The following is a 57,671-nucleotide window of genomic DNA, read 5'->3' as shown; positions in this document are numbered from 1 at the left end:
AAAACGTGCATAAGTTTTTTTTGGATAAAAAAACCGGTCCTTGAGACCGGTTTTTTATACACAGCGCAAAAGCACGTGTTGTCAGTCTTCCAACTGGGGCAGCTGCAGGGTGAATGTGGTGCCCTTGCCCACCACGCTTTCGCAACAGATACGGCCACCGTGCCGCTCCACAACGGCCTTGACCATGGTCAGGCCCAACCCAAGGCCTTCGCTGCCCTGGGCAGAATCGAAGCGGCGGTACTGGCTGAACAGTTCCGGCAAGTCCTTTGCCGCAATGCCCGGGCCCTGGTCGCTGATGCGACACTCCAGCCAACCTTGCGCGCTGCCGTGGCTCAACCTCACGGTGGTGCCGGCCGGCGAGTATTTGATCGCGTTCTCCAGCACGTTGAACAACGCGCGGGTGAGCAGGGATTGATCGGCCGACACCATGCCTTCATCCGCTTCATCCAGGTCGTGGATCAACTGGATGCCCTTGAGCTGCGCAATCACCGCCACCTGATCTAACGCATCCATCACCAGCATGGCAAACAGGCTTGGCTGGAAGTGGTAGCCGTCAGCCTCGGCTTTCGCCAGTTGTACGAACGATTCGGTGAGGCTCAATGCGCGTCGAACCTGCTGCTCGATCTGGGCAAACACCGGCGACTCCGCGTTATGCACATCCAGCAACGCGAGGATCGCCGAGTGCGGCGCACGCAGGTCGTGGGACAGGAAGCGCAGCATGGTTTCGCGGTGTTGCTGGGCTTCGCGCTCCTTGCTCAAGTCGGTCAGGCTGAGCAGCCAGCCGAGGGCGACATCGCCTTCGGCGGGCAGCAAGGGTGCGATTTCCATGCGCAGGCTGCGTTGGTGGATGTCCCGGAACTCGACGATTTCCAGGGCGGACAGGGCGGGGCGCACGCCGTTATGCAGGGGTGGATAACCCAGGTCGGCGAGCTGTTCGAGCAGGTTTTGGTTGACCAGGTCATTGCCGAATACTTCACGGGCAATACGGTTGGCCAACAGGATGTTGCCCCGCGGGTCGGTAATCAGGGTCGCCACCGGCAGGCACTCAAGGCCATCGGCCATGAAGCGTCGGGTGTCACGGGTGCGGCTGACGGCCTGCTCCAGGGCAAAGATGCGCCCTTGCAACACATCGCCTTTGTTCGCGGGCGCTCGGCGGCGTTCGGGCAGCACCTTGGGTTCGTTGTCCAGGCGCGCCAGTTCCCAGCCAAAGTAGGCAAGGATCACGCTCAGGCGGCGCCAGTTCCAGATCAGGTAGCTGAGCAACATACCGATCAGGCAAGCCGCGGGCGACCACCAATGGCCAAGGCGTAACAGCGCCCACGCGCCGAGCAACGCGCCGGCCATGCAACCCAAGGTCATCCACAGCGCGTAGCGTGGGCGGTACAGCAAAAGGCCGAGCAACAACGCCACCCAGGCCGTGGCGATCAGTGCCGCGAGCCAGCCGGGGAGGTCGACGATGCTGCGCTCCTGCAGCAAACCGTTGAGCACATTGGCCTGGATTTCCACACCGGCGGTGGTATCCGGAGTGGAGGAGAGCGGCGTCACAAAACGGTCCCCCAGCCCATAGGCGCTGGCGCCCACCAGGATCAGGCGGTCGCGCAGCAATTCGGCCGGCACTTCGCCGTGCAATACGCTGGCGTAGGACACACTGGGAAACCCATGCGGCTCAGACGTGGACGGGACGCGAACTCTATATTCCCGATGCCAGCGCTGACTGTTGGGTTGTTCGCTGCGTCCCGGCATTTGCGCGGTTTGCCCACTCAACGTATACGCCAGCCATGCCAACTGCGGCAGGGTGTTCCCAGGCGGGCCTTCACGCAGATACAGGCTGCGGACGGCACCGTCGCTGTCTGCTTCGACGTTGATATGGCCCAGCCCCTTGGCGCAATTGAGCAGCGGCAACAGTTGTTCGCCCGGCTGGCTCGCGCCGCCATCGCGTTCCAGGGGAAGCAAAACATTCCCGGCGTTGCACACGGCATTGGCCAGGCGCTGGTCATCCGTGGCGTTGCGCGGCTCACTGAAGATCACATCGAACAAGATACCCGTGGGTTGGGCAGCGCTCAGACGGTTGATGACGTCGGCATGCAGGCTGCGCGGCCATGGCCATTGGCCGAGCTTTTTCAGGCTCTGGTCATCGATGGTCACCAGCAAAATGCGTGGATCGACCGGCAGAGGGGTCAGGCGGCGCAGGTCGTCATACAGCGGGTTATTGAAGGCCAGGCCCGCACTTAAGGACAAATATGCAGTAAAGGGCAGCAACACCAGGCCAATCCACAGCCACTCCCGAAACAGACCATGGAACAACAACTGCGCCTGGGTGGGCTGGCGTTTTTCGGCCTTGCGCCACAGCATCACAGGGCGACCGCCAGGAACCCGCACCGCTGCTGAAAATGGACAGTTGAAGATGTCATAGACCCGGTTTCTCCCTCCAGGTGGTGCGCGGTGTGGTGCTGAACCCAGTGAAGCTCATTTTGATCGCCCCGGGGGTTTTCCTGAGTGCGTTCGTTGAAACATACCGTACATCGGGGCGCAGTATCAGCTACCCGCACGGCTATGCAATGCCAGCGGCACTGATCCTTTTCCTTACGCGCGGGAGTCGGTATCTTTCCCCCTGAGTCGCATGGTTTTTCAAAGCGTTAACGGCCCTTTGATATCAGCGTACCGAGAGATCCAAAGGGTCGTTGAATCTGAGCACAATTCTTCAGATTCAATGACTGGCATCTGCGCAGCAAGGACGCCCGCTCTTCGACCGGCCGACAGCTGAAATATTTCCAAGTAGAAAGGACCCACCCATGCGTGTCGCAATACTGGATGACGAACCCGCTGAATTGCAGCGGGTGGAACAGACACTGCGACAGATTCCCAGCAACCTGGAACAGCCCTGGTCTGTGCATTGCTTCGAACGCGGTGAAGACCTGCTGCGCCAACTGCGCCGGGAAACCTTCGACCTGCTGATCCTCGACTGGCAGCTGCCCGACATCAGCGGCATCGCCTTGCTGCGCTGGACCCGTGAACACATGGAATCGCCTCCGGCGGTGATCATGCTCACCAGCCGCGATGCCGAAAGCGATATCGTCACCGCCCTGAACAGCGGCGCCGACGATTACGTCAGTAAACCCTTTCGCCCGAATGAACTCAAAGCCCGGGTCAACGCCGTCCTGCGCCGCCACGGTCTGCAAAAGTCGGCGACGTCTGAAGTGCAAAGTTTCAACGACCTGACCTTTGACGACGCCGAACTGACCGTCACCCGCGCGGGCAAACCGATCAACCTGACCGAACGTGAATACCGCCTGGCCAGTTGCCTGTTCGCCAACCTGGCGCGGCCGTTGTCTCGCGAGTATCTGTATGAGCGGTTCTGGAGCCATGAAGAAATGGTCTCGTCGCGGCCGCTGGACACACATATCTATCGGCTGCGGAACAAGCTGGGGTTAACCGCGGATCGGGGTTGGCAGTTGTTGACGATCTATGGATACGGCTACCGGTTGGAGAGTGTGGCGGCCGCCTCAGCGGGTTAAAAATGCCGATGTTCCACGTGGAGCATTTGGCTTTATTGATGCAGAGGGACGTGGCGGCTATCTAAATACGGCCGCATCAATGCCTCGAACCACTCGTGGAACACATCCAGTCGCTGCGAACGCTGCCGGCGGTGCGGGTAGAGCAGGGATACCGGCATCGAAGCGGCACAGTAACTCGACATGACCTCCACCAGTTGTCGTGAGTCCAGCAGGTGTTGGACGTCAAAGCGCGGGATCTGGATCAACCCCAACCCTGCAAGGCAGCAAGCGATATAGCTTTCGGCATTGTTCACGATCACCCGGCTCGGCACGTCGAACCGCTGCACGCTGCCGTCGCCGGACAGGTATTCCCAAGGCAGTTCCTTGCCCGACTTCGGCGACGCATAGCCGATGGTCCAATGTCCGTCGAGTAGCTGCGCAGGCTGCTGAGGCTCTCCATGCTCAAGCAGATAGGCCGGGCTCGCACAATTGATCAAGGCAATCTGACCCAGCGGCCGCACCACAAGACTGCTGTCATGCAGTGCGCCAACGCGCACCGCGCAGTCCACACCTTCCTGCACCAGATCGATGGCCCGGTCGGTCGAACCCAAAATCAATTGAAGCAGGGGATGACAACGCAACAGGCCGGGCAGCGCTGGCGCGATGACGCGGCGGGCAATGCGGCTGGGCACATCGATGATCAGCCGGCCGGAGACTTGCCGCTGGCTGGCCTGGAATAACTGGTCGATGTCTTCGACGTTGCACAACACCGGGCGCACACGGCTGAGCAATTGCTCCCCATCGGGTGTCAGCCGTACCTGCCGCGTCGTGCGATGCAGCAGGCGCACGCCCAGCTGAGCCTCTAACTGCTGGATGGCCGCAGACACCGACGCTCGTGGCATCTCCAGCGCGTTGGCAGCTTTGATGAAGCTGCCCATCTCGGCCACTTTGGCGAATACGCGGTACTGGTCGAATCTGTCCATGATCTGCCCTGCCGATGGTCCCGACGTCAGCCTGCCCAGGGGCGCCTGCTCTGCGTCGATTGTACGGCGCCCCAGCAGCGGATGGCGACGAAGATCACACTGCGGATAATGGATTTACTTGGTGGTGTACCCACCATTGATGAGAATGGTCTGGCCGGTGATCCACCAGCCGTCACTGACCAGATGGCGAATGAAAGGCACCACGTCCTCGATGTCGGTCAGGCCTGTTTTGCTGAACGCCGAGAGCGCGGCGGCGGTCTTGTGATAGGCCACCGCGTCGGCGCCTTCGGCCGGGTAGAAGAACGGCGTATCCATCGGCCCCGGACCGACCGCTGTCACCGAAATACCGCGGGCGCCCAATTCCTTGGAGGCCGCTCGGGTGTAGTGTTCGACCGGCGCCTTGGTGCCGGCATAGGCGGCATAGAACGGCGTGAAGGCGCCCAGCAGCGACGTCACTATCGTGCAGATCTTGCCATGGTCGTTGAGGTGCTTGCCCGCTTCCTTGAGGAAGAAGAAAGCGGTCTTGGAGTTGACCGCGCTCATCTCGTCGTATTCAGCTTCACTCACCTCGGCCATCGGCTTTTTGAGCACCTTGCCAACGGTGTTGATGGCGATGTCGGGTTTGCCGACCGCGGCGATGGTATCGGCGAACAACTTCTCGATGGCGCCGGTCGTCGTCAGATCCCCCTGAAGCGCGACGGCCTGTGCGCCGCAGGCCTGAACGGCGGCGACCGTGGCATCGGCATCAACCTTGGACGCGGCGCTGTTGTAATGGATCGCAACAGCCTTGGCACCCTGTGCGGCCATGTCACGGGCGATGAGACCGCCAAGGTTCTTCGCGCCACCCGCGATGAGAACGACTTTGCCTTTAATGGAATGGTCTGCCATGGGGAATCTCCTTCACGAATCGTTGGAGAATTGAGATTAGGCCGCTTCAACGCGGCGATAAACCGTGGATGACTGGATGAATAATCCAGAAAAACACCCCAATCAGGCAGATTGGAGTGGGGAAGGTCACGTAATAAAAACCCGGATCGAATGCAAAAAAAGCCCGCGATTTGGCGGGCTCTTTTCGTGATGTTCAGCTAATCGATGAGGATTAGCCGAACCATCTATGTGTGCAACTCCACGGAGGGCCTGGAATGCTTGGGAAGACGCAGACGGGAGCCTCTTACTCCTCAGATGCCACCAGTCGCACACCTTTACGCGTGACCTGTTGCCCGACTTCAAAACGCCCATTGGGTGAGCGCACCGTACTAATCTCGCCTTGCGCGTTTTTCACTTCATAAGCGGTTTCAGACTTGCCAATGCCTCCTTGCACCGCGCTGCCGGCGAAAAAACCGCCAGCTGCGCCGACTAATGCTCCAATCGGACCGCCTACCGCGCCAACCATCATTCCGGTCAAAACGCCGACCCCCTTGCCGGCAGTTGTGTCGGGGACTACACGGATTATCTGGTCTGCCTGGCATAGCGGAGACAGCAGTGTACACAGGGTGAAACTGAGCGCGATTGTACGAGTCATGAGATTGTCCCTTTGGGGTTTGCGTTAAGTTCATTACCTAATACACAAACCGGGCCAACAATTTTATTGTTTAATATCAACTAGTTAAATAACAACACTGTCATTATGACCTAACTCGAAAAAGGTCATAATGACAAAGAAATAGTCAATATGACTTCCTATCGCCGGTTGAGGCAATTTCTTGAAGGGAGGGGTTGAACAGCGCTCAACGTTCTACAGAGCCGCTATGCCTCATGAGCGAAGATCGAGTTATTGCACTTGAGATAGCGTTGAAACGGTGATGGCGATCGACAGAAATAATGGAATTGATATTGATCAACTATGCAGACAATCAATTGGCGCGATAATCGCAACGGCGCAATGACTTGGGCTTTAACGTTCAAACCCCACATTGAGCGCCCTGGTTATCTGGAATCAAAAAGGCAGCGGCAGGGGAAGGGCAACGGCATTCAGATGGCCCAGGAAGAGAAAGCCCGAAACCAATACCGCGTTGATCGACCAGGCCACCGTGAGGAAACGAGCGATCTGACCGTAGAGGGGGTCACTGACATTATCCGCATTGCGCCATACCGCATTGAGCATGCACGCGGTGTAGGCCACAAAACCCAGCAGCATTAGACCAAACAGGGAGGGTGCAACTTTGTTGAAGGCGACCAGAATCAGGCCAAACAGTACATTGCTGAGCACTACCCCATAGAGCCAGAACACCACCCACAGCGCAGTGCTGCCCTGCGAGTTTACCCACTGCTGAAGCTTACTCATCACAACCCCCCTGGCTAGCTAATAGCCCGATCTTCCCTATAGGCCCGTACAGACTTCACCCAAGTGATGCCGACGTAGGGACGTCGTGCATGGTTTCAGTCTAGCGGGTATTTCCTACATGTCCCGACCGAGTACAAGTAGGCCGACAAACCTTGCTTCCTTGTTTCCGGGTTCTCAGCGGGACGGGTTTATGGAGTAAACGATGGACAAGAAATCGCTACCGGATTGGGATCCCAGGTCTGAAGCCGTATTAAAGGATCAGACGACAGCCTATGACGACATGCGCCACCGTTGCCCGGTCGCACACAGTCAATATGGCTATACGTCGTTATTCAGGCATGCGGATGTGCTGCGCGTACTTAACGATCATGAAACCTTCAGCAATGCCGTCTCGCGTTTCCCCGCGGTCCCCAACGGAATGGATCCGCCCGAACATACGGCGTACCGGAACCTCATCGAGCGTTATTTCAGCCCGGAGCATATGGATGCCTTTGCGCCGACGTGCCGTGACATAGCGGTTCGTCTGGTGCAGGCATTACCGGATGAAGGCCGTGCAGAACTGATCGGCGAATTTGCCCAGATCTTTGCGTTGCAGATCCAGTGTGCCTGGCTGGGTTGGCCGGCGGATTTTCATGAACCGCTGCGCCTGTGGACGCTGAAGAATCACTCGGCCACGCTGTCCAGAGACGAGGCGGCCCTGAGTGCCGTGGCCCTTGAGTTTGACGGTTACATCAAGGATCTGCTGGACGTGCGCCGTACCGCTGGCGCTGCTGCGTCGCATGACATCACGACCCTCTTGCTACGCGACCAGTCCTTGGGAAGGCCCCTGACGGACGACGAGATCGTCAGCATTCTACGTAACTGGACAGTCGGCGAACTCGGAACCATTTCCGCCTCGGTCGGCATTCTTGCGCACTATCTGGCGACCAACTTCGGGTGGCAGCAGCGATTGCGCGAACAACCCGCGCTGTTACCTGTCGCCATTGATGAAATACTGCGTATTCATGCACCACTGATCATGAACCGTCGGGTGACTACGAAAGAGGTCACGCTGGGCGGGCGCACGCTGGCGAAGGGTTCGCGTATTGCCCTCAACTGGGCGTCTGCCAATCGGGACGAAGCGGTCTTTGGAGATCCCGATGAATTGCGCCTCGATCGCGATCCCGAGTTGAACCTGCTCTATGGCGCCGGCATTCATGTCTGCCCCGGTGCGCCGCTTGCCAGACTGGAGCTACGGATCGTGATGGAAGAACTGCTTGGACGCACCAGCCGGATTACGCTGGCGCCGGATAAAGAACCAGTGAACGCGTTTTTCCCTGCCGGCGGGTTTTCTTCTCTACACCTGCAGATTCAGAAACCGCCGTCCCAACCGCTGGGCGCCGGCCTTCCCCCCGAGATCCGATAGCGTTTTATGCTGGACAGCTTGGCGGCGAGGGCGACATGTGGGTCAGCATGACTGACCTGCATTGAGCCCTGATCGGCCGCGAGTGTTATTTCAAACCGAGCCGCTTCGCCAGTCGGTGCAGGTTGGCCACATCCATATCGAGCATTCGCGCACAGGCAGACCAGTTATCTGCGCAATTTTTCAGCGTGCTTTCAATCAGCTGACGCTGGAAGCTATCCGTCGCGTCCCGTAGGCATTGGCCAACGCTGCTGGAAGGAACATCCACAGCAACAGGCAGTATCGCCAGCTGTTCGGGTACTTGATTGAAATGCTGTGCTTCCAGCAGCAGCTCTTCACTTTGCTGGGTCGCACGAGCAAGGATTGTCGCTCGATAAACAGCATGTTCCAGTTCGCGAACGTTTCCTGGCCACGAGTACTGCTTGAGCAACGACAGGCAACCGGCAGCCAACGCCACCCGTTGCAATCCCATGCGTACCCGGCTCTGCTCGCAGAAAAAACCCGCTAGCAATGTGATGTCCTGCCCACGCTCACGCAGTGGTGGCACATGCACAGGGAACACGCTTAAACGGTGGAACAGGTCGACCCGGAAGCGATTGTTCAGCACCTCCTGCTTCAGGTCACGATTGGTCGCGGCAAGCACCCTTACGTTGACCCGCAAGACGGTATCGTCACCGACCCGTTGCAGGTCGCCGTATTGCAATACCCGCAGCAGTTTTGCTTGCAGGCTCAGCGACAGTTCACCGATTTCGTCGAGGAACAGTGTGCCGTTATCGGCCATTTCGAACTTGCCGGTGCGATGATGGATCGCCCCGGTGAAGGCACCTTTGACATGGCCGAACAACTCACTCTCAGCCACTGACTCCGGCAGCGCAGCGCAGTTTAGATAGACCACAGGGTGACTGGCGCGTGATGAACCTTCATGTATCGCCTTGGCGACCAGTTCCTTGCCGACCCCGGTTTCTCCAGTGATCAAAACGTTCAGGTCGGAACCTGCCACCATTTCGATCTCTCTTTTCAACTGTTGCATGACCTCGCTGAGCCCGACCATTTCGGTGCCGGGTTTGCCCGCCGGGACATGACTGATGGAGAGAGGCGTAATGGTCTGACTCTCGAGTTGCTCCACCAGCAACGCATTGGTCAAGGCAGCAGAAGCGAGGGCGCCCACCAGTCGCAGCTCTTCGTCGCTGAAGTGATCAAACTGTGCCGGGTCCATGCCATCGATCGTCAGCGCGCCAATCAGTGTCTGGTCCGCGAACAACGGTAACCCGATGCAGGCATGTACTTTGAGGTCCTGCCGGCTCGGGATCAGGCCGTCATAGGGATCAGGCAAATGACTCTCTGCCGGAAAGCGCACCACGTCACCGGCGCGAGCGATGGCTTCCAGACGCGGATGTGCATCAAGGCTGAAGCGGCGCCCCAGAACATCCGGTGCCAGGCCATCGATCGCCAGCGGACGGAACAGTCGCTGTTCATAACGTAACAAGGCAGAGGCGTCGCAACCCAGCAATTGGCGCAGGGTATTGATCAGACGTTGAAAGCGGTCCTGATGGGAAATGCCGCTTTGCAGCTCAATAGCGATGCGTGCCAGGGATTCAACGGAGAGACTCATGGTTTGTCACTTTGACAATGAATTAGTCATAAAGACAATAGTCTGGCAATGTCATATTGACAATCATTGTTTTATTTTTCCTTTTAAATCAACTAGTTATTATGTGGCACGAAGGTTGCCATCTTCGGTGTAGAACATCATTTCTATACCGAGGTAGGTCATGTCAATTCACGTCAAAAACAACATTCATTGGGTCGGTCAGCGCGATTGGGAAGTGCGGGACTTTCATGGCACAGAATACAAATGCCACAAAGGCAGCAGCTATAACAGCTACCTGATCCGTGAAGAAAAGACCGTACTGATTGATACGGTTGATCACAGGTTCAGTCGGGAGTTCATACAGAACCTGGCGATGGAAATCGACCTGAACACGCTGGACTGTATCGTCATCAACCATGCGGAAGAGGACCATGCAGGAGCGCTGACAGAGTTGATGTCGCTGATCCCGAATACGCCGATCTATTGCACCGCCAATGGCGTGGACTCGATCAACGGTCATCACCATCATCCCGAGTGGAATTTCCACGTCGTCCATACCGGCGACACCCTGGATGTCGGCAATGGCAAACAGCTGGTTTTCGTGGAAACCCCGATGCTGCATTGGCCGGACAGCATGATGACGTACATGACCGGCGATGCCGTTCTGTTCAGTAACGACGCCTTTGGCCAGCATTACTGCGACGAACACCTGTTTAATGATGAAGTGGATCAAAACGAACTGTTCGAACAGTGCCAACGCTACTACGCCAATATCCTCACCCCCTTCAGTCGCCTGGTCATTGCCAAGATTACCGAGATCCTCGGTTTCAACCTGCCGGTCGATATGATTGCCACCGCTCATGGCGTGGTGTGGCGGGATAATCCGACGCAGATCGTGCACCGCTATCTGGAATGGGCGGCGGACTATCAGGAGGATCGCATCACCCTGTTCTACGACACCATGTCGAACAACACCCGCATGATGGCCGATGCCATCGCGCAGGGTATTCACGAAGTCGATCCAGGTGTGGCGGTGAAGATTTTCAACGTCGCGCGCCACGACAAGAATGAGATTCTGACCAACGTGTTCCGCTCAAAAGGCGTTTTGGTGGGCTCGTCCACCATGAACAACGTGATGATGCCGAAAGTCGCCGCACTGCTGGAGGAAATAACCGGGCTGCGTTTTCGTGACAAAAAGGCTTCGGCGTTTGGCAGTTACGGCTGGAATGGCGGGGCGGTAGACCGTATCCAGACGCGCTTGATGGACGCCGGTTTTGAAACCACATTGGCGCTCAAAGCCAAGTGGCGGCCGGACGGTGACGCGCTTGAGGTTTGCCGGGCTCATGGCCGCGAAATCGCTCGGCAATGGGCGCTGCATCCATCGACGGCTGCACATGTCGTACCCGCTGCAGCCACCGCAACTGCCCAGGCAGACCCCATCGCGGACAACGGCCTGCGCACGCGCTGCAGTGTCTGCCAATGGATTTACGACCCCGCGATCGGCGAGCCGATGCAGGATGTGCAGGCCGGTACGGCCTGGTGTGATGTGCCTGATTACTTCCTGTGCCCTGAATGTTCAATGGGTAAATCCGTGTTCGATGAGCTGCCTTCGGAGGCGACATGAACCGGGAAATCGTCATTGTAGGCTCCGGCTTCGCGGCTCGTCAGGTGGTCAAGAACTTGCGCCGGCTCGATGCAGCGGTGCCCATTCGATTGATCGCTGCAGACAGTTGCGATGAGTACAACAAGCCCGACCTGAGTCACGTCGTCAGTCTCAATCAGACTGCCGACGACATGACTCGCCAGCCTGCGGCAGAGTTTGCCGAGATGTATCGGTTGACCCTGAACTCGTGCTGCCAGCTCACTGCGATTGATCGCGAAAACCAGCGTGTTAGCGCCGGTAATGAGGCATTCAGCTACGACCAACTGATTCTCGCCACGGGGGCGCAAGCCATGGTTCCGCCGATTCCCGGGCGGGAGTGGATGGTGACTCTGAACAGTCAGCAGGAATACCGTCATGCACAACATGCACTGCGGGCTGCACAGAGCGTACTGATCCTCGGGGCCGGCTTGATTGGCAGTGAACTGGCGATGGACATCAATCGTGCCGGAAAGCAGGTGGTGCTGATGGACAAGTCCTGCAGCCTGCTCGCATCGTTGCTTCCTGTTGAGGTGAGCAGCCGCCTGCAGCACCGGTTATGCCAGATGGGTGTGGAAATGCTGTTTAACCAGGCGTTGGTATCCATTGAAAAGAGAAACGATGGCCTGTTGGCGACGTTGTCCAACGGCCGACACCTCAGCGCCGATGTGATCGTTGCCTCAATTGGGTTGAAACCCGATACGACGTTAGCCACACAGGCTGGCTTACGAGTGGACCGTGGCATTGAAGTTGATGAACGCATGTGTACCTCTGACCCACGCATATTCGCCGTTGGCGATTGCGCGCAAATCCAGGGCAAGCTACTGCCGTTTCTGCAACCTATTCAGGTAAGCGCCATGACCCTGGCGCGTAATGTGCTGGGTGGGAATGAGGAAGTTAAGTTCCCGGCGATGCTGGTGAAGGTCAAGACTCCGGAAATGCCGCTGCACCTGGCCGGAGAAACCAGCCGCAAGGACTTGCAATGGCAGATCAGCCTTGAGGCACAGGGGCTGATAGCCAAAGGTTTGGACATGGCAGGGCAGCTACGTGCGTTCGTCGTCAGTGAAGACCAAATGAAGCAGGCCTTTACGCTACTACGGCAACTCTCGCTGTGAATCCAATTGGCAGAGCTCTCGCGCGTTCCTGGACATACGGGCAAAAAAAGGCCAACCCGCAGGGGTTGGCCTTTTTGTAGCGCGGCGAAAGCAGCATAGTGTGAACGTCAGCTGCTTTTGTGAGTTCCTACACCCGATCAGAAATCCAGGTTAGACACCGCCAAAGCATTGCTCTCGATGAAGTCACGGCGAGGCTCGACCGCATCACCCATCAGGGTGTTGAAGATCTGGTCTGCGCCGATGGCGTCTTCGATGGTCACGCGCAGCATACGGCGCTGAGCGGGGTCCATGGTGGTTTCCCACAGTTGATCCGGGTTCATCTCGCCCAGACCTTTGTAGCGCTGGATGGTGTGACGCTTGGTGCTTTCGGCCATCAGCCAGTCAAGGGCTTCCTTGAATTCCCTGACCTGCTTCTTGCGTTCGCCACGTTGGATATAAGCGCCGTCGTCCAGCAGGGTGCTCAGTTGTGCGCCCAGGGTGACCACGGTTTTGTAGTCGTTGCTGCCGAAGAAGTCGCGGTTGAAGGTGACGTAGTTGGACAGGCCGTGGGAGATCAATTCGACCTCGGGCAGCCACACGTTACGTTCACGGTCTTCGCGCAGGCTGGCTTTGTACACCAGGCCGGATTTCTCGACGGTGCGCAGACGCACTTCATACTGGGCCAGCCAATCCTGCATCGCTGCGTGATCGCCCAACTGCTCCAGGCTCACGGCCGGCAGGTAGATGAAGTGCTCGGTCAGTTCCTGAGGGTACAGGCGCGACAGACGCTTGAGCGTCTTCATGACCATGCGGAAGTCGTTGACCAGACGCTCCAGCGCCTCACCGGAAATGCCCGGTGCTTCTTCGTTCAAGTGCAGGCTGGCGTCTTCCAGGGCCGACTGCGTCATGTACTCTTCCATGGCGTCGTCGTCTTTGATGTATTGCTCTTGCTTGCCCTTTTTGACTTTGTACAACGGCGGCTGGGCGATGTAGATGTAGCCGCGCTCGATCAGCTCCGGCAACTGACGGAAGAAGAAGGTCAGCAGCAGGGTACGGATGTGCGAACCGTCGACGTCAGCATCGGTCATGATGATGATGTTGTGATAGCGCAGCTTGTCGATGTTGTATTCGTCGCGGCCGATACCGCAGCCCAACGCCGTGATCAAGGTGCCGACTTCCTGGGAGGAAATCATCTTGTCGAAGCGTGCTTTCTCGACGTTGAGGATCTTACCCTTCAACGGCAGGATGGCCTGGGTGCGACGGTTACGGCCCTGCTTGGCGGAACCGCCAGCAGAGTCACCTTCCACCAGGTACAGCTCGGAAAGGGCAGGGTCCTTCTCCTGGCAGTCAGCCAGTTTGCCCGGCAGGCCGGCGATGTCCAGCGCGCCTTTGCGGCGGGTCATCTCACGGGCTTTACGCGCGGCTTCACGGGCACGCGCTGCGTCGATCATCTTGCCGACAACCAGCTTGGCTTCGTTCGGGTTTTCCAGCAGGAAATCGGAGAAGTACTTGCCCATCTCCTGTTCCACGGCGGTCTTCACTTCGGAAGACACCAGCTTGTCTTTGGTCTGGGAACTGAACTTAGGGTCCGGTACTTTCACCGAAATAATCGCAGTCAGACCTTCACGCGCATCGTCACCGGTGGTGGCAACTTTGTGCTTCTTGGCCAGGCCTTCGGCTTCGATGTAGGTGTTCAGGTTACGCGTCAGTGCGGAACGGAAACCCACCAGGTGAGTACCGCCGTCGCGCTGCGGAATGTTGTTGGTGAAGCACAACAGGTTCTCGTTGAAGCTGTCGTTCCACTGCAGGGCGATTTCCACGCCGATGCCGTCTTCACGCTGGACGTTGAAGTGGAACACCTGGTTGACCGGAGTCTTGTTGGTGTTCAGGTATTCAACGAACGCACGCAGGCCGCCTTCGTATTTGAACAGCTCTTCCTTGCCGCTGCGCTCATCCTTGAGGACGATGCCGACACCGGAGTTGAGGAAGGACAGTTCACGAATCCGCTTGGCCAGGATGTCCCAGCTGAAGTGGATGTTCTTGAAGGTTTCGTCAGAAGGACGGAAGTGAATCTGGGTACCGGTAGTTTCGCTTTCGCCAACAACCTTCATCGGTTCCTGCGGAACACCGTGAACGTAGGTCTGCTCCCAAATCTTGCCGCTGCGACGCACGGTCAGCACCAGCAATTCGGAGAGGGCGTTTACTACGGAAACACCTACGCCGTGCAAACCACCGGATACTTTGTACGAGTTGTCGTCGAACTTACCGCCGGCGTGGAGCACGGTCATGATGACCTCTGCCGCCGAAACGCCTTCTTCTTTATGCACGTCTACCGGAATGCCACGACCGTTGTCGCGCACGGTGATGGACTCATCCGGGTGAATGATAATGCTGATGTCGTCGCAGTGACCGGCGAGAGCTTCGTCGATGGAGTTGTCGACCACCTCGAACACCATGTGGTGCAGACCGCTACCATCATCGGTGTCGCCAATGTACATACCGGGACGTTTGCGTACGGCATCCAAACCTTTCAGCACTTTAATGCTGGTCGAGTCGTACGTGTTTTCTTCGCTCATGCCTTCACTCCCGATGGTCGTGGGTCTGGGTGATACGGCCTTGTTCCACGTGGAACAAAGCGACTGGCGTTTCCGTCTGCCAGCCTTCCCTCAATAATTCGTGGTCTACACAGGTGATAAACACCTGGCAGCGTAAGTCTTCCAACAAGCGGCATAACGCTCGGCGGTGTTGCTCGTCGAGTTCTGACGGCAAATCATCCACCAGATAAATACATTGACCGCGCCGGGCCTGGCTAACCAAATGCCCTTGGGCGATACGCAACGCACATACCACCAGCTTCTGCTGGCCGCGGGACAAGATATCCGCGGCATTATGTGCGCCTAACCTAAGACGCAAATCAGCGCGCTGGGGGCCGGCCTGGGTGTGGCCGATTTGCTGATCCCGCTGCAAGGACGTGGCGAGCACTGCACTCAGTTCACGCTCTTTGTCCCAACCGCGGTAGTAGCTCAGCGTCAGCCCTTCGAGGTCCAACAGCTCACTCAAGGTCTGCTCAAAGACTGGTTTCAAGGCTTTGATATAGGCGCGGCGGTATTCATCTATTTCGTCGCTGGCCAGGCACAGTTCCCGGTCCCAGGCTGCTTGCGACGCGGCGTCAAGTGTACCATGCCGCAGCCATGAGTTCCGCTGCCGCAAGGCCTTCTGCAGGCGCTGCCAAGTGGCCATGAAGCGCGGTTCCACGTGGAACACTCCCCAATCGAGGAACTGCCGACGGATTTTCGGCGCGCCTTCGAGCAAACGGAAACTGTCGGGGTTGATCAGTTGCAGCGGCAGGATTTCCGCCAACTGCGCCGCGCTGCGAGCATTTTGCCCGTCGATGCGGATCTGAAACTCGCCCCCGCGATCACGGGATATCCCCAGGCTGCTATGGCCACCTTCAGCCAACTCGACCTGGCCAAACACCGTACACGCCAGTTGTTCGTATTGAATCACCGGCAACAGGCGAGCACTGCGGAAAGACCGGGCAAGCCCCAACAAATGGATGGCTTCCAGCACGCTGGTTTTGCCACTGCCGTTGGCGCCATGGAGGATATTGATGCGGGGGGAGGGGGAGAAGGTCACCGGGTGCAGATTGCGCACCGCGGTGACCGAGACGCGACTGAGGGACATCTAGCTTCTGCTGAGCATGATTACAGACGCATCGGCATAACAACGTAAGCCGAGTCATCGTTATCGGATTCTTGCACCAGCGCACTGCTGTTGGAGTCGGACAGAATCAGGCGAACCTGTTCGGTGGTCATCACACCCAGCACGTCGAGCAAGTAGCTCACGTTGAAGCCGATTTCCAGCGAGCCGCCGTTGTAGTCGACGCCCACTTCTTCTTCCGCTTCTTCCTGTTCCGGGTTGTTGGCCTGGATCTTCAGTTGGCCGTTGGCCAATTGCAGGCGAATACCCCGGTACTTTTCGTTGGACAGAATCGCAGTACGGCTGAACGCCTCACGCAGGGCCTGACGATCACCGACCACCAGCTTGTCGCCACCCTTAGGCAGTACACGCTCGTAATCCGGGAACTTGCCGTCAACCAGCTTGGAGGTGAAGGTGAACTCGCCGGTGGTGGCGCGGATGTGATGCTGGCCCAGGACGATGCTGACGATACCGTCCGGCTCGGTGAGCAGACGCGCCAGTTCAAGGATACCTTTGCGCGGCACGATCACCTGATGACGGTCCGGCTGACCGATATCGGCCTTCATCGAACACATGGCCAGGCGGTGACCGTCGGTGGCCACGGCGCGAATAATGCCTTCCGACACTTCCAGCAACATACCGTTGAGGTAATAGCGCACGTCCTGCTGGGCCATGGCGAAGCTGGTTCGCTCGATCAAACGACGCAGTTTGCTTTGCTCCAGGCTGCAGGTCAGCGAACCCGGGCCTTCTTCCACAGTCGGGAAGTCATTGGCCGGCAACGTCGACAAGGTGAAGCGACTGCGGCCGGCCTTGACCACCAGCTTCTGCTCATCGACCTTGATGTCGATCAGCGCGTCGTTGGGCAAGCTTTTGCAGATATCCATCAGCTTGCGCGCGGGCACGGTGATCTCGCCAGGTTCAGCGGGCTCTTCCAGCTGAACGCGACCCACCAGTTCGACTTCCAGGTCGGTGCCGGTCAAGGACAATTGCTGGCCCTCGACAACCAGCAATACGTTGGAAAGCACCGGCAAGGTCTGTCGGCGCTCGACGACGCCTGCGACCAGTTGCAGGGGTTTCAACAGGGCTTCGCGTTGAATGGTGAAGTGCATGGTCTAGTCCCTTGCCTTAATAAGCTGCGCTGGTGTCATCAAGTAGTCAGTGTACGCAGCAGGTTCTTGTAGTCCTCGCGAATATCCGCGTCGGATTCCTTAAGCTCGTTGATCTTGCGGCATGCGTGCAAGACCGTGGTGTGGTCGCGACCACCGAAGACATCGCCGATTTCCGGCAGGCTGTGGTTGGTCAACTCTTTGGAGAGTGCCATGGCCACCTGACGCGGACGTGCCACCGAGCGCGAACGGCGCTTGGACAGCAGATCGGAAATCTTGATCTTGTAGTACTCGGCCACGGTGCGTTGGATGTTATCCACACTCACCAGTTTGTCCTGCAGAGCCAGCAGGTCTTTCAGGGATTCGCGAATCAGCTCGATGGTGATGTCGCGGCCCATGAAGTGCGAGTGCGCGATGACCCGCTTGAGCGCGCCTTCCAGCTCACGCACGTTGGAGCGAATGCGTTGGGCGATGAAGAACGCAGCGTCGTGGGGCAGATCGACTTTGGCCTGATCGGCCTTTTTCATCAGGATCGCCACGCGGGTTTCCAGCTCCGGTGGCTCGACCGCCACGGTCAGGCCCCAGCCGAAGCGCGACTTCAAGCGTTCTTCCAGGCCTTCGATTTCCTTCGGGTAGCGGTCGCTGGTCAAGATGACCTGCTGGCCGCCTTCGAGCAGGGCGTTGAAGGTGTGGAAAAACTCTTCCTGGGAACGTTCCTTGCGCGCGAAGAATTGAATGTCATCGATCAGCAAGGCATCCACGGAACGGTAGAACCGCTTGAACTCGTTGATAGCGTTGAGCTGCAGGGCCTTGACCATGTCAGCCACGAAGCGCTCCGAGTGCAGGTACACGACCTTGGCATTCGGGTTCTTCTTTAATAGATGGTTACCCACCGCGTGCATCAAGTGCGTCTTACCCAGGCCAACGCCACCATAAAGGAACAGCGGGTTGTAACCGTGCTTGGGGTTGTCGGCGACTTGCCAGGCGGCCGCGCGGGCCAGCTGGTTGGATTTACCCTCGACGAAGTTCTCAAAGGTAAAGGTGCGGTTCAGGTAGCTGGTGTGCTTGAGCGCGCCTTCGACCTGCACGGTGCGCTGCTCGGCGCGAACCGGTGCTTGCTGGGAACTGGCACCCGCCATCGGATCGAAGCTGTCGCGGGACGGCTCTTCATTGGCCGGCGCGTTTTTCTGGGCCGACGATTTCGAAGGCGTCGGCGCGGGAGCCGGCGCGTGGTTGACCGGAGCCGTCACCGCCTGGGCTTGCGACGCGGCAGCCGCCAATGGCGCATTCGGCGCAGCGCGAGGCGCGGAGCTACGTTTGCTGCCTATTAATAAGGAGAGCACGGGCGCGAGGCCGTTGCCATGTTCATCGAGCAATTCGAGAACGCGGCTCAGGTACTTCTCGTTGACCCAGTCGAGAACAAAACGGTTGGGTGCGTAGACGCGCAACTCGTCGCCTTCGGCTTCGACCTGTAGCGGACGGATCCAGGTGTTGAATTGCTGGGCAGGCAGCTCATCGCGCAAAAGCTCTACGCACTGCTGCCAAAGTTCCACTGACACGGATATCCCCTAAGTTGAAAGCCGGTGAGGCAAAAACAGCCGCCATTGTAGCGGTCGGCCGCCCACTTATCCACATGTAGGTTGCGCACAGGTCAGCCAAAAACAACGCCTTAACGTGAATAAAGGCGACCAATGGTCTGTGCATAAGCTCTGTGGATAAGCGCCCCTGAGCTCGTTGCACAAGTGGGGTCGAAAGTCTGTGGGTAACTGGCCTGTGGATAACAACCCATTCCACCCACAGCTTATCCGACAGCGCAGCACAGGCAGAGCACCGTTTCTCCCCCGTGTTGTCATTCTCTGTACATCACGTGGAATAAGGCCTAAAGGCAGTTATCCACAGAGGAATGCCTGCCTAGCTTTTATAAGCTTTACAGAAAAGCTTTAAATAACTTCCTTCTTTATTTTTATATCTATGGCATTGCCCTTGGAAGCTCGCTGGACAAAAAAGGGCGGATTGCCTGTAAAGATCTAATTGAAGGAAAAGCTGGTTGGAAATTGACCTAGAGGCTTGCTTTCTCTAGAATCGCCGGTCTCTTAAAACGGGGGCCATTCCGGCCCGTTGTGGACGAACCAGGTAACAACGCCATGAAACGTACTTTCCAACCAAGCACCATCAAACGCGCCCGTACCCACGGCTTCCGTGCTCGCATGGCTACCAAGAACGGCCGTGCTGTCCTGTCGCGTCGCCGCGCCAAAGGTCGTGCGCGTCTGGCAGTTTGATAATCCGGTACTGGTGGTGAGTCAGGACTTCAGTCGGGAAAAGCGTCTGCTTACCCCCCGGCACTTCAAGGCAGTCTTTGACTCCCCCACCGGCAAGGTTCCGGGGAAAAATCTCCTGCTCCTTGCGCGTAACAACGATCTGGATCACCCCCGTCTCGGGTTGGTGATCGGCAAGAAGAGCGTAAAGCTCTCCGTTGAGCGCAATCGCCTCAAGCGTCTGATGCGCGAATCGTTTCGCCTCCACCAGGACACTCTGGTTGGTTGGGATATTGTTATCGTCGCGCGCAAAGGCTTGGGGGACGTAGAAAACCCCGAATTGATTCAGCATTTCGGCAAGCTCTGGAAACGTCTGGCGCGTACCAACAAACCAGCACCAGCAGTCAGCACCGAAACTGTAGGGGTAGACAGCCTTGATGCGTAAACTGGCACTCGTTCCGATCCAGTTTTACCGCTATGCCATTAGTCCTCTGATGGCCAACCACTGTCGTTTCTACCCCAGTTGTTCCTGCTACGCGTTAGAGGCCATAGAAAATCATGGTCTTCTGCGCGGTGGCTGGCTGACCTTTCGTCGTTTAGGTCGCTGTCATCCGTGGAATCCCGGTGGTTATGACCCGGTTCCACCTATCCCTACCTCCCGTTCTTCTTCGATGGCCGAGTAATCATGGATATTAAACGCACGATCCTGATCGTCGCCCTGGCAATCGTGTCCTACGTCATGGTTCTTAAGTGGAACCAGGACTACGGCCAAGCTGCCCTGCCGACTCAGAATGTTGCTGCCAATCAGGCTGCGCCGGCTATTCCGGACACCCCGCTGGGTAACAATGCGTCCGCGAGTGCCGATGTTCCCAGCGCGAATGGCGAGACAAGCGCCCCTGTAGAAACGCCAGTTGTCACCAATAAAGACCTCATCCATGTGAAAACGGATGTGCTCGACCTGGCTATCGATCCACAAGGTGGTGATATCGCGCAGCTGAAACTGCCGCTGTATCCACGTCGCCAAGACCATCCGGATGTTCCGTTCCAGCTGTTCGATAACGGCGGCGAACGCGTTTATCTGGCACAAAGCGGCCTGACCGGCACCAACGGTCCGGATGCGCGTGCTACCGGTCGTCCGGTTTATTCGACCGAACAGAAGACTTATCAACTGGCTGACGGCCAGAACCAGTTGAACGTCGACCTGAAATTCAGCCTCGACGGCGTCAACTACATCAAACGCTTCAGCTTCACCCGCGGTTTGTACGACTTGAAGGTCACTTACCTGATCGACAACGAAAGCGACAAACCGTGGAGCGGCAACCTGTTTGCCCAGCTCAAGCGTGATGGCAGCTCCGATCCTTCTTCCAGCACTGCCACCGGCACCGCGACTTACCTGGGCGCCGCCCTGTGGACAAGTAACGAGCCGTACAAAAAAGTGTCGATGAAAGATATCGACAAGGGCGCGCTGAAAGAAACCGTGCAGGGTGGTTGGGTTGCCTGGTTGCAACACTACTTCGTGACCGCGTGGATCCCGAACAAGGGTGAAGCCAACCTGGTTCAGACCCGCAAGGACAGCCAGGGCAACTACATCATCGGCTTTACTGGCCCGACGTTGACCGTTGCTCCAGGCGCCAAGGCTGAAACCACCGCGACCCTGTACGCCGGCCCGAAAAGCCAGGCAGTGCTCAAAGAGTTATCCCCAGGTCTGGAACTGACTGTGGATTACGGCATCCTGTGGTTCATTGCCCAGCCGATCTTCTGGCTGCTGCAACATATCCACAGCATCGTCGGCAACTGGGGCTTCTCGATCATCTTCCTGACGATGCTGATCAAGGGGATCTTCTTCCCACTGTCGGCCGCCAGCTACAAGTCGATGGCGCGCATGCGTGCCGTGGCCCCGAAACTGGCCGCGCTGAAAGAACAACATGGCGACGACCGGCAGAAAATGTCGCAGGCCATGATGGAGCTGTACAAGAAAGAGAAGATCAACCCGCTGGGTGGATGCTTGCCGATTCTGGTGCAGATGCCGGTATTCCTGTCGCTGTACTGGGTACTCCTGGAAAGCGTGGAAATGCGCCAGGCACCGTTCATGCTGTGGATAACTGACCTGTCGATCAAAGACCCGTTCTTTATCCTGCCGATCATCATGGGCGCGACCATGTTCATCCAGCAGCGTCTGAACCCGACTCCGCCGGATCCGATGCAGGCCAAGGTAATGAAAATGATGCCAATCATCTTCACCTTCTTCTTCCTGTGGTTCCCGGCTGGTCTGGTGCTGTACTGGGTGGTCAACAACGTGTTGTCGATCTCTCAACAGTGGTACATCACACGTAAGATCGAAGCGGCTACCAAAAAAGCCGCGGCGTAACTTACTCTGTGGATAACCACTCAAGACGCCCCCTAGTGGGGCGTTTTGCTTTCCGTCACTTTTGTTCTGGAACCTGCTGATGAGCGCTCCTCGTGAAACCATCGCTGCTGTCGCTACCGCCCAAGGTCGCGGCGGTGTCGGTATCGTTCGAATTTCCGGGCCGCTCGCCGGCATGGCCGCCAAGGCCATCAGCGGTCGTGAGTTGAAACCGCGCTACGCCCATTACGGCGCGTTTCTGGATGCGGATAACCAGGTGCTGGACGAAGGCCTGGCCCTCTATTTCCCGGGGCCGAATTCCTTTACCGGTGAAGACGTCCTTGAATTGCAGGGCCACGGCGGCCCCGTCGTGCTGGATATGCTGCTGCAGCGCTGCCTGCAACTGGGCTGTCGCCTGGCCCGGCCTGGAGAATTCAGCGAGCGTGCATTCCTCAACGACAAACTCGACCTGGCCCAGGCCGAAGCCATTGCCGATTTGATCGAGGCCAGTTCTGCACAGGCGGCGCGCAACGCCTTGCGCTCACTGCAGGGCGCGTTTTCCCTGCGCGTGCATAACTTGACCGAGCAACTGATCAGCCTGCGCATCTATGTGGAGGCGGCGATTGATTTTCCGGAAGAAGAAATCGACTTCCTCGCCGATGGCCATGTGTTGGCGATGCTGGATAAAGTCCGCGACGAGTTATCCACAGTACTGCGCGAAGCCGGGCAGGGCGCGTTGTTGCGCGACGGCATGACCGTGGTGATTGCCGGGCGCCCCAATGCGGGCAAATCCAGCCTGCTCAATGCCCTGGCGGGCCGTGAAGCGGCGATCGTCACCGAGATTGCCGGCACCACCCGGGATATCCTGCGCGAACATATCCACATCGACGGCATGCCGCTGCACGTCGTCGATACGGCCGGGCTGCGTGACACCGACGACCAGGTGGAAAAGATCGGCGTGGAACGCGCCCTCAAGGCCATCGGCGAAGCCGACCGCGTGCTGCTGGTGGTAGACGCCACCGCGCCCGAGGCGGTGGACCCTTTCGCCCTGTGGCCGGAATTCCTCGAGCAACGGCCCGACCCGGCCAAAGTCACCTTGATCCGCAACAAGGCTGACCTGACCGGCGAAGCCATTGCCATGGAGACCAGCGAGGATGGCCACGTCACGATCAGCCTGAGTGCCAAGTCGGCCGGGGATGGCCTGGAGTTGCTGCGCGAACACCTCAAAGCCTGCATGGGCTATGAGCAGACGTCGGAAAGCAGCTTCAGCGCCCGTCGCAGGCACCTGGAGGCGCTGCGCCATGCCAGCGCGGCCCTGGAGCATGGTCGGGCGCAGCTGACCTTGGCAGGCGCCGGTGAGCTGCTGGCTGAGGATTTACGCCAGGCGCAGCAGCTATTGGGCGAGATCACCGGGGCATTCAGCTCGGATGACCTGCTGGGGCGGATCTTTTCCAGCTTCTGTATCGGTAAATAGACCTTCGTTGTCCACAGACAGGCCATTCGTGCCTGTCTGTTTCTCTTGTTTCAGCCGATTTCCTCTCTTTCTGCACTCCTGACCCAGCCATTGGTGGCCTCGCCGTGGGCGCGATTTGCGTTGGCGCAGCAATTTCTGTGGATTAAGCCCTGTGAATAACCGCGCCTGTGCCCGGTTGATAACAGGGCTTGAAACCTGAGCGAAAACCCCTCTGTGGATAACAGCCTGTTTAATCCACAGGCTTAAAGCACTTATCCACGCCGCTCATGGACACATGACCACAGACTTTTGAATCTCTGTACATTACGTAAATAAAGGGCTGTAGCAATCTATCCACAGAAAGTAGGCTCAGTATAAATAAACATAAAAACAAAGATTTAATATCTTTCTCTCTTTTAATTTCTATTGTCTGTGATTCATCCACAGCTGGTTAAATTTTGTGCAAAGGGTTCTTTAGGAAGGGCTAAGTCCCTATACTGGCCGCCAAAGCTCTAAAACCAGCTCAATCAATCAATTCCTAATTACCTACATAAGCAGGCACGAGGTGCGTGGTGGATTTCCCTTCCCGTTTTGAAGTGATCGTCATCGGCGGCGGTCATGCCGGTACCGAGGCAGCACTGGCCTCAGCACGCATGGGTGCAAAAACCCTGTTGCTGACGCACAACGTGGAAACCCTTGGTGCCATGAGTTGCAACCCTGCCATTGGCGGCATTGGCAAAAGCCATCTGGTCAAGGAAATCGACGCCCTTGGCGGCGCGATGGCCATGGCCACCGACAAAGGGGGTATTCAATTTCGTGTGCTGAACAGCCGCAAAGGCCCAGCCGTGCGTGCGACCCGGGCACAAGCCGACCGCATCCTGTACAAGGCGGCGGTACGCGAAACCCTGGAAAACCAGGCGAACCTGTGGATATTTCAACAGGCAGCCGATGACCTGATCGTCGAACAAGACCAGGTCCGCGGTGTTGTCACCCAGATGGGCCTGCGTTTCTTCGCTGAATCCGTGGTGTTGACCACCGGCACGTTCCTCGGTGGACTTATCCACATCGGCATGCAGAACTATTCCGGTGGCCGCGCCGGCGATCCGCCGTCGATTGCCCTGGCACAACGCCTGCGCGAACTGCCGCTGCGCGTCGGTCGCCTGAAAACCGGTACGCCGCCGCGGATCGATGGGCGTTCGGTGGATTTCTCGGTGATGACCGAGCAGGCCGGCGATACGCCGATTCCGGTGATGTCGTTCATGGGTTCGAAAGAGCAGCACCCGAAACAGGTGAGCTGCTGGATTACCCACACCAATGCGCGTACCCACGAAATCATTGCCGCGAACCTCGACCGTTCGCCGATGTATTCCGGGGTAATCGAAGGCATCGGCCCGCGTTACTGCCCGTCGATCGAAGACAAGATCCACCGCTTTGCCGACAAGGAAAGCCACCAGGTCTTCATCGAGCCCGAAGGCTTGACCACTCACGAGCTGTACCCGAACGGGATTTCCACTTCCCTGCCGTTCGACGTGCAAATCCAGATCGTGCAATCGATTCGCGGCATGGAAAACGCGCACATCGTGCGTCCCGGCTACGCCATCGAGTACGACTACTTCGACCCGCGTGACCTGAAATACAGCCTGGAAACCAAAGTGATCGGCGGTCTGTTTTTCGCCGGGCAAATCAATGGCACCACCGGTTACGAAGAAGCCGGCGCCCAAGGTTTGCTGGCCGGGGCCAACGCCGCGTTGCGCGCTCAGGGCAAAGACAGCTGGTGCCCGCGTCGCGATGAAGCGTATATCGGCGTGTTGGTCGACGACCTGATCACCCTGGGTACCCAGGAACCGTACCGGATGTTCACTTCGCGAGCGGAATACCGTCTGATCCTGCGCGAAGACAACGCCGACCTGCGCCTGACCGAAAAAGGCCGCGAGTTGGGCCTGGTGGATGACGCGCGTTGGGCGGCTTTCTGCAAGAAACGCGAAAGTATCGACCTGGAAGAGCAGCGCCTGAAAAGCACCTGGGTTCGCCCGGGTACCGAGCAGGGCGACGCGATAGCCGAAAAATTCGGCACGCCGCTGACCCACGAGTACAACCTGCTGAACCTGCTGTCCCGTCCGGAAATCGACTACGCTGGTCTGATTGAAGTGACCGGCGGCGGCGCAGACGATCCGCAGGTCGCCGAACAGGTCGAGATCAAAACCAAGTACGCCGGTTATATCGATCGCCAGCAGGACGAGATCGCTCGCCTGCGCGCCAGTGAAGACACCAAGCTGCCTGTGGATATCGATTACACCGGGATTTCCGGGCTGTCGAAAGAAATCCAAAGCAAGCTGGGGATAACTCGCCCGGAAACCCTGGGCCAGGCTTCACGGATCCCCGGTGTCACCCCGGCAGCCATTTCGCTGTTGATGATTCATTTGAAAAAACGCGGCGCGGGCCGTCAGTTGGAGCAAAGCGCTTGAGTTCGTTGGTCACCTCGCAACACGCCGAAGAGTTATCCACAGGAGCACGCCAGTTGGGTGTCGACCTGAGCCCCGCCCAGCACGAGTTGCTGCTCGGCTACCTGGCCCTGTTGATCAAATGGAACAAGGCTTACAACCTGACGGCGGTGCGCGACCCCGACGAAATGGTCTCGCGCCACTTGCTCGACAGCCTGAGCGTGATGCCGTTCATCGAAAACGGCCGCTGGCTCGACGTCGGCAGCGGCGGCGGGATGCCCGGCATTCCGCTCGCTATCCTGTTTCCCGAGTCGCAAGTGACCTGCCTGGACAGTAACGGCAAGAAGACCCGCTTCCTGACCCAGGTCAAACTCGAACTGAAGCTGGACAACCTGCAAGTTATCCACAGTCGCGTCGAAGCCTTCACGCCGCCGCAGCCTTTCAACGGAATTGTTTCCCGGGCTTTCAGCAGCATGGAGAATTTCAGCAACTGGACCCGCCACTTAGGCGACCGCGACACACGTTGGCTGGCAATGAAGGGCGTTCATCCAAGCGACGAGCTGTTAGCATTGCCGGCAGACTTCCACCTCGATAGCGAACACGCCTTGGCCGTACCCGGTTGCCAAGGCCAACGCCATCTGCTGATACTGCGCCGCACGGCATGATTGGGAACACAAGCAAGAATGGCTAAGGTATTCGCGATAGCGAACCAGAAAGGTGGCGTGGGTAAAACCACCACCTGCATCAACCTCGCAGCATCCCTGGTCGCGACCAAGCGCCGGGTGCTGTTGATCGATCTCGATCCACAGGGCAACGCCACCATGGGTAGCGGTGTGGATAAACACGGCCTGGAAAACTCGGTCTACGACTTGCTGATCGGCGAGTGCGACCTGGCCCAGGCCATGCACTATTCCGAACACGGCGGTTATCAACTGCTGCCGGCCAACCGCGACCTGACGGCGGCGGAAGTGGTGCTGCTGGAAATGCAGATGAAAGAAAGCCGTCTGCGCAGCGCCTTGGCGCCGATCCGCGAGAATTACGATTACATCTTGATCGACTGCCCGCCGTCGCTGTCGATGCTGACGCTCAATGCGCTGGTGGCCGCCGATGGCGTGATTATCCCCATGCAGTGCGAGTACTACGCACTGGAAGGCTTGAGCGACCTTGTGGATAACATCAAGCGCATCGCCGAACTGCTCAACCCGAACCTGCAGATCGAAGGCCTGCTGCGGACCATGTTCGATCCGCGCCTGAGCCTGATGAACGATGTGTCGGCGCAGCTCAAGGAACACTTCGGCGATCAGTTGTACGACACCGTGATCCCACGCAACATCCGCCTGGCCGAAGCGCCAAGCTATGGCATGCCCGCGCTGGCGTATGACAAGTCCTCGCGTGGCGCCATTGCCTACCTGGCATTGGCCGGCGAGATGGTTCGTCGTCAACGCCGCAACTCCCGTACCGCTGCAGCCCAGCCAACTTAAGGAAACCCCATGGCCGTCAAGAAACGAGGTCTCGGACGTGGACTGGATGCACTGCTGAGTGGTCCGACTGTCACGACCCTTGAAGAACAAGCGGTACAGGCCGACGAGCGCGAGCTGCAGCACTTGCCGCTGGACCTGATCCAGCGCGGCAAATACCAGCCGCGCCGGGACATGGACCCGCAGGCGCTGGAAGAACTGGCCAACTCGATCAAGGCCCAGGGCGTGATGCAGCCGATCGTGGTCCGCCCGATTGGCGCCGGCCGCTTTGAAATCATCGCCGGCGAACGCCGCTGGCGCGCGAGCCAACAGGCCGGCAAGGAAACCATCCCGGCGATGGTGCGCGATGTGCCGGATGAAACCGCCATCGCCATGGCGTTGATCGAGAACATCCAGCGCGAAGACCTCAATCCGATCGAAGAAGCGATCGCTTTGCAGCGTTTGCAGCAGGAATTCCAGTTGACCCAGCAACAAGTGGCCGATGCCGTGGGCAAATCCCGCGTGACCGTGTCCAACCTGCTGCGCCTGATCGCACTGCCGGAAGTCATCAAGACGATGCTTTCCCATGGCGACCTCGAAATGGGGCATGCGCGTGCTTTGCTCGGTTTACCGGAAAATCAACAGGTTGAAGGGGCGCGACACGTTGTCGCACGAGGCCTAACCGTTCGTCAGACCGAGGCCCTGGTTCGACAGTGGCTCAGTGGTAAACCTGCACCGGTCGAAGCGGTCAAAACTGATCCGGATATCGCGCGTCTCGAACAGCGCCTGGCCGAGCGCCTGGGCTCTGCGGTGCAAATTCGGCATGGCAAGAAGGGTAAAGGCCAACTGGTCATCGGCTATAACTCGCTAGATGAGCTTCAGGGTGTTCTTGCCCACATCCGCTGAAACAATTGCTTATGTAGCGTGTGATCGGAAATCACTACCTGACAGTTGAATAGGGGCAGAACCGCCCCTATACTCTGCGCGCATTTTGTCGGCACAAATTATGCCAAGTTATTGATTTCCGGCAGCCGACCATTGAGGAGCAAGAGTGGTGGAAACCCGCACGCCAAACACGTCGTCGTTCCATCGCTTGGCCGTTTTCCCGGTTCTATTGGCGCAATTTGTCATTTTGCTGATCGCCGCACTGGCGCTTTGGTATTGGCATGGAGTCGTAGCGGGATACTCGGGACTCTGCGGAGGCCTGATAGCCTTGCTGCCCAATATGTATTTTGCTCACAGGGCCTTTCGGTTTTCCGGCGCCCGAGCAGCCCAGGCCATCGTCCGGTCTTTTTATGCCGGCGAGGCGGGGAAATTGATTTTGACGGCAGTGCTGTTTGCACTGACCTTTGCAGGTGTGAAGCCATTGGCGCCGCTGGCTGTATTCAGCGTCTTCGTGTTGACCCAACTGGTCAGCTGGTTCGCTCCCCTGCTAATGAAAACAAGACTTTCGAAACCTTAGGGCGTTTGAGGCAACCATGGCAGAAACAACCGCTTCGGGCTATATCCAGCACCACTTGCAGAACCTGACCTTCGGTCAGCTTCCCAACGGCGGCTGGGGCTTCGCCCACACCGCAGCAGAAGCCAAAGAAATGGGCTTCTGGGCTTTCCACCTGGATACTCTGGGCTGGTCGGTCGCATTGGGTCTGATTTTCGTCCTGATTTTCCGCATGGCGGCAAAGAAGGCGACTTCCGGTCAACCGGGTGCCCTGCAGAACTTCGTTGAAGTATTGGTCGAATTCGTCGATGGCAGCGTGAAAGACAGCTTCCATGGCCGTAGCCCGGTGATTGCACCGCTGGCACTGACCATCTTCGTCTGGGTGTTCCTGATGAACGCCGTCGACCTGATTCCGGTCGACTGGATTCCTCAGCTGGCCATCCTGATCACTGGCGATCACCACATTCCATTCCGTGCGGTGTCCACCACTGACCCTAACGCCACCCTGGGCATGGCCCTGTCGGTGTTCGCGTTGATCATTTTCTACAGCATCAAGGTCAAGGGCATCGGCGGCTTCATCGGCGAACTGACCCTGCACCCGTTCGGCAGCAAGAACATCTTCGTTCAAGCCCTGCTGATCCCGGTGAACTTCCTGCTGGAATTCGTGACCCTGGTCGCCAAGCCGATCTCCCTGGCCTTGCGACTGTTCGGCAACATGTATGCCGGCGAGCTGGTGTTCATTCTGATCGCTGTGATGTTCGGCAGCGGTCTGCTCTGGCTTAGCGGCCTGGGCGTTGTTCTGCAGTGGGCGTGGGCTGTGTTCCACATCCTGATCATCACCCTGCAGGCGTTTATCTTCATGATGCTGACCATCGTCTACCTGTCGATGGCGCACGAAGAGAACCATTAAGGCCAGTCTCGACTAGTCTGATGTCCTTCCCGGTAAAACGGGAAGGTGGCCTGAAAGGGCTATGAAACGATTTGTTTTACCGCTTTAAAATCTAAAAAACCTAAACCATACGACGTAAAAGTCGGGAGGAAAGATGGAAACTGTAGTTGGTCTAACCGCTATCGCTGTTGCACTGTTGATCGGCCTGGGCGCCCTGGGTACTGCCATTGGTTTCGGCCTGCTTGGCGGCAAATTCCTGGAAGGCGCAGCGCGTCAGCCAGAAATGGTTCCAATGCTGCAAGTTAAAATGTTCATCGTCGCCGGCCTGCTCGACGCCGTGACCATGATCGGCGTTGGTATCGCTCTGTTCTTCACTTTCGCGAACCCCTTCGTTGGTCAACTCGCTGGCTAATCACTCGAATTTTCGAGTTGATTGGGGTGATGGACAACGAATGAGCGAGGTGTTGGCGTGAACATTAATGCAACCCTGATTGGCCAATCCGTTGCGTTCTTCATTTTTGTAGTGTTTTGCATGAAGTTCGTGTGGCCTCCGGTCATCGCGGCTTTGCACGAACGTCAGAAGAAGATCGCGGATGGTTTGGACGCTGCCAGCCGTGCAGCTCGCGACCTGGAGTTGGCCCAAGAGAAAGTGGGTCATCAACTGCGCGATGCTAAAGCACAGGCAGCTGAAATCATTGAGCAAGCCAAGAAGCGCGGCAACCAGATCGTCGAAGAGGCTGTTGAAAAAGCCCGCGTCGAAGCTGATCGTGTGAAGGCTTCGGCTCATGCCGAGATCGAACAGGAACTGAACGGCGTCAAAGACGCGCTGCGTGCCCAACTGGGTGCGCTGGCGGTCGGCGGTGCCGAGAAGATCCTCGGTGCCACAATCGATCAAAACGCGCACGCGGAGCTGGTTAATAAACTGGCTGCTGAAATTTAAGCGAGGGCGATCATGGCAGAACTGACCACGTTGGCCCGACCTTACGCTAAGGCAGCCTTCGAGCACGCCCAGGCCCACCAGCAGCTGGCCTCTTGGTCAGCCATGCTCGGCCTGGCTGCAGCAGTGTCGCAAGACGACACCATGCAGCGCGTGCTCAAGGCCCCGCGCCTGACGAGCGCAGACAAGGCCGCCACGTTTATTGACGTGTGCGGCGACAAGTTCGATGTGAAAGTGCAGAACTTCATTCACGTCGTTGCCGAAAACGACCGTCTCCCGCTTCTGCCGGAGATTGCCGCTCTGTTCGACCTGTTCAAGGCCGAGCAAGAGAAGTCGGTAGACGTTGAAGTGACCAGTGCTTTTGCATTGAACCAAGAACAGCAAGACAAACTCGCCAAGGTTCTCAGTGCACGACTCGACCGGGAAGTGCGCCTGCAAGTTGCGGAAGACAAATCCCTCATTGGGGGCATTGTCATTCGCGCCGGCGACCTGGTTATCGATGGCTCGGTTCGCGGCAAACTCGCGAGCCTTGCCGACGCATTGAAATCTTGAGTTTGAAGGGGCAGCAGAGCAATGCAGCAACTCAATCCTTCCGAAATAAGTGAAATTATCAAGGGCCGCATCGACAAGCTCGATGTGACCTCCCAAGCCCGTAACGAAGGCACTGTCGTCAGCGTATCTGACGGCATCGTGCGGATTCACGGTCTGGCCGACGTCATGTACGGCGAGATGATCGAGTTTCCGGGCGGCGTCTACGGTATGGCCCTCAACCTGGAGCAAGACTCCGTAGGTGCCGTTGTATTGGGCGCGTACACCAGTCTGGCTGAAGGCATGAGCGCCAAGTGCACCGGCCGCATCCTGGAGGTTCCGGTTGGTAAGGAACTGCTGGGTCGCGTAGTCGACGCACTGGGTAACCCAGTTGACGGCAAAGGTCCGCTGAACAACACCGAGACCGATGCGGTCGAGAAAGTTGCTCCAGGCGTGATCTGGCGTAAGTCGGTAGACCAGCCTGTACAGACTGGCTACAAGGCTGTCGATGCCATGATCCCAGTCGGCCGTGGCCAGCGTGAGCTGATCATCGGTGACCGTCAGATCGGTAAAACCGCTCTGGCGATCGACGCGATCATCAACCAGAAGAACAGCGGCATTTTCTGCGTCTACGTAGCCATCGGTCAGAAACAATCGACCATCGCCAACGTGGTTCGCAAGCTGGAAGAAAACGGCGCCCTGGCCAACACGATCATCGTGGCTGCCAGTGCTTCGGAATCTCCTGCGCTGCAATTCCTGGCACCGTACTCCGGTTGCACCATGGGTGAATTCTTCCGCGACCGCGGTGAAGACGCGCTGATCGTTTATGACGATCTGTCCAAGCAAGCAGTGGCTTACCGCCAGATTTCCCTGCTGCTGCGCCGTCCACCAGGCCGTGAAGCCTACCCAGGCGACGTGTTCTATCTCCACTCCCGTCTGCTGGAGCGCGCATCCCGCGTTTCGGAAGAATACGTAGAGAAGTTCACCAACGGCGCAGTGACCGGCAAAACCGGTTCCCTGACCGCACTGCCGATCATCGAAACCCAGGCTGGCGACGTTTCCGCGTTCGTTCCGACCAACGTGATTTCCATCACCGACGGTCAGATCTTCCTGGAATCGGCCATGTTCAACTCGGGCATCCGCCCTGCAGTGAACGCCGGTGTTTCGGTATCCCGTGTGGGTGGTGCCGCTCAGACCAAGATCATCAAGAAGCTCTCCGGTGGTATCCGTACCGCTCTGGCTCAGTACCGTGAACTGGCGGCATTCGCCCAGTTCGCTTCTGACCTGGACGAAGCGACCCGTAAGCAACTTGAGCATGGTCAGCGCGTTACCGAGCTGATGAAGCAGAAGCAATACGCCCCGATGTCGATCGCTGACATGGCGTTGTCGCTGTATGCCGCTGAGCGTGGGTTCCTGACCGACGTTGAAATCGCCAAGGTCGGCAGCTTTGAACAAGCGCTGATTGCTTACTTCAACCGCGATCACGCCGAATTGATGGCGAAGATCAACGTGAAGGGTGACTTCAATGACGATATCGACGCTGGCATGAAAGCCGGTATCGAGAAGTTCAAGGCCACCCAAACCTGGTAAGCCGCAGCGGGAGCCGCAAGGCTCCCGCTTGCTAACCTGATAGGTGTTACATGGCAGGCGCAAAAGAGATTCGCAGTAAGATTGCGAGCATCAAAAGCACGCAAAAAATTACCAGCGCCATGGAAAAAGTGGCGGTCAGCAAAATGCGCAAGGCACAAATGCGTATGTCGGCTAGCCGTCCTTATGCGGAGCGTATCCGCCAGGTAATTGGGCATCTGGCCAACGCCAACCCGGAATACCGCCACCCGTTCATGATCGACCGCGAAGTTAAGCGTGTGGGTTATGTGGTAGTGAGCAGTGACCGTGGTTTGTGCGGTGGTTTGAATACCAACCTGTTCAAGGCCCTGGTCAAGGACATGGCGGTAAACCGCGAAAACGGCGTCGAGATCGATCTGTGTGTAGTTGGTAGCAAGGGTGCGGCCTTTTTCCGCAACTTCGGCGGTAACGTCGTTGCAGCTATCAGCCACCTGGGTGAAGAGCCGTCGATCAATGATTTGATCGGCAGTGTGAAGGTGATGCTGGATGCGTACCTGGAAGGCCGGATTGACCGCCTGTCCGTGGTATCCAACAAGTTCATCAACACCATGACCCAGCAGCCTACCGTGGAGCAATTGATTCCACTGGTGGCGACTCCGGATCAGGAACTCAAGCACCACTGGGACTACCTCTACGAACCAGACGCCAAAGAGCTGCTTGACGGCTTGATGGTGCGCTACGTGGAGTCGCAGGTGTACCAGGCGGTGGTCGAGAACAACGCAGCTGAACAAGCGGCGCGGATGATCGCGATGAAAAACGCTACCGATAACGCCGGTGATCTGATCAGCGATTTGCAGCTGATCTACAACAAGGCGCGTCAGGCTGCGATCACCCAAGAGATCTCGGAAATCGTCGGCGGCGCTGCCGCGGTTTAACGGTTCAAATATTCAGAGGATCCAGCTATGAGTAGCGGACGTATCGTTCAAATCATCGGCGCCGTTATCGACGTGGAATTTCCACGCGACAGCGTACCGAGCATCTACAACGCTTTGAAAGTACAAAGCGATGCAGGCACCACTCTGGAAGTTCAGCAGCAGCTGGGCGACGGCGTGGTTCGTACCATTGCAATGGGTTCCACCGAGGGCTTGAAGCGCGGTCTGGGTGTTCTGGACACTGGCGCTGCCATCTCCGTACCGGTCGGTAAAGCGACCCTGGGCCGGATCATGGACGTTCTGGGTAACCCGATTGACGAAGCTGGCCCGATCGACACCGAAGAGCGCTGGGGCATTCACCGTCCAGCACCTTCGTTCGCGGAACAAGCTGGCGGCAACGACCTGCTGGAAACCGGCATCAAGGTTATCGACCTGGTTTGCCCGTTCGCCAAGGGCGGTAAAGTCGGTCTGTTCGGTGGTGCCGGTGTAGGCAAGACCGTAAACATGATGGAACTGATCCGTAACATCGCCATCGAGCACAGCGGTTATTCCGTGTTCGCCGGTGTGGGTGAGCGTACTCGTGAGGGTAACGACTTCTACCACGAGATGAAGGACTCCAACGTTCTGGACAAAGTGGCACTGGTTTACGGTCAGATGAACGAGCCGCCGGGAAACCGTCTGCGCGTAGCACTGACCGGCCTGACCATGGCCGAGAAGTTCCGTGACGAAGGTAACGACGTTCTGCTGTTCGTCGACAACATCTATCGTTACACCCTGGCCGGTACTGAAGTATCCGCACTGCTGGGCCGTATGCCTTCGGCAGTAGGTTACCAGCCGACCCTGGCTGAAGAGATGGGCGTTCTGCAAGAACGTATCACTTCGACCAAGGAAGGTTCGATCACTTCGATCCAAGCGGTATACGTACCTGCGGATGACTTGACCGACCCGTCGCCAGCGACCACCTTCGCCCACTTGGACGCCACCGTCGTTCTGTCCCGTGACATCGCTTCCCTGGGTATCTACCCAGCGGTCGATCCACTCGACTCGACTTCGCGCCAGCTGGACCCGAACGTGATCGGCCAGGAGCACTACGACACCGCTCGCGGCGTTCAGTACGTGCTGCAGCGTTACAAAGAACTGAAGGACATCATTGCGATCCTGGGTATGGACGAGCTGTCGGAAACCGACAAGCAGTTGGTATCCCGCGCTCGTAAGATCCAGCGTTTCTTGTCGCAGCCGTTCTTCGTGGCTGAAGTCTTCACCGGTGCCTCGGGTAAATACGTTTCCCTGAAAGACACCATTGCTGGCTTCAAAGGCATCCTCAACGGTGACTACGACCACCTGCCAGAACAAGCGTTCTACATGGTCGGCGGCATCGAAGAAGCGATCGAGAAAGCCAAGAAACTGTAATCCCGGCGCCCGGCAACGGGCGCTCATCAGGTTGAGGCAATCAGATGGCTATGACAGTCCATTGCGATATCGTCAGCGCGGAAGGGCAAATCTTCTCCGGTCTGGTAGAAATGGTGATTGCACACGGCGAACTCGGTGACCTGGGTATTGCCATGGGCCACGCGCCGTTGATCACCAGTTTGAAGCCAGGTCCGATCACTCTGACCAAGCAAGGCGGGGACCGGGAGGTGTTTTACATCTCTGGTGGTTACCTCGAGGTTCAGCCGAACATGGTCAAGGTACTTGCCGACACCGTGCAACGTGCTGCTGACCTGGATGAAGCCTCCGCTCAGGCAGCCGTCAAGGCCGCCGAGAAGGCCCTGAACGAAAAAGGCGCAGATTTCGACTACGGTTCTGCTGCCGCTCGTCTGGCCGAGGCCGCAGCTCAGCTGCGTACCGTCCAGCAGATCCGCAAGAAGTTTGGCGGCTAAGCCGTTACGCCTCATGCGTGATTGATTAAAAAGGGTAGCCTCGGCTACCCTTTTTCTTTTTTTGCAAAACACTTCTCTGGTCTGAAGCCGGACCGCCCAGGATTGGTAGCCATTCATGTCTCTAGAAATCGTCATTCTCGCCGCTGGCCAGGGCACCCGCATGCGGTCGGCCTTGCCCAAAGTGCTGCACCCGGTGGCCGGTAACTCCATGCTTGGCCATGTTATCCACAGCGCCCGGCAACTGGCCCCGCAACGCATCCACGTCGTCATCGGCCACGGTGCCGATGTGGTGCGTGAACGCCTGGCCGCGGATGACCTGAATTTCGTATTGCAAGACAAGCAACTGGGCACCGGCCACGCTACCGCCCAAGCCGTGCCGTTCATCAAAGCCGACACGGTGCTGATCCTCTACGGCGACGTGCCCCTGATCGAAGTGGAAACCCTGCAGCGCCTGCTCAAGCACGTCGTGCCCGGCCAGATGGGCCTGCTCACCGTCGAACTGGATGACCCTACCGGCTACGGCCGCATCGTGCGCAACGCCGACGGCAAGGTCGCCGCTATCGTCGAGCACAAGGACGCCAGCGACGCCCAACGCGCCATCACCGAAGGCAACACCGGGATTCTCGCAGTGCCGGCCAATCGCCTGGCGGACTGGATGAGCCGTTTGTCCAACAACAACGCCCAGGGCGAGTACTACCTGACCGACGTGATCGAAATGGCCGTCAACGATGGCTTGCTGGTCGCCACCGAACAGCCCCACGACCCGATGGAAGTGCAGGGCGCCAACGACCGCAAGCAACTCGCCGAACTGGAGCGTCACTACCAACTGCGCGAAGGCCGCCGCCTGATGGCCCAGGGCGTGACCCTGCGCGACCCGGCGCGCTTCGATGTGCGCGGTGAAGTCACCGTGGGCCGGGATGTGCTGATCGACATCAACGTGATTCTTGAAGGTCGTGTGATCATCGAAGACGACGTGGTGATCGGGCCGAACTGCGTGATCAAGGACAGCACCCTGCGCAAGGGCGTGGTGATCAAGGCCAACAGCCATCTCGACGGTGCGGTGATGGGCGAGGGCAGCGATGCCGGCCCATTTGCGCGCCTGCGTCCCGGCAGCGTGTTGGAAGCCAAGGCCCATGTGGGTAACTTTGTCGAACTGAAAAACGCCCATCTGGGCGAAGGCGCCAAGGCCGGCCACCTGACGTACCTGGGCGATGCGGTGATCGGCGCGCGGACCAACGTCGGCGCCGGCACCATCACCTGCAATTACGATGGTGCCAACAAGTATCAGACGACGATTGGTGAAGATGTCTTCATCGGCTCCAATAACTCGCTGGTTGCACCTGTAACCATCGGTGATGGCTCAAACACCGCAGCGGGTTCAACCATCAATCAGGATGTGGATAAGTCCCAGCTTGCCGTAGCCCGCGCCCGTCAGCGCAACATCGACGGTTGGAAACGCCCGGTCAAAATCAAAAAGAGCTGAGTTATCCACAGTCTTATCAGCAACAAATAGCCAATGTGGGAGGGGGCTTGCCCCCGATGGCGACGGTCCAGTCAAAGCACTTAATGACTGACGCACTGCTATCGGGGGCAAGCCCCCTCCCACATTAGCCCTTCGCCAGTTTCAAAAATTTGCGGCATGCTGCTTGACGATCTTTCGCCAATAGGTTTTTATTGCCTTCGTTATCTTTCGAAACGAAACATAAATTCATCATGTCGAAACGAAATACACCCCAACGACGCCACAACATCCTGACCTTGCTCAATCAACTGGGCGAAGTCAGCGTGGATGAATTGGCCAAGCGTTTCGAAACCTCGGAAGTCACCATCCGCAAGGACCTGGCTGCCCTCGAAAGCAACGGCCTGCTGCTACGCCGTTACGGTGGCGCGATCACCATGCCCCAGGAACTCGTCGGCGACCCTGCCCAGCCGATCTCGGTCTACAAGCGCGCCATCGCGCGTGCCGCCGTGATGCGCCTGCGCGAACACGCACGCATCATCATCGACAGCGGCAGCACCACCGCCGCCATGATCCCCGAACTGGGCCACCAGCCCGGCCTGGTGGTGATGACCAACTCCCTGCATGTGGCCCGTGCCTTGAGCGAACTGGAACACGAGCCGGTGCTGCTGATGACCGGCGGCACCTGGGACCCGCATTCGGACTCGTTCCAGGGCCAGGTTGCCGAGCAGGTGCTACGTTCCTACGACTTTGATCAACTGTTCATCGGCGCCGACGGCATCGATCTGCAACGCGGCACCACCACGTTCAACGAACTGCTGGGCCTGAGCCGCGTGATGGCCGAGGTCGCCCGTGAAGTGGTGGTGATGGTCGAATCCGACAAGATCGGCCGCAAGATTCCCAACCTGGAACTGCCCTGGAGCAGCGTCCATACCCTGATTACCGATGATCGCCTGCCGCATGAGGCCCGCGACCAGATCCAAGCCCGCGGCATTACGCTGATATGCGCGGCAATCATCTAGGAGAAACACCATGTGTGGCATTGTTGGCGCAGTCGCTGAACGTAACATCACCCCCATCCTGATCGAAGGCCTCAAACGCCTGGAATACCGCGGCTATGACAGCGCCGGTGTGGCGGTCTTCACCAACGCCGGCAAGCTGGAGCGCCTGCGTCGTCCGGGCAAGGTCAGCGAGTTGGACCAGGCCCTGGCCGGCGAACCGCTGGTCGGTCGCCTGGGCATCGCCCACACCCGTTGGGCCACCCACGGTGCGCCGTGCGAACGTAACGCCCACCCGCACTTCTCCGGCGACGTGGCCGTGGTACACAACGGCATCATCGAAAACCACGAAGTGCTGCGTGAACAGTTGAAGAGCCTGGGTTACGTGTTCACCTCGGACACCGACACCGAAGTCATCGCCCACCTGCTCGACCACAAACTCAAGGACCACAGCGACCTGACCGCCGCCCTCAAGGCCACAGTCAAGGAACTGCACGGCGCCTACGGCCTGGCCGTGATCTGCGCGAGCCAACCCGACCGCGTGGTTGCCGCGCGCAGTGGCAGCCCGCTGGTGATCGGCCTGGGCCTGGGGGAAAACTTCCTCGCCTCCGACCAACTGGCCCTGCGCCAGGTCACCGACCGCTTCATGTACCTGGAAGAAGGCGATATTGCCGACATCCGCCGTGACAGCGTGGCGATCTGGGACGTAAACGGCAATTCCGTCGAGCGCGAAGCCGTGCAATACCGCGACGGCGCCGAAGCGGCCGACAAGGGCGCGTTCCGCCACTTCATGCTCAAGGAAATCCACGAGCAACCGGCCGTGGTGCAACGCACCCTGGAAGGTCGCCTTGGCGACAAGCAAGTGCTGGTCAACGCCTTCGGCCCGCAAGCCGCCGCGCTGTTCGCCAAGGTGCGCAATGTCCAGATCGTGGCCTGCGGCACCAGCTACCACGCCGGGATGGTTGCGCGTTACTGGCTGGAAGAACTGGCCGGCATCCCGTGCCAGGTCGAAGTCGCCAGCGAATTCCGCTACCGCAAGGTGGTGGTGCAGCCCGACAGCCTGTTCGTGACCATCTCGCAGTCCGGCGAAACCGCCGACACCCTGGCCGCCCTGCGTAACGCCAAAGAGCTGGGCTTCCTCGCCAGCCTGGCGATCTGCAACGTCAGCATCAGCTCCCTGGTGCGTGAGTCCGACCTGACCCTGCTGACCCAGGCCGGTCGCGAAATCGGCGTGGCCTCCACCAAAGCCTTCACCACCCAACTGGTCGGCCTGCTGCTGCTGACCCTGTCCCTGGGCCAAGTACGCGGCACCCTGGCCCCCGGCGTCGAAGCCACCCTGGTGGAAGAACTGCGCCGCCTGCCGACCCGCCTCGGCGAAGCGCTGGCGATGGACAGCACCGTAGAAAAAGTCGCCGAGCTGTTCGCCGACAAGAACCACACCCTGTTCCTCGGCCGTGGCGCGCAATACCCGGTGGCGATGGAAGGCTCTCTGAAGCTCAAGGAAATTTCGTACATCCACGCCGAAGCCTACCCGGCCGGCGAACTGAAACACGGCCCATTGGCCCTGGTGGATGACGACATGCCGGTGGTCACCGTCGCGCCGAACAACGAACTGCTGGAGAAGCTCAAGTCCAACCTGCAGGAAGTGCGCGCCCGCGGCGGCCAACTGATCGTCTTCGCCGACGAGAAAGCCGGCATGGTCAATGGCGAAGGCACCCACGTCATCAACATGCCGCACATCCACGACACCCTGTCGCCGATCCTCTACACCATCCCGCTGCAATTGCTGTCGTACTACGTCGCCGTGCTCAAGGGCACCGACGTTGACCAGCCGCGCAACCTGGCGAAGTCGGTGACGGTGGAGTAATACGGCTGGCGCCGGAAGGCCTGGTTGTTGCTTTGGAATAAAGTTTGTACGTGACACGACGTCCAGGTCTGGACGTCAAACCCCTTCAGGACACGGCAAGCTCTGAGGGCCAGTGATGTCGCGTCGCAGATACGAGATCGACGAATCGAAAATCGAGAGGTTCCTCAAAGAGGGGAGAGGCCGAGGCGAAGGCGTTGATTATTCGCCTTGGTTGACGATTCAAGATGTTCCCAGCCGGCCAATTGCGTAAGGTGTGTTTGGCGGACGCTTACTGTGCGTCTCCACGAGGACACCCACCACAAACGCAGAGCTCCAATTCGAATTTGAATTACGCTATCGCTAGCACCTTGCTGAAAGCACTCTGCGAAAGCCTCTGAGGGTTACGAACGTTCCGATCCATCTTGTTTACACCATCCGCTAACGTGTTGGGTAGGAAATCCTGTGGGGACACTTTGAGATGGGCATGGCAAGGGATATGCCACCGGCCATTCAACCGCCACGGTCGCTGGACTATTGGCCGTCAGGCTCTGCGTAGGCTTCTGCCAGAAGGGCCTGGGCGTGACCTTCGAGGAAGTCGAAAACCTCTTCTTGGATATACCCGTTGTATTGCTTGCGCCGGCCCTTTGATACGACCCCATTCTGGTCTAAGCACTGCATAATCAGCTTACTCAAGAGGCTGCCGCGCACGTCGTAGTTGTCATTAACCACCTTGAGCAACGTGTCGTATCGTTGCAAATACTCGGTTTCTTCCCTCAGTTCGACTTCCAATGCCCGCTTGGCCATTTCCAGCGTGAAGGCCACACACTCAGTCGCATCCCAGTAGCGATATAGGCTTGGGTCGCCGGTGAAGTTAAGCGACATGTTGTCGGCATCGATCCAACGAACGTCCCAGAATTGCCGCGCAGGTTTCGAGAAGCTCTGCAGAGCTTCAAGATAGCGTTGCTCTTCTCGTTTCATGGCCACGGAGACCGGAAGTAACAAACCATTCTCCAGCGCACCGCTGCAGCACAATGCCTGGTGTATCAAGAAGCGCGACAGTCGGCCATTACCATCCATAAAGGGATGCAAGAAGACGAACCCGAACGAGGCAATGCCAGCGGCCACCAGCGGGTCAAGCTCCAAGGGTGCACGGTTTGCGAAGGCCATGAGTTCGAACATCAGATCCCGGCAAAGCTCTGGAGGAGGGGGGATATAGGTGACCCCCGCCGCTCCTCGAAAGGAGTTGGTCAGATGGTTTTGTTCATGCCGGAAGGCCCCCGCCCATTCAAGCGGTTGGGAAATCGCATTGTTTTGCAGAGAGACCAAGTAGTCTTCGGTAAGCGGCTGGCGGTCATGTGCCTGGCGCAGCAACTGAACAAAACGCTCTGACTTCTGCTGGCTCGGTGCTTCCTTTTCAATCGCAAATGAGGAATCTGTTTCGCTCAGGTACGCCCAGTTGATGGCGCGATCCATCATTTCCTTAGGCAAGGAAGCAATAAACTCTTTCGAACGCCCTAAAATGTCGTATTCAAGCAGGGCCTGGACCTCAGGCGTACGTTCTACAGTCGCGCAATATTGGAGTGTCCCTAGCCCATTGAAGTCCACGCGCCAGCGGTTGTTTCGCACCGATGGGCCCGTGATGTACCGCTCTGGATCAAAAAGCAGGACGCCGGGCCCCCGAGGCTTGTCCGTATAGTCCAGTGAACGGTCGGAATAGGCTTCCCAGAGAAAGCAGACTTTGCGCAGATAGCCGCTGCTGGGAGATTGGGTTATGGCCTCTACAAGGAGTCGACCTTCAATGCGAGGCAAAGCCTGCGCCAAAATAGAGAGGTTGACGCCCTCATGTTTGAGCGCAAAGATAATGTGGGCGAGAAAATCACCAGCCTCTGGTGCAACCGCCTGCGGAACTGCGAGCGCGCCGTTGATCTGCTCAATGCGGGTGACGGGTTGAACGAGTGCAGGCTTCTTTACCCTGATAGCCTTCAGCTCCATCGCATTGATCAAATGGGCGTAACCCACTAGATTTCCCATTCTTTCCCCTGTCGTTGGCTAGATTTTCTTAACCGTGCCAAGATTTTCTTAAAATGTGAGCCAAACACTCAGAAAATATTAACCGAAAATGGCCGCGCAACCACTATTTTTGGGCTTTCCGCTTATCGGCGGTAAGCGTCCGGCAATCACACCTTGCCGCATTGCGCTTTCTGGGCGACCTGGGCTTTGAACGCCATGGGGTTGAAATCTGCGACCATCGGAGCGGGTTTTCGCCCGATCACTGGAACATAACGAGCATAGGCCTGTTCGGCACACTCTCTGATCTCGGGGTCATCGTTTGCCTTGGCTGGTCGGATCATATCGGTCTCTTGAGTTGGAGCAGATTCAATATTGTTCGACTCATGTTGCTGCCGCACTAGGCTGATACTTGAAGAATAAGAGCGCCGATCCGCGATCAGGCCACCTACTCTTGGAAAAATCGATCGGGCCGACAGGGAGCAAGGGCAGAGGAGGCCCTGTGGTCGATAATTTCCTCGCTGACAAGACGGCCCACTACTGCCGCCAAGGTAACGCCTGGGTATTGGCGCTGCCCCTGGGTTGACCCGGTTGCCGACGCAAGACTGCCCCATCTCCAAACCTGTAAAAATCCAGCACAGACAATGATTCACGAGGAGTCAGACTAGGTCAGTGAAATCTCGGCAACTGGGTCAACTCGGCATCAGCGCCAACATGCGGCGTATCTTACACGCGTCTTTGCGACAAAAGATGAGGTCGATACGTCACCTCAATGCCGAGCGTGCGGGAGCAAACCCGCCCTCACATGTTGATCTTCGTCGGGCTTGAGGGCGGTGTCGGTCAGGTCCACCAGTAGCGCACAAGGTGGAAGAAAATCGGCGCCGCAAAGCACACCGAATCCAGCCGATCGAGCATTCCGCCGTGCCCCTCGATCATATGCCCCCAGTCCTTCACGCCACGGTCGCGTTTGATCGCTGACATCACAATGCCGCCGGCAAACCCCAGCAAGTTGATCAGCAGCGCAATCAGGAATGACTGCCACGGGTTGAACGGCGTGGTCCACCACAGCGCCGCGCCGATCAGCGAGGAGAGCAGGATGCCGCCGACAAAGCCTTCGACGGTTTTCGACGGCGACAGGTTGGGCGCAATCTTGTGTTTGCCGAACAGCTTGCCGCACACGTACTGCAACACGTCCGACAGTTGCACCACGATCACCAGGTAGGCGATCAGCAGCAGGTTGCGGCCTTCATAGCCGGGGATGTCGAGGGTGAGCAGGGCGGGCACGAAGGACACGCAGAACACTGCGATCATCAAGCCCCATTGCACCTTCGAGGCGCGCTCCAGGAAGTGTGTGCTGTCGCCGCCGAGGGAGGCGAGGATCGGCAGCAGCAGGAACACGTACACCGGGATGAAGATCGAGAACAGCCCGTACCAGTCGGCGTAGATCAGCAGGTATTGCAGCGGCAGCGCCAGGTAGAACGCGGCCACCAGCGCCGGGTAGTCGCTGCGCCGGGTCGGGGTGAGGGTGAGGAATTCACGCAGGGCATAGAACGACACGGCATAGAACAGCACGATCACCGCGCCGGTGCCGAGCCAGAAGGCGATGCCGATCATCACCACCATCACCCACCAGGCGTTGATGCGGGCGTTGAGGTTGTCGATCACCGCATTCGGCGTGCCACGGGTGCGCAGCTTGAGGATCAGGCCGATCAGCGAGGCGAGTACCAGGATCGCGCCGATCCCGCCGAACAGCATCAGGGTTTGGCTATCCATCTCAGGAATGCTCCGGGGCGAGGGCGAGCAGGGCATCGCGGGTGCGGGCAAGGAAGGCGGCTTTGTCTTCGCCTTCTTCCAATTGCAGTGGCGCGCCGAAGCTGGTGGTACACAGCAGAGGCAGCGGCAGGACGCGGCCCTTGGGCATGACGCGGTTGAGGTTGGCAATCCACACGGGGATCAATTCGGCCTGTGGGTAACTTTTTGCCAGGTGATACAGGCCGCTTTTAAACGGCAGCAAGCCGTCTTCCAGATTGCGCGTGCCTTCGGGAAAGATGATCAGCGAGTCGCCGCCTTCCAGTGCGGCGAGCATGGGCTGCAAGGGGTTATCCACAGGGTCTTTGCGCTCGCGGTCGATCAACACGCCGTTGAACACGCGGTGGATGATGTAGCGGCGCAGCGCACTTTTGTTCCAGTAGTCGCTGCCGGCCACCGGGCGCGTGAATTTGCGCAGGTTCTGCGGCAGCGATGCCCACAGCAACACGAAGTCGCCGTGGCTGCTGTGGTTGGCGAAGTAGATGCGTTGCACCGGCACCGGCGCGCAGCCCAGCCACAGGCTGCGGGCGCCGGTGACGGTACGGGCCATCGAGGTAATCAGGGTGGCGACCACGGGTTCGAACATGGGAATTCCTTATCCGGCGAAAGGTAGCCAAGGGCTGGCGAGAATCACGCCCAGGGTCAACAGCACTTGAGCGCCCAGTAGCCAGGCTTGCTTGCGCAGCAGTTTGAGGGCGCCGCGACGGCGTTCGGTCCAGGGTCGGCCGGCGCGTTTGGGCGACTGCAGGCCGAGGGTTTGCAGGGCCTGGTCGAGGTCCGGGGTGCGTTCGGTGTTATGGGCGAGCAGGGCGAACAGGTCGGCATCGAAGGCCACGCGCAGCGCCCAGTACTTCTGCAGCAGGCCGAGGATAATCATCCACAGGCTGAGCAGCAGGCAGATCGGCGCGATGCTGGCCATCAGCAGTTGCGCCAGGCCGAACAACACGCCCAGCAGCGTCAGGCCTGTGGATAACTGATCCAGTGAGCGGCCGCGGCGCAGCAGGCTGGCGACGACCTGGAGTTCCATATCAGCAGGCATGGGGCAAGGCCTCCAAAGCATGGCGATGAGCGGGATGCAGGACCACCTCGGTCCGCGCTGTACGAATAATAGCCAGTGCCTGATCCACCGTGGCGGCGCGCCCGCTGTGCAGCAGCCAGGCCGCCACAGCGGTGGCGCTGCGCGAATAGCCAAGGGCGCAGCACACCAGCACCGGGCCGCTGGCGCGCAGGCGTTCGATGGCTTGCGCGGCTTGCAGGCATTCGGCGGGGGTCGGCGCGATCAGGTCGAGGACGGGAACGCATTGATAGGCACGGCCCTGTGGATTAATCGGCAATTCCGCGCACAGATCGACGATGGCCTTGAATGAACCTTGCTCGCGCACGGTAGGAAGCCGACCGAGCGAGACGTTATCCACAATCAGGTCGGGCTGTGGATGCGTGCGCGTCCACAGCCGTGAATTGAGCCACGCCGCTGCCAGATATGGCGCATACAGCCAGCGCGCCGCAGGGGTCAGTCGACCGTCGGCACGCTTCTGGAAACCTGGCGCGCCGAGGACGACGTAATTCGCCATGATCAGCCCCAGGGACAGCGCCGGCCACAGCAGCCATAGCCACCACCCGCCGTAAGTCAGCGCGAGGATGAACAGCCCCAGCGCGCCCAGGCCGTAGCGCAGCCCCAGGCGCCAGCGCGTAGAATCACGGGTCAGCCGCGCATTCAGCAGCGGGCTCGGATGTTCCAGCGGCCACAGCCACACGCACAGCCAACCCGCCAGGGCACCTGTGGGTAAGTCGATAAAGTGGTGTTGATAAGTGGTCAGCACTGAAACCCCAATCAACCCGAACCAGCCATGCACCAGCCAGCGCCAGGCGCCCTGGGTGTGGCGTTGGTACATGATCCACAGGATCACCAGCAGCGCGATATGCAGCGACGGCGCCTGGTTGAACGGTTTGTCGAAACCGGCCAGCACGGCAAACAGCCAGCCGAACACGCCATCCAGCTCCGGCCGTTCGAAGGTGAAGCGCAGCGGCCAGATCAGGAAGCAACTCACGGCGATGAGCTGCGCACTCAGCAGGCGCAGCGCATGTTGCTTCAGTTCATGGCGGCTGTTGGGCAGCAGCAGGGAGAAACCGTAGAGCAGGTCGATGGTCCAGTAGGGCACGATGGTCCAGGCCCAGAACGGCATGTGGGTTTCCCAATCGAACACCAGTGTGCCGACGTCGCTGCGCTGGCTGGTGACCCATGTGGCAAAGCCGTAGGTGCTGAAAAACAGCGGGGCCAACAGCAACAGCCACAGGAACGCGGGCTTTAACAGGCCGGGTTCGCGCATGTTCAGATCTTCTGTGCCAGGGATACGGTAAAGATGCCCCACTCATCCACCCGCTGGGTGATCTTGCGGAAACCGGCGGCTTGCACCAGTTGATCCATTTCCGCCTGACTGCGCCGGCGCATCACCCAGGCCTGGCCCTGGCGATGGCTGGTCAATGCGCGGGCGATCAGTTCCAACTGCGGGTGCCATGGCTGGCCGGTGTAGACCAGATAACCGCCGGGCTCCACGGCTTCGGCCAGGCCCGCCAGCGAACCGCCGACCATGGCGTTGTCGGCAAACAGTTCATATAACCCGGAGACCACCGCCAGCGTCGGCTTGGGCGCCAGCGCTGCCAGGTCCGCGCGGTCGAACGCATCGGCTTTGACGAACTGCGCAATCTCGCCCAGGCCTTTCTCGCGGATCAACGCGCCACCGTCGCGCACGTTGATGTCGCTGTAGTCGCGCAGCAGGATCGATTCCGGCAGCGGCGAAACGCCCTGCAAGGCTTCGAGAATGTAGCGACCGTGGCCGGCGGCGATATCGACGATACGCACTTCGCGATCATCGGTGCGCAGCGTGGCCATGGCCAGGCGCAGCAGCTCTTCGACGTTCAGCTTGCGCTGGCGAATGCCGCGCCAGCCGATGGAGTTGAGGTAATTGGTGTCGATCATCCGCCCCAGCGCGCCTTTGCCGGTGGGCGTGTTGCGGTACACGTAGTCCAGGGTGCTACCGGAGTCGAAACCGGTGTCGAAGCCCAGCTTGACGCCGTCCGACAGGTTCTTGCCCAGGCCCATGCTGGCGCGGGTCAGGCGCCAGTACAGGTCGCGCAGGGAATTGCGCGGCAGCGGCGCGGCGAGGGCTTCGGATTCGGCACAGGTGGCGCCCAGTTTGTCGGCATCGAGCAGCGAGGCGCGGTCCAGCGGGTGCGTGAAGTTCTGCAGAATAAAACGCCGGGCGCTGCTCACGGCCACCGCACGGTCGCGCTCGCCGAGGGTGTCGTGGAAGAAGCCGGGGAGGATATGCAGCTCTTTTTTCAGGCTGCCAAGGCGGTCGAAGAACTGTTGTTGGGGTTTGCGGTGGACCACGAAGTCGGAGCCGGAGATCAGCAGTTGGGTCGGCACCTGGATCGCCTGGGCATCGGCGACAACCCGGTCGGCCGCTTCATACAGCCCGAGCAGCACATTCACCGAAATCGCCTTGGTGATCAGCGGGTCGCTGTCGTAGGACGCGACGCGCTCCGGGTCGTGGCTGAGGAACTTGGCCTTGACGTAACTGTTGACGAAAAAGTTGCCGCGAAACCTGCGCATCAGCGCCAGGCCCAGCCGGGCGAAGGGCACGTAGAGTTTGACTTTGAACGCCGGGGAGGCGAGCACCAGGGCGCGGATTTTCGGTGCGTAGTCGTGGACCCAGGTGGCTGCGATCACCGCGCCGACGCTTTGGGCGATGACTGCAAGATTTTCCGCCTCGACGCCGTAAGTGGCGCCGATATGTTCGCAGAACGTCTGCACGTCGCGGGCGCTGGTGGCGAAGCTGGGGCTGTCGCCGCGCTCGCCGGGGGATTGGCCGTGGCCACGGGCGTCCCAGGCGAAGAAGTCGAAATGGGGCAGGTTCAGTTCATCGACCAGATGGGCAATGCGCCCCGAATGCTCATGGCCGCGATGGAACAGCAGGATCGCCTTGCGCGGCTCGCCGCCTGCCGGGGCGGTGGCGGGCCAGTGCCGGTAGAAAAGCTCGACGCCATCATGGGTACTGAAGGTGTGTTCTCGCTGTTCGCGCATCGCAAAATCCTTATGCAGAAGGGGAAATGTGTTGTTCTTCTTTGAGGCCCTGGCGCACCCGGTTGACCACGGTGTAGGCGAGCAGGGCGGCGACCAGCCACATCACCGTGTCGACCCAGCCGGCACCGAGCCAGCCCAGCGCCACGCCGCTGGCCAGCACGCCGAGGACGAAGGCCCGATCACTCTTGCCCATCGGCCCGTCGTAGCGCCGCGACGCGCCCACCATCGGCCCGAGCACCCCGGCGTATTCGCTGAACACTGCCAGCAAGGTCACCAGCAGCACCGGCGCCAGACTGACGCCGGGGATCAACGCAAAGGGCAGGATCAGCGCGCTGTCGGCGATCACGTCGCACAGTTCATTGAGGTAGGCGCCCAGGCGCGACTGCTGGCCGAATTCGCGGGCGAGCATGCCGTCGATGGCATTGAGGGCCATGCGCAGGATCATCCACAGCGGGATCAGCGCAAACAGCCAGAGGTGTTGGGCGAAGCCGGCGATCAGCAGGCCGACCAGCAGGGAGATGACCCCGGCCAGCACAGTGATCTGGTTGGCGGTGGTGCCGTTGTCGTAGAGGCGCTGCACGAGGGGGCGCAGCAGGTTTTGAAAACGCGGTTTGAGCTGATAGATCGAAATCATGGGAGTGACGTTTCCTTGTCCGTAAGCCCGCGAAAAACTGGCCTGAAGTGTGCCGACTAATCGTGGCCTGCACCAGTGATGGCACGTGTTTATGGGGGGGTAGTCACGTTCCGGAGCGCGATGCAGAACAAATGTGGGAGGGGGCTTGCTCGCGATGGCGGCGGCCCCGCCAACCCATGTATTACCTGACCCTCCGCCATCGGGAGCAAGCCCGCTCCCACAGTGGGTCTGTGTTGCAGGTGAATACGGTGTTTAACGAACAAAAATTTCACGCCATGTGTTATATCGTAACGAATTATGTGTGAACGGGCATGAGTGGATGCAAGTGGATCTAGAAGCTGACGGCGCTTCGGTTGAAGGACTGCCGCGTTTTCAGCAAGGGCTGTTCCATGCCCGTCGATTGAGGCAGGCCGGTATCAGCCTGACTGCGGTGGCTATCAGCGGCTGGGTGCTGGCGTTGTTCGTCGCGCTGTTCGCCCCGTTGTCGATCTGGCCGGTGGTGTTGATCAATTGTGCGTCTGCGTTGCTGGTGCTGGTGGCGGGGTTGCAGTCGGCGTGGTGGGTGGCCGATTGGCGTGCCCAGGCGCTGGAAGCGTCGGCACCTGAGTTACTCGAAGCAGAGAGTGAACCCGCTGGCTGGCAGGCGCGCCTGGTAGGGCGTTTCGGCAGAGGGTTGCTGGCCCAGATCGGCGCGCCGGTGTTGTGGCTCGGCGGTTGGTCGTTGTTCGCGCTGGTCAGCATTGTCGAGTTCTGGAACCTGGGCTTGCCCGCGGCAGCGGTCGGCCAAGGCGCAAGTATCGGCGCTGCACTGGCCTTGGCATTGGCCTTTGGCCTGCTGGTGTTCGAGCGGCGCCTGGCCCAGGAAACCGCCGCGCAATGGCCGGAAGCCGCGCCGTTGGCGCAACTGAGCCGGGTGGCGATTGCGTGCCTGGTGATCAGCGCGATTTGCCTGCTGTTTGCCAGTGCCGGGTCGGTGTGGCCGCTGCGCCTGGCGACACTGGTCGGGCTGTTGCCGGCGCTGGTCGCGCTGGAGTTTCTGTTACGGGCCGCGCTGTCACTGTTCAGCCCGCGCCAACCGCGCCTCGAACCACGCCTGATGGCGCAGAGTTTTGTCGCCGGGCTGCTGCGCTGGCCGCCGCAACCGCTGCAGGCCTTGCAGCACGAATTGCACAACCGCTTCGGCATCGATCTGCGCCAGATCTGGGCGTTTACCTACATGCGTCGGGCATTCCTGCCGGTGCTGCTGGTGGTACTGGCCGTCGGCTGGGCGCTGACGGGGGTGCATGAAGTGCCCCTGCAAGGCCGTGGGATCTATGAGCGCTTTGGCAAACCGGTGCAAGTCTTCGGCCCTGGCCTGCATGCCGGGTGGCCGTGGCCGCTGGGCCGCGTGCTGAACGTGGAAAACGGCGTGGTGCATGAGCTGGCGACCAGCGTCAGCGAAACCGCCAGCCCGGAACTCGCGGCGGCCGAAGGCCCGGCACCGCTGATCGCCAACCGGTTGTGGGACGCCAGCCATGTGAATGACAAGTCCCAGGTGATCGCCAGCAGCCGTGGCGACAAGCAGAGCTTCCAGATCGTCAATATGGATGTGCGCTTCGTCTACCGTATCGGCCTGACCGACCAGGCCGCACTGGCCGCCACCTATAACAGCGCGGATGTGCCGACCCTGATCCGCAGCACTGCCAGCCGCATCCTCGTGCATGACTTTGCCTCGCGTACCCTCGACGAATTGCTCGGCGAACAACGCACCGGCCTGGCCGACGAGATCGGCCGCGCCGTGCAAGCGGACCTGCATACACTCGACAGCGGCGTGGAGATTCTCGCCACGGTGGTCGAAGCCATCCACCCGCCGTCCGGTGCCGCCAACGCCTACCACGGCGTGCAAGCGGCGCAGATCGGCGCCCAGGCGCTGATCTCCCGCGAACGCGGCGCCGCCAGCGAACAAACCAACCAGGCCCTGCTGCAAGCCAGCACCGTCCGCGACCAGGCCCAGGCCACCGCGCGCGAGGTCAATGCCGGGGCCCGGGCGGCGGACCTGCGTTTTGCCGCCGAACAAACAGCCTACGCCAGCGCGGGCAAAGCCTTCGTGCTGGAGCAGTACCTCGGCCAGCTGACCCAGGGCCTGGCTCACGCCAAGCTGTTGATTCTGGATCATCGCCTGGGCGCCGACAGTGCGCCGACGATCGATCTGCGTTCTTTTACCTTGCCGGCCGATCCTTCGGTGCCGCGTAAAGCCGTTCAATAAGGAGTCTGTCTGTTGAGCGCTCATTCTCACGATCATGGTCACCACCACCACGGCCACCATCATCACCACCATGGTGACGAACAGCCCGCCGGCCCATTCCCTTGGCGGCGCATGGCCTGGGCTGTGTTGCTGGTGTTGTTTGCGGTAGCGGCCGCCAGCCTGGTGCAAGTGCGCTCCGGCGAAGCCACGGTGATTACCCGTTTCGGCAACCCGTCGCGGGTGCTGCTGGAACCGGGCCTGGGCTGGCGCTGGCCGGCGCCGTTCGAAGCGGCGATCCCGGTGGACCTGCGCCTGCGCACCACCTCCAGCGGTTTGCAGGATGTCGGTACCCGCGATGGCCTGCGCATCATCGTGCAGGCTTATGTGGCGTGGCAGGTGCAGGGCGATGCCGACAATGTGCAGCGCTTCATGCGCGCGGTGCAGAACCAGCCGGATGAAGCGGCGCGGCAGATTCGGACGTTTGTCGGTTCGGCGCTGGAAACCACGGCGGCCAGCTTCGACCTGTCCAGCCTGATCAATACCGACGCCAGCCAGGTACGCATCAGCGATTTCGAAGCGCAGTTGCGCCAGCAGATCGATCAACAATTGCTCACCACCTATGGCGTGCGTGTGGCGCAGGTGGGCATCGAGCGGCTGACCTTGCCGTCGGTGACGCTCACCGCCACCGTCGACCGCATGCGCGCCGAGCGCGAAACCATCGCTACCGAACGCACCGCCGTGGGCAAGCGTGAGGCGGCGCAGATCCGTTCCGCCGCCGAGCGCGATGCGCGCATCGTGCAGGCCGATGCCACGGTGAAAGCCGCCGACATCGAAGCGCAATCGCGGGTCGAAGCGGCGCAGATCTATGGTCGCGCCTACGCCGGCAATCCCCAGCTGTACAACCTGCTGCGTTCCCTGGATACCCTGGGCACCGTGGTCACCCCGGGCACCAAGATCATCCTGCGCACCGACGCCGCGCCGTTCCGCGCGCTGGTGGACGGGCCGAAGGACGTCCAGCCATGATCGAGCGTGACAGCCCGGACAGCCCGTGGATTCAGGCCGGGCGCCTGACGTTCATGGCGCTGTACGCGGTGACGGTGTTGGCCGCCCTGGCCTGGGCGTTTTCCAATGTGCGGCAGATCGACCCGCAGAATCGCGCCGTGGTGCTGCACTTCGGCGCACTCGATCGGGTTCAGAATGCCGGACTGTTGCTGGCGTGGCCGCAGCCGTTCGAGCAAGTCGTGCTGTTGCCGGCGGCAGACCGGGTGATCGAGCGGCGGGTCGGCAACCTGCTGCGTTCCGATGCCGCGGTGCAGGCCGACCGCGTGGCCAGCTTCGCCACGCCGTTGAGCGATGCTCTGGCCGGGTCCGGCTACCTGCTGACCGGCGATGCCGGCGTGGTGCAGCTGGATGTGCGGGTGTTCTACAAAGTCACCGAACCTTATGCGTTTGTGCTGCAGGGCGAGCACGTGCTGCCGGCGCTGGATCGCCTGGTGACGCGCAGCGCCGTGGCCCTGACGGCGGCGCGGGATCTGGACACCATCCTGGTGGCGCGCCCCGAATTGATCAGCAGCGACAACGGCGCCGCCGAGCGCCGTGAACGGCTGCGCGGCGACCTGGTGCAAGGCATCAACAAGCGCCTGGCGGAGTTGACCGCCAGCGGCTTGGGGGTGGGCATCGAAGTCACCCGCGTCGATGTGCAATCGAGCCTGCCGAGCCCGGCGGTGAATGCCTTCAATGCGGTGCTCACTGCCAGCCAGCAAGCCGACAAAGCGGTGGCGAATGCGCGCACCGACGCGGAAAAGCTCACCCAGACCGCCAACCAACAGGCTGACCGCCTGGTGCAAGTCGCCCACGCCCAGGCCAGCGAACGCCTGGCCAACGCGCAGGCGCAAACCGCCACCGTCGCCAGCCTGGCCCAGGTCAAAGACCCCGGCTTGCTGTTGCGCCTGTACCGTGAGCGCTTGCCGAAGATTCTCGGCCAGGCCGGTTCCGTGACCACGGTCGATCCCAAAGACGACTCCCGCTTGATCATTCAGGGAGCCGAACAATGAGCGCACCCATGCTGACATCCGCCGAGCAGCGCAGCGCCGCCCGGCAATTGACCCTGGCCATGCTCGCCCTCGGCTTGCTCGTGCTGGGCCTGGTGTGGCGCTGGCTGGCGCCGGACCAGAGCGGCGTCAGCCAGTTGCTGCTCGGCGTGGCCTCGCTGCTGGTGGCTGTGCCGGTGATGCGCTCGGCCTGGTACAGCCTGCGTTTTCCCAGCCTGCATGGCATCACCGACCAACTCATCGCCCTGGCGATGCTCGGCGCGTGGGCCACGGGCGATCTGCTGACCGCCGCGTTGCTGCCGATCATCATGATCTTCGGGCATGTGCTGGAGGAGCGCAGCGTGATCGGCTCCCAGGAAGCGATCCACGCCCTCGGCAAACTGACCCGCAGCCACGCACGCCTGGTGCAGGCGGACGGCAGCATCCGCGAAGTCGACAACGGCACGCTGAACAGCGGCGACATCGTCGAAGTGCGCGCCGGCGACCGCGTGCCTGCCGATGGTGTGGTGCTGTCCGGCCAGGCCAGCCTCGACACGGCGCCGATCACCGGCGAGTCGGTGCCGCTGGAAGCCAGTGTCGGCGTGCAAGTGTTCGGCGGTGCGATCAACCTCGACGGGTTGTTGCGCCTGGAAGTGACGCGTACCGGCAACGAGTCGACCCTGGGCAAGGTCATCGCCCTGATGCAGAACGCCGAGCGCTCCAAGCCGCCGATCACGCGGCTGCTGGAGCGTTACGCCGGCAGCTATATGGTGTTGGTGCTGTTGCTGGCGGCGGTGACCTGGTTTGTCACCAATGACGCCCAGGCGATGCTCGCGGTGCTGGTCGCGGCGTGCCCGTGCGCCCTAGTGCTGTCGGCCCCGGCCACGGCGATTGCCGGGATTGCCGTGGCGGCGCGGCATGGGATTCTGATCCGCAGCTCGGCGTTCCTCGAAGAGTTGGCGGACTTGACCTCGCTGGTGGTCGACAAGACCGGCACCCTGACCTTCGGCACTCTGCGTCTGCAGTCCATCCAAACCACCGCGCCGGACCGCCAAGGGTTGTTGAACCTGGCGGCCAGCCTCGGTTCGGCCAGCAGCCACCCGGTCAGCCGTGCGTTGGCCGGGTTGGCGAGCCAGGAACAGCTGTTGGTGCTCACCGACATCCGCGAACGCCAAGGCCTCGGCGTGGTGGCCCAGACCGCGCAGGGCGAAGCGGCCTTGGGCCGGCCGGAGTTGTTCGAGCAGTTGGGCATCGTCACCACCCGCGTCCCCGACCATGATGGCCCGATTGCCGGGCTGGCGTTGAACGGTGCGTTCCTCGCCTGGCTGTTGCTGGCCGACAGCGTCAAACCGGAAGCCCGCCAGGCCCTGCAAGAGCTGCGCGACCTGGGCCTGGGGCGGCAACTGCTGCTGACCGGCGACCGCCAAAGCGTGGCCGACAGCCTGGCCCTCGACGTGGGCATCAGCGATGTCGAAGCCCAGGCATTGCCGGAAGACAAGCTCAACCGCGTGTTGGGCGAAATCAGCAGCGGTTTCCGGCCGATGGTGGTGGGCGACGGCATCAACGACTCCCTGGCGCTCAAAGCCGGCGTGGTCGGCGTGGCCATGGGCGCGGGCGGTGCGGACATTGCGCTGGCCTCGGCGGATGTGGTGTTGATTGGCAGCGACTTGCGCCGCCTGGGCACCTGTGTGCGCTTGAGCCGACGGTGCCGGCAGACGTTGCAGGTCAATGTGATCATCGGCTTGGGCTGGACGCTGGCGATCGTGGTGTTCGCTGCGTTTGGCTGGTTGGGCGCCGCGGGCGCAATGATCGCGGCGGTGTTGCACAACCTCAGCACCTTGCTGGTGCTGGGCAATGCCGGGCGGTTGCTGCGGTTTCAGGAGCCGCTGTCGAAGCTGGAGGAATAAATCCCAGGTTTTTTTCGAAGGTGCTGTAACGGCAAGGGGGCACCTCACTCTAGTGCTATGTCGCGACTGAGCATTCCGCTCAGCCGACCTAACCACGATTTATGAGGATGACCCCATGACCATCAAAAACGCCGTTTCCGGTGCTGCCCTGGCTTTCGCTGCCGCCGCCTTGTTTGCCGGTGTCACCACCCAGGTCCAGGCCGCCGACGCTCCGGTTCATTGCTACGGCGTAACCTCCTGCAAAGGCATGAATGACTGCAAGACCGCTGAAAACGCCTGCAAGGGCCAGGCGGTCTGCAAGGGTCATGGCTTCAAGGCCATGACCAAGGCCGCGTGCGACGCGGCCGGTGGCAAAGTCGGCGCGTAATCGGCCCCGCGTACCCCGCAGCGGTCGCCGTCACCGCTGCGGACACTTTTGCCCAGGAGTGCCTGATGTCTACATCCCTTCCGAGCCTGGGTTACGGCCTGGGTCTACGCAGTGAGTACTACCAGCAGATCCTTGAACAGTCGCCGGCCGTGGATTGGTTCGAAGTGATCTCCGAGAATTACCTGGTGCAGGGCGGTAAAGCCTTGTACTACCTGGACGCGATCGCCGAGCGCTACCCGCTGGTGATGCACGGCGTGTCCCTGTCCATCGGCGGGCCCCATCCGCTCGATACCGATTACCTCAAGCAACTCCAGCAACTCGCCGCACGCATCCAGCCGGCGTGGATCTCCGATCACCTGTGCTGGAGCCGCGGCAGCGCGCATCAATTGCATGACTTGCTGCCCCTGCCGTACACCGAAGAAAGTTTGTATCACGTGGCCAGTCGCGTGCTTCAGGTACAGGATGTGTTGCAGCGCCCGCTGGTGCTGGAAAACGTCTCCAGCTATGTGCGCGCCAAGGCGGATGAATTCACCGAGTGGGAATTCCTCAACGCGCTGACCCACTTGACCGGGTGCCAGTTGCTGCTGGACGTCAACAATGTGTACGTCAGCTCGCGCAATCATGGCTTCGATGCCTGGACGTTCATTCACAACCTGCCGCCGCAGAGCATCCGCCAGCTGCATCTGGCGGGGCATATGGACTACGGCGATTACGTGGTCGATACCCATGACCACCCGGTGTGTGATCCGGTATGGGCGCTGTATCAACAGACCCTGGAGCACCTGGGCCCGGTCTCGACGTTGCTCGAGCGCTACGACCATTTCCCGCCGTTCGAAGACTTGCTCAGCGAGTTGGACAAGGCCCGGTCGCTGGGGGCGAGCGCCTTGCTCAGGAGAACGCTATGCGCCTGACGGATTGGCAACGGGCCTTCGAAGAGCATTTATTAGCCGAAACGCCCGTGGCCGGTACTGGCTTTGCCGCCACCTTGCTGGGTGGTCCTACGCTGGATGTGGAAACCGGCCTGGCGATTTATCACAACGCCTACCTGTCGCGCTTGCAGGACGTATTACGGCAGGACTTCGGCGCCCTCTGGTATTGGCTGGGCGATGACGAATTCGCCTCGCTGACTGAGGCCTACGTGCGTCGCTATCCGTCCGCCCATTACAGCCTGCGCTGGCTGGGCGAGCGGTTTGCGGGGTTTATCCAGGAGCACCTGGTGGCTGAACAAAGCGCGCCGTTGGCCGAGCTGGCACGGCTGGAGTGGGCGTTTACCCTGGCGTTCGATGCGCCGCCGGGCACGCCGCTGACCCTGGACGACATGGCGCGACTGCCGCCGCCCGACTGGCCGGGCTTGCAGGTCACCCTGGCGCCGACCGTTCAGCAGATATTTTGCCGCTTCAATACCGTCGAAACCTGGCGTGCCGCCAAGGCTAAATCGGCCTTGCACGCCGGCCAGCCTCTGGACGCGCCGCAGGTCTGCCTGGTGTGGCGCGATCAGCAGATATGCCGCTACCGCAGCCTGGAACCCGCGCAAACCTGCGCCCTGGCGGGCATGGTGAGCACCGGCTGGTGTTTTTCAGAACTGTGCGAACGGTTGGCGGTCAGTCATGGAGAGGGTGCGCCCCTGCAAGCAGTCTCATGGCTGAAACAGTGGGTTCAGGACGGTTTGCTCGAACGCCGGATTCCATAAGCGCAGGTTATCAGATCGATAGCTTCCTACCCGGTCGTCGGATGGTCTACCCTCTTTCCAGACGTCTGAAACAAGGGGGGACTACTCATGCTCGCGCAACTTCCACCGGCCTTACAGAATCTTCAGCTACCGCTGCGTCTTCGACTCTGGGACGGCCATGAATTCAACTTGGGCCCTGAGCCCAGTGTGACCATCGTGGTGAAGGACCCCACGATTGTGTCCAAGCTTTCCCATCCCACGCTCGATTCATTGGGCGAAGCCTTCGTCGAGGGCAAACTGGAGCTGGAAGGCTCCATCTCCGAGGTGATCCGGGTGTGTGACGAGTTGAGTCACGCCCTGGTCGATGACGATGGGGGCAATCGTCCGGTGCGCTCGTTCCACGACAAGGCCACTGACGCAGCGGCGATTTCCTACCATTACGACCTGTCCAACGAGTTCTACCAGCTGTGGCTCGACCAGGACATGGCGTATTCCTGCGGTTATTTCGAAACCGGCAGCGAATCCATCGATCAGGCCCAACAAGACAAATTCCGCCACCTGTGCCGCAAGTTGCGCTTGCAGCCGGGGGAGTATTTGCTTGATGTCGGCTGTGGTTGGGGCGGGCTGGCGCGGTATGCGGCGCGGGAGTTCGGGGTAAAGGTGTTCGGCATCACCCTGAGCAAGGAGCAACTGGCCCTGGCCAAGGCACGCGTGAAAGCCGAGGGCCTGGACGATCAGGTGGACCTGCAACTGCTCGATTACCGTGATCTGCCCCAGGACGGTCGTTTCGACAAAGTGGTGAGCGTGGGTATGTTCGAACACGTCGGCCACGCCAACCTGGCGCAATACTGCAAAACCCTGTTTGGCGCGGTGCGCGAAGGCGGGCTGGTGATGAACCATGGCATCACCGCCAAGCACACCGACGGACGCCCCGTGGGCCGCGGCGCCGGGGATTTCATCGAGCGCTACGTTTTCCCCAACGGCGAACTGCCGCACCTGGCGATGATGACCGCCGAACTCAGCGAAGCCGGGCTTGAAGTGGTCGACGTGGAAAGCCTGCGCCTGCACTACGCACGCACCCTGGACCACTGGAGCGAACGCCTGGAAGACAACCTGGAAGCGGCGGCGAAGATGGTTCCAGCGCAGGCGTTGCGCATCTGGCGGTTGTACCTGGCCGGTTGCGCCTACGCGTTTGCGCGGGGCTGGATCAACCTGCACCAGATCC

51 protein-coding genes and 1 pseudogene (1 of these 52 only partly in view) are annotated in these 57,671 nt (G+C 59.7%); 33 read left to right on the top strand and 19 right to left on the bottom strand.

What is annotated here, in order from left to right:
• Nucleotides 1-81: 81 nt before the first annotated feature.
• On the bottom strand, nucleotides 82-2,355 hold the full coding sequence (locus tag INT12_RS06785) for a CHASE2 domain-containing protein (RefSeq protein ID WP_193039964.1): 2,274 nt from the start codon (nucleotides 2,353-2,355) through the stop codon (nucleotides 82-84).
• Nucleotides 2,356-2,792: 437 nt separating this feature from the next.
• On the opposite strand from INT12_RS06785, the gene INT12_RS06780 reads away from it, so the two are divergent.
• Entirely contained in the window at nucleotides 2,793-3,515 is a 723-nt protein-coding gene (locus INT12_RS06780) for a response regulator transcription factor (protein ID WP_017848955.1), read from the top strand.
• Between the two features lie 32 nt (nucleotides 3,516-3,547).
• Here INT12_RS06780 and INT12_RS06775 read toward each other — a convergent pair whose 3' ends face one another.
• The 4 genes from INT12_RS06775 to INT12_RS06760 form a co-directional block, all read right to left on the bottom strand.
• Nucleotides 3,548-4,477 carry a LysR family transcriptional regulator gene (locus INT12_RS06775; RefSeq protein WP_017848954.1) on the bottom strand — a complete coding sequence of 310 codons (930 nt, stop codon included), beginning with the start codon at nucleotides 4,475-4,477 and terminating at the stop codon, nucleotides 3,548-3,550.
• A 114-nt stretch (nucleotides 4,478-4,591) separates the two neighbouring features.
• Complete coding sequence (locus INT12_RS06770; protein ID WP_193039962.1) at nucleotides 4,592-5,365, bottom strand: SDR family oxidoreductase; 774 nt, start codon at nucleotides 5,363-5,365, stop codon at nucleotides 4,592-4,594.
• A gap of 283 nt (nucleotides 5,366-5,648) precedes the next feature.
• Nucleotides 5,649-5,999 (bottom strand): hypothetical protein, encoded by a 351-nt coding sequence (locus INT12_RS06765; protein ID WP_046381569.1) that lies wholly within the window; start codon nucleotides 5,997-5,999, stop codon nucleotides 5,649-5,651.
• Nucleotides 6,000-6,413: 414 nt separating this feature from the next.
• Nucleotides 6,414-6,761, bottom strand: coding sequence for a hypothetical protein (locus tag INT12_RS06760; RefSeq protein WP_017848951.1), 348 nt, complete (start codon nucleotides 6,759-6,761; stop codon nucleotides 6,414-6,416).
• A gap of 202 nt (nucleotides 6,762-6,963) precedes the next feature.
• Between INT12_RS06760 and INT12_RS06755 the strand changes: the two genes are divergently transcribed.
• The gene (locus INT12_RS06755; protein ID WP_057004921.1) at nucleotides 6,964-8,166 is read left to right on the top strand and encodes a cytochrome P450; all 1,203 of its coding nucleotides are present in this window, start codon (nucleotides 6,964-6,966) and stop codon (nucleotides 8,164-8,166) included.
• 85 nt (nucleotides 8,167-8,251) lie between these two features.
• On the opposite strand, the gene norR is transcribed toward INT12_RS06755, so the two are convergent.
• Nucleotides 8,252-9,775, bottom strand: coding sequence for a nitric oxide reductase transcriptional regulator NorR (gene norR / locus INT12_RS06750; protein WP_046381570.1), 1,524 nt, complete (start codon nucleotides 9,773-9,775; stop codon nucleotides 8,252-8,254).
• Nucleotides 9,776-9,935: 160 nt separating this feature from the next.
• On the opposite strand from norR, the gene norV reads away from it, so the two are divergent.
• Nucleotides 9,936-11,378: an anaerobic nitric oxide reductase flavorubredoxin gene (gene norV, locus INT12_RS06745; RefSeq protein WP_193039961.1), complete on the top strand. Its 1,443-nt coding sequence runs from the start codon at nucleotides 9,936-9,938 to the stop codon at nucleotides 11,376-11,378.
• Nucleotides 11,375-12,508 (top strand): NADH:flavorubredoxin reductase NorW, encoded by a 1,134-nt coding sequence (gene norW / locus INT12_RS06740; RefSeq protein ID WP_193039960.1) that lies wholly within the window; start codon nucleotides 11,375-11,377, stop codon nucleotides 12,506-12,508. Before norV ends, norW begins: the two co-directional genes overlap by 4 nt.
• Nucleotides 12,509-12,645: 137 nt before the next feature.
• Here norW and gyrB read toward each other — a convergent pair whose 3' ends face one another.
• The 4 genes from gyrB to dnaA are packed head-to-tail and all read right to left on the bottom strand — an operon-like array spanning nucleotide 12,646 to nucleotide 18,851.
• On the bottom strand, nucleotides 12,646-15,063 hold the full coding sequence (gene gyrB / locus INT12_RS06735; RefSeq protein ID WP_017848946.1) for a DNA topoisomerase (ATP-hydrolyzing) subunit B: 2,418 nt from the start codon (nucleotides 15,061-15,063) through the stop codon (nucleotides 12,646-12,648).
• A 4-nt stretch (nucleotides 15,064-15,067) separates the two neighbouring features.
• Entirely contained in the window at nucleotides 15,068-16,171 is a 1,104-nt protein-coding gene (gene recF, locus INT12_RS06730; protein WP_010565854.1) for a DNA replication/repair protein RecF, read from the bottom strand.
• A 20-nt stretch (nucleotides 16,172-16,191) separates the two neighbouring features.
• Nucleotides 16,192-17,295 carry a DNA polymerase III subunit beta gene (dnaN, locus tag INT12_RS06725; protein WP_017848945.1) on the bottom strand — a complete coding sequence of 368 codons (1,104 nt, stop codon included), beginning with the start codon at nucleotides 17,293-17,295 and terminating at the stop codon, nucleotides 16,192-16,194.
• Between the two features lie 38 nt (nucleotides 17,296-17,333).
• Nucleotides 17,334-18,851, bottom strand: coding sequence for a chromosomal replication initiator protein DnaA (dnaA, locus tag INT12_RS06720; protein ID WP_026140277.1), 1,518 nt, complete (start codon nucleotides 18,849-18,851; stop codon nucleotides 17,334-17,336).
• A 585-nt stretch (nucleotides 18,852-19,436) separates the two neighbouring features.
• Here dnaA and rpmH point away from each other — a divergent pair.
• The 21 genes from rpmH (at nucleotide 19,437) to glmS (ending at nucleotide 39,736) form a co-directional block, all read left to right on the top strand.
• Nucleotides 19,437-19,571 (top strand): 50S ribosomal protein L34, encoded by a 135-nt coding sequence (gene rpmH / locus INT12_RS06715; RefSeq protein WP_003213577.1) that lies wholly within the window; start codon nucleotides 19,437-19,439, stop codon nucleotides 19,569-19,571.
• A 16-nt stretch (nucleotides 19,572-19,587) separates the two neighbouring features.
• The gene (rnpA, locus tag INT12_RS06710; protein ID WP_010565857.1) at nucleotides 19,588-19,992 is read left to right on the top strand and encodes a ribonuclease P protein component; all 405 of its coding nucleotides are present in this window, start codon (nucleotides 19,588-19,590) and stop codon (nucleotides 19,990-19,992) included.
• Nucleotides 19,985-20,230 (top strand): membrane protein insertion efficiency factor YidD, encoded by a 246-nt coding sequence (gene yidD / locus INT12_RS06705; RefSeq protein ID WP_003213574.1) that lies wholly within the window; start codon nucleotides 19,985-19,987, stop codon nucleotides 20,228-20,230. The genes rnpA and yidD overlap by 8 nt, the downstream gene beginning before the upstream one ends.
• A 2-nt stretch (nucleotides 20,231-20,232) precedes the next feature.
• Nucleotides 20,233-21,915, top strand: a complete 1,683-nt coding sequence (gene yidC, locus INT12_RS06700) for a membrane protein insertase YidC (RefSeq protein ID WP_046484436.1) — start codon at nucleotides 20,233-20,235, stop codon at nucleotides 21,913-21,915.
• Between the two features lie 79 nt (nucleotides 21,916-21,994).
• Nucleotides 21,995-23,365, top strand: a complete 1,371-nt coding sequence (gene mnmE, locus INT12_RS06695) for a tRNA uridine-5-carboxymethylaminomethyl(34) synthesis GTPase MnmE (RefSeq protein WP_017848941.1) — start codon at nucleotides 21,995-21,997, stop codon at nucleotides 23,363-23,365.
• Between the two features lie 551 nt (nucleotides 23,366-23,916).
• Nucleotides 23,917-25,809 carry a tRNA uridine-5-carboxymethylaminomethyl(34) synthesis enzyme MnmG gene (mnmG, locus tag INT12_RS06690; protein WP_057004955.1) on the top strand — a complete coding sequence of 631 codons (1,893 nt, stop codon included), beginning with the start codon at nucleotides 23,917-23,919 and terminating at the stop codon, nucleotides 25,807-25,809.
• Nucleotides 25,806-26,450: a 16S rRNA (guanine(527)-N(7))-methyltransferase RsmG gene (rsmG, locus tag INT12_RS06685; RefSeq protein WP_026140276.1), complete on the top strand. Its 645-nt coding sequence runs from the start codon at nucleotides 25,806-25,808 to the stop codon at nucleotides 26,448-26,450. Before mnmG ends, rsmG begins: the two co-directional genes overlap by 4 nt.
• Nucleotides 26,451-26,468: 18 nt before the next feature.
• On the top strand, nucleotides 26,469-27,266 hold the full coding sequence (locus tag INT12_RS06680; protein WP_016978715.1) for a ParA family protein: 798 nt from the start codon (nucleotides 26,469-26,471) through the stop codon (nucleotides 27,264-27,266).
• Nucleotides 27,267-27,275: 9 nt separating this feature from the next.
• A complete protein-coding gene (locus INT12_RS06675; protein ID WP_017848938.1) occupies nucleotides 27,276-28,148 on the top strand; it encodes a ParB/RepB/Spo0J family partition protein in 873 nt (290 codons plus the stop codon).
• A 148-nt stretch (nucleotides 28,149-28,296) separates the two neighbouring features.
• Nucleotides 28,297-28,704: a F0F1 ATP synthase subunit I gene (locus INT12_RS06670; protein ID WP_026140275.1), complete on the top strand. Its 408-nt coding sequence runs from the start codon at nucleotides 28,297-28,299 to the stop codon at nucleotides 28,702-28,704.
• A 16-nt stretch (nucleotides 28,705-28,720) separates the two neighbouring features.
• Nucleotides 28,721-29,590, top strand: a complete 870-nt coding sequence (gene atpB / locus INT12_RS06665) for a F0F1 ATP synthase subunit A (RefSeq protein ID WP_017848936.1) — start codon at nucleotides 28,721-28,723, stop codon at nucleotides 29,588-29,590.
• A gap of 133 nt (nucleotides 29,591-29,723) precedes the next feature.
• Entirely contained in the window at nucleotides 29,724-29,981 is a 258-nt protein-coding gene (atpE, locus tag INT12_RS06660) for a F0F1 ATP synthase subunit C (protein WP_002555987.1), read from the top strand.
• Between the two features lie 57 nt (nucleotides 29,982-30,038).
• Complete coding sequence (locus tag INT12_RS06655) at nucleotides 30,039-30,509, top strand: F0F1 ATP synthase subunit B (RefSeq protein WP_015886647.1); 471 nt, start codon at nucleotides 30,039-30,041, stop codon at nucleotides 30,507-30,509.
• 12 nt (nucleotides 30,510-30,521) lie between these two features.
• A complete protein-coding gene (locus INT12_RS06650) occupies nucleotides 30,522-31,058 on the top strand; it encodes a F0F1 ATP synthase subunit delta (RefSeq protein ID WP_193058795.1) in 537 nt (178 codons plus the stop codon).
• Nucleotides 31,059-31,079: 21 nt separating this feature from the next.
• Complete coding sequence (atpA, locus tag INT12_RS06645; RefSeq protein WP_017848933.1) at nucleotides 31,080-32,624, top strand: F0F1 ATP synthase subunit alpha; 1,545 nt, start codon at nucleotides 31,080-31,082, stop codon at nucleotides 32,622-32,624.
• Between the two features lie 50 nt (nucleotides 32,625-32,674).
• Nucleotides 32,675-33,535, top strand: coding sequence for a F0F1 ATP synthase subunit gamma (gene atpG / locus INT12_RS06640; RefSeq protein ID WP_017848932.1), 861 nt, complete (start codon nucleotides 32,675-32,677; stop codon nucleotides 33,533-33,535).
• A 27-nt stretch (nucleotides 33,536-33,562) separates the two neighbouring features.
• Nucleotides 33,563-34,942, top strand: coding sequence for a F0F1 ATP synthase subunit beta (gene atpD, locus INT12_RS06635; protein WP_010565871.1), 1,380 nt, complete (start codon nucleotides 33,563-33,565; stop codon nucleotides 34,940-34,942).
• Nucleotides 34,943-34,986: 44 nt separating this feature from the next.
• Nucleotides 34,987-35,412 carry a F0F1 ATP synthase subunit epsilon gene (locus INT12_RS06630; RefSeq protein WP_017848931.1) on the top strand — a complete coding sequence of 142 codons (426 nt, stop codon included), beginning with the start codon at nucleotides 34,987-34,989 and terminating at the stop codon, nucleotides 35,410-35,412.
• Nucleotides 35,413-35,527: 115 nt separating this feature from the next.
• A complete protein-coding gene (glmU, locus tag INT12_RS06625) occupies nucleotides 35,528-36,895 on the top strand; it encodes a bifunctional UDP-N-acetylglucosamine diphosphorylase/glucosamine-1-phosphate N-acetyltransferase GlmU (protein WP_046484441.1) in 1,368 nt (455 codons plus the stop codon).
• A gap of 227 nt (nucleotides 36,896-37,122) precedes the next feature.
• Nucleotides 37,123-37,893 carry a DeoR/GlpR family DNA-binding transcription regulator gene (locus tag INT12_RS06620; protein WP_169885952.1) on the top strand — a complete coding sequence of 257 codons (771 nt, stop codon included), beginning with the start codon at nucleotides 37,123-37,125 and terminating at the stop codon, nucleotides 37,891-37,893.
• A gap of 10 nt (nucleotides 37,894-37,903) precedes the next feature.
• Complete coding sequence (gene glmS, locus INT12_RS06615) at nucleotides 37,904-39,736, top strand: glutamine--fructose-6-phosphate transaminase (isomerizing) (protein ID WP_017848927.1); 1,833 nt, start codon at nucleotides 37,904-37,906, stop codon at nucleotides 39,734-39,736.
• A 510-nt stretch (nucleotides 39,737-40,246) separates the two neighbouring features.
• Here the strand turns inward: glmS and INT12_RS06610 are convergent.
• The 9 genes and pseudogenes from INT12_RS06610 to INT12_RS06575 all read right to left on the bottom strand — a co-directional run bounded on the left by INT12_RS06610 (nucleotide 40,247) and on the right by INT12_RS06575 (nucleotide 48,249).
• Nucleotides 40,247-41,746: a Fic family protein gene (locus INT12_RS06610; RefSeq protein ID WP_193040105.1), complete on the bottom strand. Its 1,500-nt coding sequence runs from the start codon at nucleotides 41,744-41,746 to the stop codon at nucleotides 40,247-40,249.
• Nucleotides 41,747-41,892: 146 nt separating this feature from the next.
• On the bottom strand, nucleotides 41,893-42,066 hold the full coding sequence (locus INT12_RS06605) for a hypothetical protein (RefSeq protein ID WP_017850069.1): 174 nt from the start codon (nucleotides 42,064-42,066) through the stop codon (nucleotides 41,893-41,895).
• 104 nt (nucleotides 42,067-42,170) lie between these two features.
• Nucleotides 42,171-42,287 (bottom strand): annotated as a pseudogene (locus INT12_RS31155) (FAD-binding oxidoreductase); the annotation flags it as partial.
• Between the two features lie 275 nt (nucleotides 42,288-42,562).
• The gene (locus INT12_RS06600; protein WP_017850067.1) at nucleotides 42,563-43,495 is read right to left on the bottom strand and encodes a phosphatidate cytidylyltransferase; all 933 of its coding nucleotides are present in this window, start codon (nucleotides 43,493-43,495) and stop codon (nucleotides 42,563-42,565) included.
• A gap of 1 nt (nucleotide 43,496) precedes the next feature.
• Nucleotides 43,497-44,117: a lysophospholipid acyltransferase family protein gene (locus tag INT12_RS06595; protein ID WP_046484323.1), complete on the bottom strand. Its 621-nt coding sequence runs from the start codon at nucleotides 44,115-44,117 to the stop codon at nucleotides 43,497-43,499.
• A 9-nt stretch (nucleotides 44,118-44,126) separates the two neighbouring features.
• Nucleotides 44,127-44,570, bottom strand: a complete 444-nt coding sequence (locus INT12_RS06590; RefSeq protein ID WP_193040104.1) for a hypothetical protein — start codon at nucleotides 44,568-44,570, stop codon at nucleotides 44,127-44,129.
• Nucleotides 44,560-45,858, bottom strand: coding sequence for a phosphatase PAP2/dual specificity phosphatase family protein (locus INT12_RS06585; RefSeq protein ID WP_017850064.1), 1,299 nt, complete (start codon nucleotides 45,856-45,858; stop codon nucleotides 44,560-44,562). Before INT12_RS06585 ends, INT12_RS06590 begins: the two co-directional genes overlap by 11 nt.
• Nucleotides 45,859-45,860: 2 nt before the next feature.
• The gene (locus tag INT12_RS06580; RefSeq protein ID WP_193040103.1) at nucleotides 45,861-47,615 is read right to left on the bottom strand and encodes a bifunctional alpha/beta hydrolase/class I SAM-dependent methyltransferase; all 1,755 of its coding nucleotides are present in this window, start codon (nucleotides 47,613-47,615) and stop codon (nucleotides 45,861-45,863) included.
• Nucleotides 47,616-47,625: 10 nt separating this feature from the next.
• Complete coding sequence (locus tag INT12_RS06575) at nucleotides 47,626-48,249, bottom strand: CDP-alcohol phosphatidyltransferase family protein (protein ID WP_046381592.1); 624 nt, start codon at nucleotides 48,247-48,249, stop codon at nucleotides 47,626-47,628.
• 319 nt (nucleotides 48,250-48,568) lie between these two features.
• Between INT12_RS06575 and hflK (INT12_RS06570) the strand changes: the two genes are divergently transcribed.
• From hflK (INT12_RS06570) to cfaB, 8 genes are all read left to right on the top strand, one after another.
• Entirely contained in the window at nucleotides 48,569-50,494 is a 1,926-nt protein-coding gene (gene hflK / locus INT12_RS06570) for a protease modulator HflK (protein WP_193058794.1), read from the top strand.
• A gap of 12 nt (nucleotides 50,495-50,506) precedes the next feature.
• Complete coding sequence (gene hflC, locus INT12_RS06565) at nucleotides 50,507-51,496, top strand: protease modulator HflC (RefSeq protein ID WP_017850060.1); 990 nt, start codon at nucleotides 50,507-50,509, stop codon at nucleotides 51,494-51,496.
• Nucleotides 51,493-52,527 (top strand): protease modulator HflK, encoded by a 1,035-nt coding sequence (gene hflK / locus INT12_RS06560; RefSeq protein ID WP_017850059.1) that lies wholly within the window; start codon nucleotides 51,493-51,495, stop codon nucleotides 52,525-52,527. Before hflC ends, hflK (INT12_RS06560) begins: the two co-directional genes overlap by 4 nt.
• Entirely contained in the window at nucleotides 52,524-54,410 is a 1,887-nt protein-coding gene (locus INT12_RS06555; protein ID WP_026140408.1) for a cation-translocating P-type ATPase, read from the top strand. The genes hflK (INT12_RS06560) and INT12_RS06555 overlap by 4 nt, the downstream gene beginning before the upstream one ends.
• Nucleotides 54,411-54,525: 115 nt before the next feature.
• The gene (locus INT12_RS06550; RefSeq protein WP_017850057.1) at nucleotides 54,526-54,777 is read left to right on the top strand and encodes a membrane protein; all 252 of its coding nucleotides are present in this window, start codon (nucleotides 54,526-54,528) and stop codon (nucleotides 54,775-54,777) included.
• A gap of 65 nt (nucleotides 54,778-54,842) precedes the next feature.
• Nucleotides 54,843-55,688, top strand: a complete 846-nt coding sequence (locus INT12_RS06545) for a DUF692 domain-containing protein (protein ID WP_193058793.1) — start codon at nucleotides 54,843-54,845, stop codon at nucleotides 55,686-55,688.
• Nucleotides 55,679-56,467, top strand: a complete 789-nt coding sequence (locus tag INT12_RS06540) for a DNA-binding domain-containing protein (protein WP_046484311.1) — start codon at nucleotides 55,679-55,681, stop codon at nucleotides 56,465-56,467. The genes INT12_RS06545 and INT12_RS06540 overlap by 10 nt, the downstream gene beginning before the upstream one ends.
• Before the next feature lie 87 nt (nucleotides 56,468-56,554).
• Nucleotides 56,555-57,671 carry the 5' portion of a C17 cyclopropane fatty acid synthase CfaB gene (cfaB, locus tag INT12_RS06535; protein ID WP_026140407.1) on the top strand. The gene runs 68 nt beyond the window's last position, so the window shows 1,117 of its 1,185 coding nt (coding positions 1-1,117); the start codon lies at nucleotides 56,555-56,557; its stop codon lies beyond the right edge, outside the window.

The sequence above is a fragment of the Pseudomonas sp. K8 genome, assembly GCF_014889455.1.
Lineage (GTDB): Bacteria > Pseudomonadota > Gammaproteobacteria > Pseudomonadales > Pseudomonadaceae > Aquipseudomonas > Aquipseudomonas veronii.
This window is presented reverse-complemented; position numbering and strand designations above follow the sequence as displayed.

Bases quoted from the DNA above. Each gene is read 5' to 3' on its own strand.
- INT12_RS06780 (WP_017848955.1), top strand. From the start codon at position 2,793: ATGCGTGTCGCAATACTGGATGACGAACCCGCTGAATTGCAGCGGGTG.
- INT12_RS06775 (WP_017848954.1), bottom strand. From the start codon at position 4,477: ATGGACAGATTCGACCAGTACCGCGTATTCGCCAAAGTGGCCGAGATG.
- INT12_RS06770 (WP_193039962.1), bottom strand. From the start codon at position 5,365: ATGGCAGACCATTCCATTAAAGGCAAAGTCGTTCTCATCGCGGGTGGC.
- INT12_RS06765 (WP_046381569.1), bottom strand. From the start codon at position 5,999: ATGACTCGTACAATCGCGCTCAGTTTCACCCTGTGTACACTGCTGTCT.
- INT12_RS06760 (WP_017848951.1), bottom strand. From the start codon at position 6,761: ATGAGTAAGCTTCAGCAGTGGGTAAACTCGCAGGGCAGCACTGCGCTG.
- INT12_RS06755 (WP_057004921.1), top strand. From the start codon at position 6,964: ATGGACAAGAAATCGCTACCGGATTGGGATCCCAGGTCTGAAGCCGTA.
- norR (WP_046381570.1), bottom strand. From the start codon at position 9,775: ATGAGTCTCTCCGTTGAATCCCTGGCACGCATCGCTATTGAGCTGCAA.
- norV (WP_193039961.1), top strand. From the start codon at position 9,936: ATGTCAATTCACGTCAAAAACAACATTCATTGGGTCGGTCAGCGCGAT.
- norW (WP_193039960.1), top strand. From the start codon at position 11,375: ATGAACCGGGAAATCGTCATTGTAGGCTCCGGCTTCGCGGCTCGTCAG.
- gyrB (WP_017848946.1), bottom strand. From the start codon at position 15,063: ATGAGCGAAGAAAACACGTACGACTCGACCAGCATTAAAGTGCTGAAA.
- recF (WP_010565854.1), bottom strand. From the start codon at position 16,171: ATGTCCCTCAGTCGCGTCTCGGTCACCGCGGTGCGCAATCTGCACCCG.
- dnaN (WP_017848945.1), bottom strand. From the start codon at position 17,295: ATGCACTTCACCATTCAACGCGAAGCCCTGTTGAAACCCCTGCAACTG.
- rpmH (WP_003213577.1), top strand. From the start codon at position 19,437: ATGAAACGTACTTTCCAACCAAGCACCATCAAACGCGCCCGTACCCAC.
- yidD (WP_003213574.1), top strand. From the start codon at position 19,985: ATGCGTAAACTGGCACTCGTTCCGATCCAGTTTTACCGCTATGCCATT.
- yidC (WP_046484436.1), top strand. From the start codon at position 20,233: ATGGATATTAAACGCACGATCCTGATCGTCGCCCTGGCAATCGTGTCC.
- mnmE (WP_017848941.1), top strand. From the start codon at position 21,995: ATGAGCGCTCCTCGTGAAACCATCGCTGCTGTCGCTACCGCCCAAGGT.
- INT12_RS06680 (WP_016978715.1), top strand. From the start codon at position 26,469: ATGGCTAAGGTATTCGCGATAGCGAACCAGAAAGGTGGCGTGGGTAAA.
- INT12_RS06675 (WP_017848938.1), top strand. From the start codon at position 27,276: ATGGCCGTCAAGAAACGAGGTCTCGGACGTGGACTGGATGCACTGCTG.
- atpB (WP_017848936.1), top strand. From the start codon at position 28,721: ATGGCAGAAACAACCGCTTCGGGCTATATCCAGCACCACTTGCAGAAC.
- atpE (WP_002555987.1), top strand. From the start codon at position 29,724: ATGGAAACTGTAGTTGGTCTAACCGCTATCGCTGTTGCACTGTTGATC.
- INT12_RS06650 (WP_193058795.1), top strand. From the start codon at position 30,522: ATGGCAGAACTGACCACGTTGGCCCGACCTTACGCTAAGGCAGCCTTC.
- atpA (WP_017848933.1), top strand. From the start codon at position 31,080: ATGCAGCAACTCAATCCTTCCGAAATAAGTGAAATTATCAAGGGCCGC.
- atpG (WP_017848932.1), top strand. From the start codon at position 32,675: ATGGCAGGCGCAAAAGAGATTCGCAGTAAGATTGCGAGCATCAAAAGC.
- atpD (WP_010565871.1), top strand. From the start codon at position 33,563: ATGAGTAGCGGACGTATCGTTCAAATCATCGGCGCCGTTATCGACGTG.
- INT12_RS06630 (WP_017848931.1), top strand. From the start codon at position 34,987: ATGGCTATGACAGTCCATTGCGATATCGTCAGCGCGGAAGGGCAAATC.
- glmU (WP_046484441.1), top strand. From the start codon at position 35,528: ATGTCTCTAGAAATCGTCATTCTCGCCGCTGGCCAGGGCACCCGCATG.
- glmS (WP_017848927.1), top strand. From the start codon at position 37,904: ATGTGTGGCATTGTTGGCGCAGTCGCTGAACGTAACATCACCCCCATC.
- INT12_RS06610 (WP_193040105.1), bottom strand. From the start codon at position 41,746: ATGGGAAATCTAGTGGGTTACGCCCATTTGATCAATGCGATGGAGCTG.
- INT12_RS06605 (WP_017850069.1), bottom strand. From the start codon at position 42,066: ATGATCCGACCAGCCAAGGCAAACGATGACCCCGAGATCAGAGAGTGT.
- INT12_RS06600 (WP_017850067.1), bottom strand. From the start codon at position 43,495: ATGGATAGCCAAACCCTGATGCTGTTCGGCGGGATCGGCGCGATCCTG.
- INT12_RS06595 (WP_046484323.1), bottom strand. From the start codon at position 44,117: ATGTTCGAACCCGTGGTCGCCACCCTGATTACCTCGATGGCCCGTACC.
- INT12_RS06590 (WP_193040104.1), bottom strand. From the start codon at position 44,570: ATGCCTGCTGATATGGAACTCCAGGTCGTCGCCAGCCTGCTGCGCCGC.
- INT12_RS06585 (WP_017850064.1), bottom strand. From the start codon at position 45,858: ATGCGCGAACCCGGCCTGTTAAAGCCCGCGTTCCTGTGGCTGTTGCTG.
- INT12_RS06580 (WP_193040103.1), bottom strand. From the start codon at position 47,615: ATGCGCGAACAGCGAGAACACACCTTCAGTACCCATGATGGCGTCGAG.
- INT12_RS06575 (WP_046381592.1), bottom strand. From the start codon at position 48,249: ATGATTTCGATCTATCAGCTCAAACCGCGTTTTCAAAACCTGCTGCGC.
- hflK (WP_193058794.1), top strand. From the start codon at position 48,569: ATGCAAGTGGATCTAGAAGCTGACGGCGCTTCGGTTGAAGGACTGCCG.
- hflK (WP_017850059.1), top strand. From the start codon at position 51,493: ATGATCGAGCGTGACAGCCCGGACAGCCCGTGGATTCAGGCCGGGCGC.
- INT12_RS06555 (WP_026140408.1), top strand. From the start codon at position 52,524: ATGAGCGCACCCATGCTGACATCCGCCGAGCAGCGCAGCGCCGCCCGG.
- INT12_RS06550 (WP_017850057.1), top strand. From the start codon at position 54,526: ATGACCATCAAAAACGCCGTTTCCGGTGCTGCCCTGGCTTTCGCTGCC.
- INT12_RS06545 (WP_193058793.1), top strand. From the start codon at position 54,843: ATGTCTACATCCCTTCCGAGCCTGGGTTACGGCCTGGGTCTACGCAGT.
- INT12_RS06540 (WP_046484311.1), top strand. From the start codon at position 55,679: ATGCGCCTGACGGATTGGCAACGGGCCTTCGAAGAGCATTTATTAGCC.